54 protein-coding genes and 1 other annotated feature (2 of these 55 only partly in view) are annotated in these 57,671 nt (G+C 40.7%); of the genes, 41 read left to right on the top strand and 13 right to left on the bottom strand.

Annotated features, from left to right (window positions below):
- From AUO94_RS02600 to AUO94_RS02565, 8 genes are all read left to right on the top strand, one after another.
- Positions 1–535, top strand: partial view of a kanamycin nucleotidyltransferase C-terminal domain-containing protein gene (locus AUO94_RS02600; RefSeq protein WP_058385799.1) — the 3' portion only. The gene continues 227 nt to the left of window position 1, outside the view; the window shows 535 of its 762 coding nt (coding positions 228–762); its start codon lies off the left edge, out of view; its stop codon occupies positions 533–535.
- Between the two features lie 84 nt (positions 536–619).
- Positions 620–925: a hypothetical protein gene (locus AUO94_RS02595; protein ID WP_058385798.1), complete on the top strand. Its 306-nt coding sequence runs from the start codon at positions 620–622 to the stop codon at positions 923–925.
- Positions 926–997: 72 nt separating this feature from the next.
- On the top strand, positions 998–1,561 hold the full coding sequence (locus AUO94_RS02590; protein WP_058386929.1) for a GNAT family N-acetyltransferase: 564 nt from the start codon (positions 998–1,000) through the stop codon (positions 1,559–1,561).
- A gap of 108 nt (positions 1,562–1,669) precedes the next feature.
- Positions 1,670–2,140: a peptide-methionine (S)-S-oxide reductase gene (locus AUO94_RS02585; protein ID WP_058385797.1), complete on the top strand. Its 471-nt coding sequence runs from the start codon at positions 1,670–1,672 to the stop codon at positions 2,138–2,140.
- 354 nt (positions 2,141–2,494) lie between these two features.
- Positions 2,495–3,937 carry a murein hydrolase activator EnvC family protein gene (locus AUO94_RS02580; RefSeq protein ID WP_082707492.1) on the top strand — a complete coding sequence of 481 codons (1,443 nt, stop codon included), beginning with the start codon at positions 2,495–2,497 and terminating at the stop codon, positions 3,935–3,937.
- 210 nt (positions 3,938–4,147) lie between these two features.
- Entirely contained in the window at positions 4,148–4,813 is a 666-nt protein-coding gene (locus tag AUO94_RS02575; protein WP_156423925.1) for a haloacid dehalogenase type II, read from the top strand.
- Between the two features lie 42 nt (positions 4,814–4,855).
- Positions 4,856–5,359 (top strand): redoxin domain-containing protein, encoded by a 504-nt coding sequence (locus AUO94_RS02570; RefSeq protein WP_058385795.1) that lies wholly within the window; start codon positions 4,856–4,858, stop codon positions 5,357–5,359.
- 162 nt (positions 5,360–5,521) lie between these two features.
- Positions 5,522–6,796, top strand: a complete 1,275-nt coding sequence (locus AUO94_RS02565; RefSeq protein ID WP_058385794.1) for an MFS transporter — start codon at positions 5,522–5,524, stop codon at positions 6,794–6,796.
- 64 nt (positions 6,797–6,860) lie between these two features.
- Here the strand turns inward: AUO94_RS02565 and mnmM are convergent, their stop codons facing one another.
- Positions 6,861–7,412 carry a tRNA 5-(aminomethyl)-2-thiouridylate-methyltransferase MnmM gene (gene mnmM / locus AUO94_RS02560; protein ID WP_058385793.1) on the bottom strand — a complete coding sequence of 184 codons (552 nt, stop codon included), beginning with the start codon at positions 7,410–7,412 and terminating at the stop codon, positions 6,861–6,863.
- Positions 7,409–8,386 (bottom strand): tRNA modification radical SAM protein MnmL/YtqA, encoded by a 978-nt coding sequence (mnmL, locus tag AUO94_RS02555; RefSeq protein ID WP_058385792.1) that lies wholly within the window; start codon positions 8,384–8,386, stop codon positions 7,409–7,411. Before mnmL ends, mnmM begins: the two co-directional genes overlap by 4 nt.
- A gap of 152 nt (positions 8,387–8,538) precedes the next feature.
- Here mnmL and AUO94_RS02550 point away from each other — a divergent pair, with 152 nt between their 5' ends.
- The 3 genes from AUO94_RS02550 to leuS all read left to right on the top strand — a co-directional run bounded on the left by AUO94_RS02550 (position 8,539) and on the right by leuS (position 12,606).
- Entirely contained in the window at positions 8,539–9,231 is a 693-nt protein-coding gene (locus tag AUO94_RS02550) for a CoA transferase subunit A (RefSeq protein ID WP_058385791.1), read from the top strand.
- A 17-nt stretch (positions 9,232–9,248) separates the two neighbouring features.
- Positions 9,249–9,902 carry a 3-oxoacid CoA-transferase subunit B gene (locus AUO94_RS02545; RefSeq protein ID WP_058385790.1) on the top strand — a complete coding sequence of 218 codons (654 nt, stop codon included), beginning with the start codon at positions 9,249–9,251 and terminating at the stop codon, positions 9,900–9,902.
- 44 nt (positions 9,903–9,946) lie between these two features.
- Positions 9,947–10,152: a binding site (T-box leader), on the top strand.
- Between the two features lie 42 nt (positions 10,153–10,194).
- Positions 10,195–12,606 (top strand): leucine--tRNA ligase, encoded by a 2,412-nt coding sequence (gene leuS / locus AUO94_RS02540; protein WP_058385789.1) that lies wholly within the window; start codon positions 10,195–10,197, stop codon positions 12,604–12,606.
- A 633-nt stretch (positions 12,607–13,239) separates the two neighbouring features.
- Here leuS and AUO94_RS02535 read toward each other — a convergent pair.
- Positions 13,240–14,505 (bottom strand): BaiN/RdsA family NAD(P)/FAD-dependent oxidoreductase, encoded by a 1,266-nt coding sequence (locus AUO94_RS02535; protein ID WP_058385788.1) that lies wholly within the window; start codon positions 14,503–14,505, stop codon positions 13,240–13,242.
- A gap of 129 nt (positions 14,506–14,634) precedes the next feature.
- Between AUO94_RS02535 and AUO94_RS02530 the strand changes: the two genes are divergently transcribed.
- Positions 14,635–16,239 (top strand): putative polysaccharide biosynthesis protein, encoded by a 1,605-nt coding sequence (locus AUO94_RS02530; RefSeq protein ID WP_058385787.1) that lies wholly within the window; start codon positions 14,635–14,637, stop codon positions 16,237–16,239.
- Between the two features lie 10 nt (positions 16,240–16,249).
- Positions 16,250–16,963 (top strand): pseudouridine synthase, encoded by a 714-nt coding sequence (locus tag AUO94_RS02525; protein ID WP_058385786.1) that lies wholly within the window; start codon positions 16,250–16,252, stop codon positions 16,961–16,963.
- 39 nt (positions 16,964–17,002) lie between these two features.
- Here the strand turns inward: AUO94_RS02525 and AUO94_RS02520 are convergent, their stop codons facing one another.
- The gene (locus AUO94_RS02520; RefSeq protein ID WP_058385785.1) at positions 17,003–17,224 is read right to left on the bottom strand and encodes a DeoR family transcriptional regulator; all 222 of its coding nucleotides are present in this window, start codon (positions 17,222–17,224) and stop codon (positions 17,003–17,005) included.
- Positions 17,225–17,526: 302 nt separating this feature from the next.
- Between AUO94_RS02520 and pepV the strand changes: the two genes are divergently transcribed.
- From pepV to AUO94_RS02490, 6 genes are all read left to right on the top strand, one after another.
- Positions 17,527–18,900 (top strand): dipeptidase PepV, encoded by a 1,374-nt coding sequence (pepV, locus tag AUO94_RS02515; RefSeq protein ID WP_058385784.1) that lies wholly within the window; start codon positions 17,527–17,529, stop codon positions 18,898–18,900.
- Between the two features lie 17 nt (positions 18,901–18,917).
- Positions 18,918–19,766 (top strand): D-amino-acid transaminase, encoded by an 849-nt coding sequence (gene dat / locus AUO94_RS02510; RefSeq protein ID WP_058385783.1) that lies wholly within the window; start codon positions 18,918–18,920, stop codon positions 19,764–19,766.
- Positions 19,767–19,859: 93 nt separating this feature from the next.
- A complete protein-coding gene (thpR, locus tag AUO94_RS02505) occupies positions 19,860–20,387 on the top strand; it encodes an RNA 2',3'-cyclic phosphodiesterase (protein ID WP_237150167.1) in 528 nt (175 codons plus the stop codon).
- Between the two features lie 33 nt (positions 20,388–20,420).
- Positions 20,421–21,347, top strand: a complete 927-nt coding sequence (locus AUO94_RS02500; RefSeq protein ID WP_058385782.1) for a diacylglycerol/lipid kinase family protein — start codon at positions 20,421–20,423, stop codon at positions 21,345–21,347.
- A gap of 123 nt (positions 21,348–21,470) precedes the next feature.
- On the top strand, positions 21,471–22,121 hold the full coding sequence (gene trmB, locus AUO94_RS02495) for a tRNA (guanosine(46)-N7)-methyltransferase TrmB (RefSeq protein ID WP_058385781.1): 651 nt from the start codon (positions 21,471–21,473) through the stop codon (positions 22,119–22,121).
- A gap of 22 nt (positions 22,122–22,143) precedes the next feature.
- The gene (locus AUO94_RS02490; protein ID WP_058385780.1) at positions 22,144–22,998 is read left to right on the top strand and encodes a YtnP family quorum-quenching lactonase; all 855 of its coding nucleotides are present in this window, start codon (positions 22,144–22,146) and stop codon (positions 22,996–22,998) included.
- A gap of 26 nt (positions 22,999–23,024) precedes the next feature.
- On the opposite strand, the gene AUO94_RS02485 is transcribed toward AUO94_RS02490, so the two are convergent.
- Positions 23,025–23,339 carry a PepSY domain-containing protein gene (locus AUO94_RS02485; RefSeq protein ID WP_058385779.1) on the bottom strand — a complete coding sequence of 105 codons (315 nt, stop codon included), beginning with the start codon at positions 23,337–23,339 and terminating at the stop codon, positions 23,025–23,027.
- 166 nt (positions 23,340–23,505) lie between these two features.
- On the opposite strand from AUO94_RS02485, the gene AUO94_RS02480 reads away from it, so the two are divergent.
- The 13 genes from AUO94_RS02480 (at position 23,506) to ccpA (ending at position 35,685) form a co-directional block, all read left to right on the top strand.
- Positions 23,506–24,579, top strand: a complete 1,074-nt coding sequence (locus AUO94_RS02480) for a M42 family metallopeptidase (protein ID WP_058385778.1) — start codon at positions 23,506–23,508, stop codon at positions 24,577–24,579.
- 41 nt (positions 24,580–24,620) lie between these two features.
- The gene (locus AUO94_RS02475; protein WP_058385777.1) at positions 24,621–25,139 is read left to right on the top strand and encodes a DUF84 family protein; all 519 of its coding nucleotides are present in this window, start codon (positions 24,621–24,623) and stop codon (positions 25,137–25,139) included.
- A 59-nt stretch (positions 25,140–25,198) separates the two neighbouring features.
- Positions 25,199–25,714, top strand: coding sequence for a hypothetical protein (locus AUO94_RS02470; RefSeq protein WP_058385776.1), 516 nt, complete (start codon positions 25,199–25,201; stop codon positions 25,712–25,714).
- 12 nt (positions 25,715–25,726) lie between these two features.
- Complete coding sequence (locus tag AUO94_RS02465; protein WP_058385775.1) at positions 25,727–26,044, top strand: thioredoxin family protein; 318 nt, start codon at positions 25,727–25,729, stop codon at positions 26,042–26,044.
- A gap of 64 nt (positions 26,045–26,108) precedes the next feature.
- Entirely contained in the window at positions 26,109–26,924 is an 816-nt protein-coding gene (locus tag AUO94_RS02460; RefSeq protein ID WP_058385774.1) for a DUF1444 family protein, read from the top strand.
- The gene (gene ytpR, locus AUO94_RS02455) at positions 26,921–27,529 is read left to right on the top strand and encodes a YtpR family tRNA-binding protein (protein ID WP_058385773.1); all 609 of its coding nucleotides are present in this window, start codon (positions 26,921–26,923) and stop codon (positions 27,527–27,529) included. The genes AUO94_RS02460 and ytpR overlap by 4 nt, the downstream gene beginning before the upstream one ends.
- A gap of 6 nt (positions 27,530–27,535) precedes the next feature.
- A complete protein-coding gene (locus tag AUO94_RS17195) occupies positions 27,536–30,037 on the top strand; it encodes a DNA translocase FtsK (RefSeq protein ID WP_058385772.1) in 2,502 nt (833 codons plus the stop codon).
- 240 nt (positions 30,038–30,277) lie between these two features.
- Positions 30,278–31,591 (top strand): UDP-N-acetylmuramate--L-alanine ligase, encoded by a 1,314-nt coding sequence (gene murC / locus AUO94_RS02445; protein WP_058385771.1) that lies wholly within the window; start codon positions 30,278–30,280, stop codon positions 31,589–31,591.
- 133 nt (positions 31,592–31,724) lie between these two features.
- Positions 31,725–32,216 (top strand): DUF948 domain-containing protein, encoded by a 492-nt coding sequence (locus AUO94_RS02440; protein WP_058385770.1) that lies wholly within the window; start codon positions 31,725–31,727, stop codon positions 32,214–32,216.
- 37 nt (positions 32,217–32,253) lie between these two features.
- Positions 32,254–32,985, top strand: coding sequence for a YtxH domain-containing protein (locus AUO94_RS02435; RefSeq protein ID WP_058385769.1), 732 nt, complete (start codon positions 32,254–32,256; stop codon positions 32,983–32,985).
- A gap of 16 nt (positions 32,986–33,001) precedes the next feature.
- Positions 33,002–33,331: a bacillithiol system redox-active protein YtxJ gene (gene ytxJ / locus AUO94_RS02430; protein WP_058385768.1), complete on the top strand. Its 330-nt coding sequence runs from the start codon at positions 33,002–33,004 to the stop codon at positions 33,329–33,331.
- Positions 33,332–33,499: 168 nt separating this feature from the next.
- Positions 33,500–34,585: a bifunctional 3-deoxy-7-phosphoheptulonate synthase/chorismate mutase gene (locus AUO94_RS02425; protein ID WP_058385767.1), complete on the top strand. Its 1,086-nt coding sequence runs from the start codon at positions 33,500–33,502 to the stop codon at positions 34,583–34,585.
- A 101-nt stretch (positions 34,586–34,686) separates the two neighbouring features.
- On the top strand, positions 34,687–35,685 hold the full coding sequence (gene ccpA, locus AUO94_RS02420) for a catabolite control protein A (RefSeq protein ID WP_058385766.1): 999 nt from the start codon (positions 34,687–34,689) through the stop codon (positions 35,683–35,685).
- A 99-nt stretch (positions 35,686–35,784) separates the two neighbouring features.
- On the opposite strand, the gene AUO94_RS02415 is transcribed toward ccpA, so the two are convergent.
- The 3 genes from AUO94_RS02415 to AUO94_RS02405 are packed head-to-tail and all read right to left on the bottom strand — an operon-like array spanning position 35,785 to position 38,233.
- The gene (locus tag AUO94_RS02415; protein ID WP_058385765.1) at positions 35,785–36,936 is read right to left on the bottom strand and encodes an acetoin utilization protein AcuC; all 1,152 of its coding nucleotides are present in this window, start codon (positions 36,934–36,936) and stop codon (positions 35,785–35,787) included.
- Positions 36,933–37,577 carry an acetoin utilization AcuB family protein gene (locus AUO94_RS02410; protein WP_058385764.1) on the bottom strand — a complete coding sequence of 215 codons (645 nt, stop codon included), beginning with the start codon at positions 37,575–37,577 and terminating at the stop codon, positions 36,933–36,935. Before AUO94_RS02410 ends, AUO94_RS02415 begins: the two co-directional genes overlap by 4 nt.
- Positions 37,578–37,600: 23 nt before the next feature.
- Positions 37,601–38,233, bottom strand: coding sequence for a GNAT family N-acetyltransferase (locus AUO94_RS02405; RefSeq protein WP_058385763.1), 633 nt, complete (start codon positions 38,231–38,233; stop codon positions 37,601–37,603).
- 166 nt (positions 38,234–38,399) lie between these two features.
- Between AUO94_RS02405 and acsA the strand changes: the two genes are divergently transcribed.
- Positions 38,400–40,118 (top strand): acetate--CoA ligase, encoded by a 1,719-nt coding sequence (gene acsA, locus AUO94_RS02400; protein ID WP_058385762.1) that lies wholly within the window; start codon positions 38,400–38,402, stop codon positions 40,116–40,118.
- 46 nt (positions 40,119–40,164) lie between these two features.
- Here the strand turns inward: acsA and AUO94_RS02395 are convergent, their stop codons facing one another.
- Positions 40,165–43,143, bottom strand: coding sequence for a transglycosylase domain-containing protein (locus AUO94_RS02395; RefSeq protein ID WP_058385761.1), 2,979 nt, complete (start codon positions 43,141–43,143; stop codon positions 40,165–40,167).
- 372 nt (positions 43,144–43,515) lie between these two features.
- Between AUO94_RS02395 and tyrS the strand changes: the two genes are divergently transcribed.
- The gene (gene tyrS, locus AUO94_RS02385) at positions 43,516–44,781 is read left to right on the top strand and encodes a tyrosine--tRNA ligase (protein ID WP_058385759.1); all 1,266 of its coding nucleotides are present in this window, start codon (positions 43,516–43,518) and stop codon (positions 44,779–44,781) included.
- A 49-nt stretch (positions 44,782–44,830) separates the two neighbouring features.
- Here the strand turns inward: tyrS and AUO94_RS02380 are convergent, their stop codons facing one another.
- Positions 44,831–45,637, bottom strand: coding sequence for a cobalamin-binding protein (locus tag AUO94_RS02380; RefSeq protein ID WP_058385758.1), 807 nt, complete (start codon positions 45,635–45,637; stop codon positions 44,831–44,833).
- 314 nt (positions 45,638–45,951) lie between these two features.
- Between AUO94_RS02380 and AUO94_RS02375 the strand changes: the two genes are divergently transcribed.
- Positions 45,952–46,794 carry an STAS domain-containing protein gene (locus AUO94_RS02375; protein WP_058385757.1) on the top strand — a complete coding sequence of 281 codons (843 nt, stop codon included), beginning with the start codon at positions 45,952–45,954 and terminating at the stop codon, positions 46,792–46,794.
- A 313-nt stretch (positions 46,795–47,107) separates the two neighbouring features.
- On the opposite strand, the gene rpsD is transcribed toward AUO94_RS02375, so the two are convergent.
- Positions 47,108–47,710, bottom strand: a complete 603-nt coding sequence (rpsD, locus tag AUO94_RS02370) for a 30S ribosomal protein S4 (protein WP_058385756.1) — start codon at positions 47,708–47,710, stop codon at positions 47,108–47,110.
- Between the two features lie 331 nt (positions 47,711–48,041).
- Between rpsD and megL the strand changes: the two genes are divergently transcribed.
- Positions 48,042–49,250: a methionine gamma-lyase gene (gene megL, locus AUO94_RS02365; RefSeq protein WP_058385755.1), complete on the top strand. Its 1,209-nt coding sequence runs from the start codon at positions 48,042–48,044 to the stop codon at positions 49,248–49,250.
- Between the two features lie 43 nt (positions 49,251–49,293).
- On the opposite strand, the gene AUO94_RS02360 is transcribed toward megL, so the two are convergent.
- Together AUO94_RS02360 and hisJ are read right to left on the bottom strand one after the other, a co-directional pair.
- On the bottom strand, positions 49,294–49,773 hold the full coding sequence (locus AUO94_RS02360) for a GAF domain-containing protein (RefSeq protein ID WP_058385754.1): 480 nt from the start codon (positions 49,771–49,773) through the stop codon (positions 49,294–49,296).
- Positions 49,774–49,821: 48 nt separating this feature from the next.
- Complete coding sequence (gene hisJ, locus AUO94_RS02355) at positions 49,822–50,622, bottom strand: histidinol-phosphatase HisJ (RefSeq protein ID WP_058385753.1); 801 nt, start codon at positions 50,620–50,622, stop codon at positions 49,822–49,824.
- A gap of 152 nt (positions 50,623–50,774) precedes the next feature.
- Between hisJ and ezrA the strand changes: the two genes are divergently transcribed.
- The 5 genes from ezrA to rarD all read left to right on the top strand — a co-directional run.
- A complete protein-coding gene (gene ezrA, locus AUO94_RS02350; protein ID WP_058385752.1) occupies positions 50,775–52,478 on the top strand; it encodes a septation ring formation regulator EzrA in 1,704 nt (567 codons plus the stop codon).
- A gap of 59 nt (positions 52,479–52,537) precedes the next feature.
- Positions 52,538–53,641: a cysteine desulfurase family protein gene (locus AUO94_RS02345; protein ID WP_058385751.1), complete on the top strand. Its 1,104-nt coding sequence runs from the start codon at positions 52,538–52,540 to the stop codon at positions 53,639–53,641.
- A 6-nt stretch (positions 53,642–53,647) separates the two neighbouring features.
- Entirely contained in the window at positions 53,648–54,850 is a 1,203-nt protein-coding gene (gene thiI / locus AUO94_RS02340) for a tRNA uracil 4-sulfurtransferase ThiI (protein ID WP_058385750.1), read from the top strand.
- A 207-nt stretch (positions 54,851–55,057) separates the two neighbouring features.
- Entirely contained in the window at positions 55,058–56,632 is a 1,575-nt protein-coding gene (mbcS, locus tag AUO94_RS02335) for an acyl-CoA synthetase MbcS (RefSeq protein ID WP_058385749.1), read from the top strand.
- Between the two features lie 191 nt (positions 56,633–56,823).
- Positions 56,824–57,671: the 5' portion of an EamA family transporter RarD gene (rarD, locus tag AUO94_RS02330; protein ID WP_058385748.1), read on the top strand. The gene runs 70 nt beyond the window's last position; 848 of the gene's 918 nt are visible here — the first part of the coding sequence; it begins with the start codon at positions 56,824–56,826; its stop codon lies beyond the right edge, outside the window.

Here is a 57,671-nt window from a genome sequence, read left to right as displayed (position 1 = left end):
CGAACTCAGTACAAAAGACCATCGTACATTTATCGAACAAGCAAAAGAAGTGGACGATTCATGGGCGATTAAGGCCGGTGTGTTTATTCATATTCTTTCGATTCATGATCCAACTCATTTATTCGAGCAAGTCAAAGACCTTCCTTTTGAAGCATTGGATGCTAATAGGCGAGATATTATGCAAGAGTTCATGGTCTGGGAGCCTTATGAAACCATTGCGAAAATAAGAAATAATTACAGCAATGGCAACTTAAATTATCTAGATATAGGTGCCAGAGATTTGCTCTGGCAAAGTGCGAAACTGATTGGGCTTGCAAATAAGACGTTTTACACTACAAGAGCCAGAACATTTAAAGAATCGGTGGAACTGGAATCCATTCCTTCAGGATACAAAAAACTCTTGGATTTCATCACGGAAGGGCAGCTGCAAGACAAAGAAAAATTTTATTCCCTTTGTGAAGATTTATGGACCGGCCTAAATGAGTGGTATAACAATATGGGACTGGACTATCGGTTAAAGGAGCTTCCCATTTGATTTTTCAGCAATAAGAAGCCGGAAATGACAGCAGAAGTCGGTTAAGTGGTTTACAAATTGTGGATTATCAGAAGGGGATTAAATATGGAGGAAGACGCTTATGACCAAGGAAGACATGTTAGTTTTGTAGAAAATAGGTTTCCGGATTTACCACTAAATAAAGTGCAAACAAATAGCACGGGTTGGGATAATGATATTTTAATAGTAAATGAAGAAATCGTCTTCAAGTTCCCCAAGTCAGATAGACTAATGTCTAGAATCGAGGACGAAGGAAAAACAGTAGAGATTCTAAAAACCAAAAAGCCATTATTGCTTCTTGCTGCTTATGAGTATTTGTCTGAAATTAATGCAATAAAGGGAGTTAAATATAACTTCTTAAATAGAAAGTAAACAGTTCAATTCTATTTGAAAGGGCTAACAAAATGGACATATGATTACAGGAAGAGAGGCTGAACCATGACTATGATAAAGATAATTGGAAGAAAAGTTGAATTAATAGGAAATAGGGAAGCAAACTTGGATGATTTGTATTTTTGGAGATTTGAAGAAAAGGAACAAGAAGCGAAAAAATGGAATGGACCTTACATACCCGAAAAGCGAATAACAAAGGAAGAACATCGCAAACACTGGCTAAATGAAGAAGAGATTGCAACAGGAGTTCCAGCTTCTCTTGTGATAAGAGCTGAGGGAAAAGTGATTGGCTATGTGGGTGCCTACTGGATAGATAAGAATACAAACTGGCTCGAGACCGGAATTGTGATTTACGATAAAGACTATTGGAATGGTGGATATGGTTCGGAAGCTTACAAACTCTGGATTGATTTTCTTTTTGAATCAACAGAATTACATAGATTGGGAATGTCAACCTGGTCCGGAAACGAACGAATGATAATAGTGGCCGAACGAATGGGGATGATTATAGAGGCGCGTATTAGAAATGCCCGAACAGTAGAAGGACAGTATTTTGATGCCATCAAAATGGGTATATTGAGAGAAGAATGGGAGAAACTAAGCGCTATCATATAATTTAACCTGTTTCATTGAGTTTACATATGATCCATTAACAGAATCATTTTTTTCGCTTATGTTATTGGAACAATCGAAGTTATATTAAAAACTACTAGGAGGTACAACATGGAAGTGTTATATATTGCGGGTGGATGTTTATGGGGAGTAGAAGCTTTTATTAAAACTTTGCCTGGTGTCATATTTACAGAAGCGGGAAGGGCTAACGGAACAAGTCCTACACGTGAAGGAGATTACGATGGCTACGCCGAATGTGTGAAGACAGCATTTGATCCAGCCATTGTGACATGCCAAGAATTAATGGGCTATTTATTTGAAATTATCGATCCATACAGTTTAAACAAACAAGGGCAGGACATTGGTGAGAAATACAGAACGGGTGTATACAGTGAAAAGCCTCAGCACTTAGAAGAAGCAGAGGCATTTCTTCGCGAGAGAAGCGATTACGACCTTATCGTAGTTGAGGTACGGGCGCTTACAAACTACGTAAAAAGTGCAGAAGAACATCAAGATCGGTTGACCAGATGCCCAGATGATTACTGTCATATTCCTGAAGAACTTTTGAGCAAATATAAGTAAGAAACTATCGCTTATTACGGAACAAGAAGGAGCTCTAATCAGAGCTTCTTTTCTTATTAGTTCATGTTAATAGTACGGTAAAGAAACTTTGAAATTCTTTTTATCTCGAACAACTAGTGTAAAACAATAAGTAGTTTTAAGCAGGTGTAAAATTCTGATTATTATAATTTCTAATATATTACAAAAATATTTCATTATTAGAAGAAAAAGAAATATTGCTGTAACAGTATAGAGGTTCCTAGCTGGTATACTGAGCGAGTCGCAATTTTCGAAGAAACCTATACGATTTACACTTATATACATAAGACATACAGAGATTAAAACATTAGAAAGATTCGAGAGGGGATTAAACACGTGATTTCAAAATGGATGGTAACTAGTTTATCCTCTGTATTAGCCTTATCAATATTGATACCAACAGCTAACGCGGATACACTAAGTGAATTAGAGCAAAAACAGCAAGAAACACAACAACAACAAAGTGAATTGAATGCAGGTATTAATGAAAAAGCAGGGCAAATCACTCAAAATGTATCAAAGCTAGAGCAGCTTGCATCAAAAATTGCAGATTTGAATACGCAAATCAATGATACAGAAGCAAACATTAACAATGTCCAAGCAGAAATTGATCAAACGAAAATAGAAATTGATGAGCTAAAAAAATCAATTGTAGAGCTGGAACGAAAAATTGAGGAACGCACACAGTTATTGAAAGAACGAGCGCGTGCAATTCAATTGAGTGGCGGCTCTGTAGATTACATGGACGTTCTACTTGGCGCAAACAGTTTCGTAGATTTTATTGATCGATTTTCTGCAGTCAATACATTGATCGAAGCAGACCGAGAAATCATGCGCGAACAAGCAGCAGATAAAGAACTGCTAGCGGAACAAAAAGAACAAGTAGAATCCAAGCTAGCTGAACAAGAATTACACCGTTCGGAATTAGTTGGGTTAAAAGCATCTTTAGGTAGTAAAAAAACAGAGCAAGCAGGTTTTGTTCGGAACTTAGAAACTGAACAGCAACGATTAGCAACAGAAAAAGGCGGTTTAGAAAATAAACGCACAGAAGCTATCGAAATTAGCGCTGATTTAGAAAAGCAAATCATGAACGAACAAGCACGTTTAGCTGAAATTGCCAGAAAAGCAGAAGAAGAACGTCAACGAAAAATAGCTGCTGAGAAAGCTGCAGCAGAAGCAAGAGCACAAGCAAGAGCACAAGCAAGAGCACAAGCACAAGCAGATGCTACTGCAAAAGAAGAAGCACGTGCACAAGCAGCGCGTGAAGCACAAGCTAAAACTAGCGCCAAAGCTGAAACAGCGAGTAAGCCGAAAGTATCAAGCCCGGTTGTGAGCGCGCCTGAAAAAGTGGAAACTGCACCTGCACCTTCATCTAGCGCGATGTTTATTAGACCCGTTTCTGGACGATACTCGTCAGGCTTTGGTGGACGGGATATTGGCGACGGTGCTGAATCGCATCTCGGACAGGACATTGCCAATGTAACGGGCACACCAATTTCTGCCGCGGCATCCGGTTATGTTTCCTTTGCAGGTAATATGGGCGGCTACGGTAACGTTGTAATTTTGACCCATTCAATCAATGGTCAATCGTATGCAACTGTATACGGTCATATGAGCGCTATTAACGTTTCAGCTGGTCAAGCAGTCTCACAAGGCCAAAATGTAGGATTAGTCGGTAGCACAGGACGTTCTACCGGACCTCACCTTCATTTTGAAGTCCATATTGGCTCTTGGAATGGGGCTCGCTCAAATGCAGTGGATCCGATGAATTATTTCTAAACTAATTTTAATAAATGAGAGATTAAGCCCGATTGTTGGCACTTTTAAAAGTGTGCCCGTTCGGGTTTTTATTTTACATTTAGATTAATTTGTTGATTTCCGATTAATCCGACTGCCTTTGGGTATAAAGAGAAGAGACTGTATTGTAGGTCAACCAATTGTACATACGTATAGTCGATGTTTGCAGAATCATCAAAAGGAGGATGGAGAGTGGACAGTTCAATCAAAGCCTTCGTGTTCGATGTATACGGAACCTTATTCGATGTTACGGCAATAAAAAGAGAATGCGAGGAATTATATCCAGGTTACGGCGAGAAAATCAGTCAAACATGGAGATCCAAGCAAGTGGAATATTTTATGTTGCGCCAGCTGATGAGCAATTATGCCACGCTCTATGCCATTACACATGATGCATTAAAATATGCACTGAACGAAAATGACTTGCAGCCAAGTAAAGAAAACGAGCAAAAATTATTAGCTGCATATCTGCATTTACCGCTTTACTCAGAATCGAAAGAAGTTCTTACGCAGTTAAAAGATAAAAACTTAGTGGTTTTTTCAAATGGCTCTCACGATATGCTGGATCCATTAGTTAAAAATGCAGGTTTAGAAGAGTTGTTTGATCAAGTATTGAGTATTGATGACGTGAAAGAATTTAAACCAACACCGGCATCTTATCAATATGCATTAGAACAACTTGGAATTGAAAGTCATGAAGTTCTTTTCATGTCGTCTAATGGCTGGGATGTATCAGGTGCGAAAAGTTTTGGATTCCAAACAGCTTGGATCAACCGGAAAGGGATGCCAGTTGAAGAACTCGATCTAGAGCCGGATTATGTATTTGATGATTTAACTGGATTGTTAAAGTGGAAATAACGTTCACTTGATTGCGTTTTAAAAATAAGGAGGAAACTACCTATGACAACATTACAACTCGGTGACAAAGCACCACAATTTGAATTACCATTAGCAGAAGGCGGTACTTATTCTTTGGAACAAGATTTGACGGATCGTCCAGGTTGGAGATTTTTGGTCTTTTTCAGAGGATCATGGTGCCCAGTATGTAACCAAGATTTAAAAGAAATTGAAGAAAGCCTTTCGTATTTTGAAGGAAAAGGCGTTTATTTTACGGCTCTATCAACAGATAGCCAAGAAAATTCGTTAGGGATGAAAAATGAGCATAGCTTAAGTTTTCCACTCCTGTCTGACCTTACAACAGATTTATTAGAGCAGTACGGAGCTTATTACCACGGAGAAGATGCACCATATGAAGATCATGGAATCCACGGGGAAGCTGCTCATTATTTGCTTGATGAAAAAGGGAATATTCTTTATCAACAGCAGCAAACGAGCCCTTATGGACGTCCGAGCGCAACAGAACTTCGCAAAGTTGTGCAGTATATTAAAAAGAATTTAAAGTGATACAAATCACTTAAAAAGACCTTGCCTATTAATGGGGCAAGGTCTCTTTTGTGTGTTAGCCATAAAGAGGTAAGACGTGCAAATTACTCAGTGTTAATTGTAAAATAATAGAACGGATAAAAAGAGCTCAAAGGGGCTCTTTTTCTTTGGAGGAGGGTTGTTGTGAAGAAAACAAAAGGAAAAAGGATTAATGGAAATGGTGTTATCCAGACACCATTTTATTACGGCTGGGTTATTGTCATTCTCGCAGGATTGTCTCACTTTTTTTCTGGACCTGGACAAACTTATTCAAATGCCATTTTTATTGATTATTACATAGAAGAATTTGGCTGGAGCCGCTCAACCGTGTCCGGTATTTATTCGTCAGCGACACTTCTTGCAGGGTTTTTATTGTTTATTATCGGTCGAATGATTGATAAAGTCGGTGCGCGAAAAATGGCAATTGCGGTATCCTTAATTTTAGCAGCAGCCAGTATATTTAATAGCTTTGTAGTCAATTGGGTGATGTTATTTATGGGGTTTTTCGCTATACGGTTGTTTGGTCAAGGATCAATGACGCTCGTACCAAATGCGTTGATACCACAATGGTTTATACAAAAACGAGGTCGTGCACTTGGTTTAGCTGCATTAGGTGGGATGATTGGATCGGCTGCATTTCCATTGATCAATGTTTGGTTAATTGAAGCATATGGCTGGCGGACGACTTGGCAAATTCTTGGCGCATCCATTGTCCTGATTTTTACACCTTTAGCATTTTTCTTTATCCGAAATCGACCAGAAGATATTGGCTTGCTTCCAGATAATGGACCTCTAGTAAGAGATGAGGATCAACAAAAGCCGTTATCCTCAGATAGTAGTTGGACAGTAAAAGAAGCGAAAAAGACCCGCTCTTTTTGGCTCTTGTTGTTTTGTGTAGTGGTTCCTGCTTTGGTTAATACGGGAATGACTTTCCATTTGGTGTCTATTTTTTCAATTCAATCGTTAGCACCTGAAACAGCTGCGACTGTCTTGAGTTTAATGGCGATTATCGGTTTTCCGGTAACGTTTCTAGCAGGTTATTTGCTTGATAAAATACGTGTGCAGTGGATGTTAGCTTTTGTATTCGTTGGGGAAATCGCCTCAATTTTTTTATTAAAAGAAGCGGACCTGTTTTCAGGCGCGATTCTATTTGCGGTTGTTTGGGGCTTTATGTTGGGAATTGAACGGGTAACTCTCAGTGTTGTATGGCCGAATTATTTCGGTCGGCAATACCTTGGTAGCATAACCGGTATTTCGATGGCCTTTATGGTCGTTGGTTCTGCTCTTGGGCCGTTGCCGTTCGGCTTGTTTTACGATTTCTTTGGCGGCTATAAGGAAGTGTTATGGGTTATTATGATTTTCCCGCTTCTTGGAATTGTGGCAGCTTTACTAGCAAATCCGCCGGAAAAGAAGGAATAGAAAACTAAGCTTAAAAAACGCAGAAAAGAGCAAGTGCTCTTTTCTGCGTTTTTTAAATGATTTCTTATTTTTTCTCAATTGCTAAAAGAAACGGAGGTGAATGTTGCTGGTTGATAAACTCATATTTCAGCACATCAAAAGTTTTTTGCGGAAGTGAGGAAACGAATTCCATAACAGCATCCCGTTCTTCGCTGCCACCTTCGTGTCCACTGTATACGACCACTAACAAAACACCTTTTATTTTCAACAGCTCTAAACATTGTTCGAGAGAAGAAAGTGTACTTTGTGCTTTCGTAATTATGGAGTGATCGCCTTTTGGCAAATAGCCAAGGTTGAAAACAGCAGCAGCAATGGGTTGTGACACATAGTTTTTTATTTTGGCATGGCTGTCGTGAATCAGTTCGACGTGGTCAAACTCTTGGACACGCTCTCGAGTCGCCTGTATTGCTTCTTGTTGTATATCAAAAGCGAAAACTTTTCCGGTTGCTCCAGTTAAACTCGCAAGAAAGTGTGTATCATGTCCGTTGCCAGCAGTGCCGTCAATGACTACGTCTCCAGAAGAGACCGCTTGTTCAAGTAATGATTTTGTAAAAGGCAATACACGTTGTACCGTCATGAAGTCACACTCCCTGTAGCCCGTTTACCTTGCCAACTTTCACGGCGTGCGAGTTCTGCATCGATGCCGTTTAAGACTTCCCATTTGTTTGCGCTCCACATCGGACCAATCATTAAGTCTATCGGGCCATCTCCTGTAATGCGTTGCACGACCATGTCAGGTGGCAACACTTCAAGTTGGTCGGCGACTAAGTGAATGTATTCTTGCTTTTCAAGAAACTCGACCATGCCTTTTTCGTATTGCTTAACCATTGGTGTGCCTTTTAATAAATGCAATAAGTGAATTTTAATGCCTTGAACATCAAGTTTTGCCACTTCACGCGCAGTTTCCATCATCATGTCACGGTCTTCAAGTGGTAAGCCGTTGATGATATGTGTACATACCCGGATGCCGCGCGTGCGTAATTTCGTTACGCCCTCGACATAAGCTTCAAAATCATGTGCACGGTTGACCAAAAGGGCCGTTCGCTCATGAACCGTTTGCAAGCCAAGTTCGACCCATAAATACGTTCGTTCGTTTAATTCGGCTAAATAATCTACGACATCGTCTGGCAAACAGTCCGGACGCGTTGCGATGCTTAACCCGATAACATTTTCTTGCTCAAGTGCCGCTTCAAACTTTTCTTTAATCACCGGTAACGGCGCATGTGTATTGGTATAGGCTTGGAAGTACGCCATGTATTTAGCATCTTTCCATTTGCGATGCATTTTTTCTTTGATTTTATCAAATTGCTTGGGAATCGAGTCCACACGGTCTCCAGCAAAATCACCAGAACCTGCAACGCTGCAAAATGTACAGCCACCGTGTGCCACTGTGCCATCCCGGTTCGGACAATCAAATCCGGCATCTAACGCGATTTTCATGACCTTAAAACCAAAATGATCGCGCAAATGGCGATTCCATGTATAATAACGTTTTCCATCAGATGAAAAAGGAAATTCTGTATTCACTCGTAACAACTCCTTAAACAACATTGTAGCATGCCGTGGAAACGATCAACAATGCTAGTGAAATGTAGTGCTGATATTTATGAATATTGCGTTTAGTGCGATAGTTTGTTTAAATTGGTTATGGAAGCGTTTTACTAATTACTTTTTAGTTGATGAGTCAGAGGAGGCATAATGGAATGAAACCGATTTACAGTTCTGCAAAAGAGGCAGTTGAACAAATTCAAGACGGTGCCACAATTATGGTGGGCGGTTTTGGGTTAGTAGGCATACCTGAACAACTTATTTTAGCACTAGTTGATAAAGGGGTAACCAATCTGACCGTCATTTCTAATAACTGCGGTGTAGACGAATGGGGCCTGGGACTGCTACTTAAAAACAAACAAATAAAAAAAATGATTGGTTCTTATGTGGGTGAAAACAAAGAATTCGAACGTCAAGTATTGTCGGGCGAAATCGAAGTGGAATTGACACCGCAAGGAACACTTGCTGAAAAAATGCGCGCAGGTGGAGCTGGAATTCCAGCATTTTTTACACCAGCTGGGGTTGGTACAACTGTTGCAGAAGGCAAAGAAATTCGCGAATTTGACGGCAAAGAACACGTACTAGAACACGCATTAAGAGCTGACTTTGCTTTGGTGAGAGCACATAAAGCTGATAAGATGGGGAACTTGGTTTACAACAAAACGGCACAAAACTTCAATCCGCTTGCTGCAGCAGCTGGAAAAATTACCATTGCGGAAGTAGAAGAAATCGTGGAAATCGGTGACATCAATCCGAATCACGTTCAAACGCCAAGCATTTATGTACAAGGCTTGCTTCAAGCAGATCAGGAAAAACGGATCGAACGTCTTACAACACGCACTGTTTAAGAAAGGGTGGAGAAATATTGGATAAACAATTGGTCAGAGAACGCATTGCAAAACGCGCTGAAAAAGAAATCAACGATGGCGATTACGTTAACTTAGGAATCGGTATGCCGACTTTGGTAGCGAATTTCATTTCTGATAACAAAAGTGTTGTGCTTCAATCAGAAAATGGACTTTTAGGAATCGGTCCTTATCCGACAGAAGACAATGTAGATCCGGATTTGATCAATGCTGGAAAAGAAACCGTAACGACAATCCCAGGATCGTCTTTCTTTACCAGTGCGGAATCTTTTGCGATGATTCGCGGCGGACATATTGATGTCGCCATTCTTGGTGGAATGGAAGTAGCTGAAAACGGCGACTTAGCCAACTGGATGATTCCTGGTAAAATGATTAAAGGCATGGGCGGAGCGATGGATTTAGTGCATGGTGCCAAAAAAGTCATTGTCATTATGGATCATGTGTCAAAAGACGGGTCTGCTAAAATCAAAAAACAATGTGATTTGCCGTTAACTGGCAAAGGCGTGGTCAACAAAATCATCACAGAGCGTGCAGTGATTGAAGTAACAAAAGATGGTTTAGTGTTGTCAGAGGTATTTGAAGGCTTTACTGTTCAAGATATCATCGATTCTACAGACGCACCGTTGAATACGAAAAACGTCAAAGTTTCTTAAGCTATTGCGAAAAAACAGTGCTTCGTCTAAAATAGAGACAATAACCAATGACAGTGAAGAGGACTAGTAGTTTGTGTGTTTTTGACAGAGAGCCGGCGGTAGGTGCAAGCTGGTAAAATGCGCAAGTGAACTCGCCTTGGAGTCCGTGTATGTGAAACTAAGTAAGATACACCGTTTTCCGCGTTAAGGAATCAAGTTGAGCGAGCAATCGCTAATTTGGGTGGTACCGCGGGAAAATCCCGTCCCTTATTTTTAAGGGACGGGATTTTTTTATTTTGAGGAGGAATCGGAAATGACATTCAATCACAAACTAGTTGAGAAAAAATGGCAAAAATATTGGCAAGATAATAAGACGTTTAAAATGGTGGATGACCCATCAAAACCAAAGTTTTACGCACTAGACATGTTCCCGTATCCATCAGGTGCTGGACTTCACGTAGGACATCCAGAAGGCTATACGGCGACGGACATTTTAAGTCGTGTCAAACGCATGCAAGGGTACAACGTTCTTCACCCAATGGGCTGGGACGCATTTGGTCTGCCGGCAGAGCAATATGCACTGGATACTGGAAATGACCCAGCTGAATTTACAGCTAAAAACATTGAAACCTTTAAACGTCAAATTCAAGAACTTGGATTTTCATATGACTGGGACCGTGAGATTAGCACGACAGATCCGTCTTATTACAAATGGACACAATGGATTTTTATTCAATTGTATAATAAAGGACTGGCGTATGTTGACGAAGTAGCGGTTAACTGGTGCCCAGCACTCGGTACGGTTCTTGCAAATGAAGAAGTCATTGATGGCAAATCAGAACGTGGAGGTCATCCGGTTGAGCGTCGTCCAATGCGCCAATGGGTGTTGCGTATTACAAATTATGCAGATCGTCTTCTTGAAGATTTGGAAGACTTGGATTGGCCAGAAAGCTTGAAAGATATGCAACGCAACTGGATTGGTAAATCAGAAGGCGCAGAACTGGAATTTCAAGTAGCAGACACGGAACATTCTTTCCGCGCATTTACGACACGCCCGGATACGATTTTTGGTGCGACTTATGCGGTACTAGCCCCTGAACATAAATTAGTAGCTGCGATTACAACAGTAGAACAAAAACAGGCTGTTGAAAAATACATTGATGACGTGAAAACGAAAAGTGATTTGGAACGTACTGATTTGGCAAAAGACAAATCAGGTGTTTTCACAGGCGCTTATGCAACAAATCCAGCAAGTGGTGAGAAAATGCCGATTTGGATTGCCGATTATGTATTGGCAACTTATGGAACAGGTGCCATCATGGCGGTTCCTGCTCACGACGAGCGCGATTATGAATTTGCTCAGCAATTCGATTTGCCAATTGTGGAAGTTGTATCAGGTGGCAATATCAAAGAAGAGGCCTATGCTGGCGATGGCGAATTGATCAATTCCGATTTCCTTAATGGATTGAACAAAAAAGAAGCAATCGAAAAAGCCATTGCATGGCTAGTTGACAAGAAAGTCGGCGACAAGAAAATTACGTACCGCTTGCGTGACTGGTTGTTTAGCCGTCAACGTTACTGGGGCGAGCCGATTCCAATTATCCACTGGGAAGACGGCACGATGACACCCGTTGAAGAACAAGATTTGCCATTGATGTTGCCGGTAACGACGGATATTAAGCCAAGTGGAACTGGTGAATCACCGCTTGCTAATATTACGGACTGGGTCAATATTGTTCATCCAGAAACAGGCATGAAAGGGCGCCGCGAAACCAACACGATGCCACAATGGGCAGGAAGCTGCTGGTATTACTTGCGCTTTATCGATCCAACGAATGACGAAATGTTGGCAGACCCAGAACTATTGAAACGCTGGTTGCCGGTCGATGTTTATATCGGCGGTGCAGAGCATGCAGTGCTTCATTTGCTGTATGCCCGTTTCTGGCATAAAGTGCTTTACGATATCGGTGTAGTTTCAACAAAAGAACCTTTCCAGAAATTGTTTAACCAAGGTATGATTCTGGGCGAAGGAAACGAGAAAATGTCGAAATCAAAAGGCAATGTCGTCAACCCCGACCAAATTATCGAAAGCCACGGTGCAGATACATTACGTATGTACGAAATGTTTATGGGGCCACTTGAAGCATCAATTGCTTGGTCGACAAACGGACTAGATGGCTCTCGTCGATTCCTAGACCGCGTTTGGCGCTTATTGATGGATGAAGATCAATTGAGTGCGAAAGTCACGGACACCAACGATGGCAAAATGGAAAAAGTTTATCATCAAACCGTAAAAAAAGTCACGGACGATTTTGAAGGACTCCGTTTTAACACGGCTATTTCACAAATGATGATGTTCATCAATGAAGGCTACAAAGTCGATTCGATTCCGAAAGAATACGTAGAAGGCTTTGTGAAATTACTGTCGCCAATCGCACCTCACGTAGCAGAAGAACTGTGGCAGAAATTGGGTCATGAAGGATCTGTTTCTTACGAAAATTGGCCACAATTCGATGAATCGAAAATGGTCGACGATAAAGTCGAAGTTGTAGTTCAAGTAAACGGCAAAGTAAAAACTAAGCTGACAATCGCTAAAGACAGCTCAAAAGAACAACTAGAAACAGCTGCACTTGCAGACGAACAAGTCCAGAAAGCGACAGAAGGTAAACAAGTACGTAAAGTCATCGTCATTCCAGGGAAATTAGTTAACATCGTAGTAGGCTAACAAAGAAAAGCGGAGTCTTCCGGTAGCTCCGACAAGCTTAAGGCAGACTGGCGAAGTGGCGTTTTGCCACACAGCCGGGCTGACTTAAGACTCGAGGAGCTGGAAGACGAAGTCTGGACAAAGAAAAGCGGAGTCTTCCGGTAGCTCCGACAAGCTTAAGGCAGACTGGCGAAGTGGCGTTTTGCCACACAGCTGGGCTGACTTAAGACTCGAGGAGCTGGAAGACGAAGTCTGGACAAAGAAAAGCGGAGTCTTCCGTTAGCATTTATTAAAACGAATAACAAAAGAGGCAGATCGGAGAAATTCCGGTCTGCCTCTTTTGTGTTGTTACCAGTAGCTTGTTTGTCTGTATGAACTGCTTTGGCCAATTTTGATAGGACATAAGCTTTAGTGTGATTTAATGGTACAAAAAATAGACTAAAGGCTTTTAAGAGAACGAGTGAAAAGCAATCACTTAGAGCAGGTTATTCAAAATAGACACTTCTTATTTGTTTGAAAACTAACTCTTTTTCTTTTTACCAAAAGCACGCCCAATTAACAAGGCGCCGAAAATGATGAGCAGTGGAAGGGAATAGACTAGCAACAGAACATACTCGGTTACATCACCCATAGCGTTTAACCTCCGCCTTCTCATTAACTTTCTTTGGCAAATTGTGCTGCGCTTTGTCCGGCTACGTTGCCTGTGACTAATGCAGACGTGATGTTGTAGCCACCCGTGTAGCCGTGAATGTCTAAAATTTCACCACAGAAATACAATCCAGGTTTCTTTTTAGAAGCCATCGTTTTGGGTTCGATTTCTTTGATCGATACACCGCCACCCGTAACAAACGCTTTTTCAATCGATTGTGTACCGTTAACGAACATTGTGAAAGCGGTTAGCTGTTGAGCCATTGCGCGTACTTTGTCACTTGGCAATTCGGCACCAGTCAGTAATGGATCAATTTCTGCACGGCCCATAAGGAACAGCAACCAACGCTCTTGCGCTAAACTTTTCCAAACATTTTTCAATGATTTTTTGGGTTCGTCTTTCATCATATTGTTTAACAGCTGAAAGGCAGATTCTGCATTTTCATCTGGCAAGGTATTGATACGCATTTCAACTGGGTGACCACCATTTTTTTTCATTTCTTTGACAACGTATTGGCTACAGCGCAAAACTGCAGGACCGCTCAATCCAAAATGCGTAAACAGCATGTCCATTTGATGCGTGACAAGCACCTTGTCTTTTTTGTTTAATACGGTTACAGCGGCATCACGTAAAGCCAAACCTTGAAGCTCGCGACTGACGATAAACGGTTCTTTTGATAAAAGTGGTACTTCAGTTGGATAAAGCTCTGTCACCAAATGACCTGCTTTTTCTGCCCACGGGTAGCCGTCTCCAGTAGAGCCAGTTTGTGGCACGGCTTTGCCTCCAACCGCTACAACCACTGCTTTCGCCGTATATTCTTCACCAGTGTGCAGACGGACACCGGTTACTTTTTCATCGGTCATTAATAATTTTTTCACGGGTGAATCCAATAAAATGGTGACGTTGAGTCGTTCCATTTCTTTAAACATGGCATCTGCTACGTCCTGTGCCCGATTAGAAACGGGAAACATGCGGCCATGGTCTTCTTCTTTTAGGGCCACACCAAGTCCTTCAAAGAAGGAAATAATATCTTCGTTATCGAATACAGAAAAGGGGCTATGAAGAAAACGTCCATTCCCTGGAATGTGTTTAACAATTTCATCGAGTGGCAATCGATTGGTGACGTTGCAACGTCCACCGCCAGATATAATTAATTTTTTTCCTAACTTTTTACCTTTTTCGATCAGCAATACTTTTTGGTTAATCGAAGCTGCGGCAATAGATGCCATTAAGCCGGAGGAACCTCCGCCTATGATTATAACGTCATACATAGAATAAGAACTCGCTTTCGTTTTTCTCTCAAGTATACACGATGCAGCGAAACACGTTGAGTAATTTCTTCTATAGGTGTAAACTATCGTGTAGATTGTTTTTATCACGAACAAGTCAGGAAGTGTAAAATGTCATCATTAATTAAAGGTACAGCCATCTTAACCTTGGGTCTATTTTTATCGAAAATCCTTGGCGTTCTTTATATCATCCCGTTTTATAGCATGGTAGGAAAAGACAATATCGGACTTTATCAATATGCGTATATCCCGTATAACTTGATGCTGGCACTGGCTATTTCCGGTGCACCGATTGCGTTCTCGAAATTTACCGCGAAATACAATTCTCTCGGTGATTATGAAACCGGTAGGCGATTATTAAAGTCAGGTCTTTTGACAATGATGATTACTGGTTTTGTGTCGTTTCTTTTACTTTATATCTTCGCAGAACCACTAGCGCGCATCACCATTTCTGAAGATGAGCTTATTTATTCAGTAGGCGACATTACTGAAGCCATTCGCTGGGTCAGCTTTGCATTAATTGTCGTGCCGTTTATGAGTTTGTGGAGAGGGTTTTTCCAAGGCTATAATTACATGATGCCGACCGCTGTTTCACAGTTAGTGGAGCAAATCGTTCGTATTATTTTCCTATTAGGCGGATCTTATGCAGTAATTTATATCTTCGAAGGTACACCAAAAACGGCGATTCAATTTGCTGTGTTGTCAGCTGCAGTTGGGGCACTTGGTGGTGTTGTGACACTAGCCTATTTCTGGAAAAAGAAAAAGCCTGAATATAATCGTCTGTTAGCGAACTCCGTTGAATCGTACGATGTAAAGTTACGTGATATGTACAAGGAGATTTTGATTTACGCGGTTCCAGTTATTTTCCTAGGAATTGCCAATCCATTATTCCAATTTGTTGATTTGATGACATTTAACCGAGCGATGAGCTCGGGTGGGAATGTCTCTGAAATCGATCTTCTTGGAATTCTAAATTTGACTGCTCATAAGCTAGTCATGATTCCTGTGATGCTCGCAACTGGATTTTCAATGGCATTGATTCCATTGATCACCAAACATTTTACGCGTCGTGAATATCTTCAAGTATCGCGAACACTCGATCAATCAATACAGTTACTACTATTCTTGACATTACCGGCTGTTATCGGTATGACGATGCTGTCTGATGAGTTATACCATGTCTTTTACGAAGTCAGTGATGTTGGATCTGAAATCCTGGCACATTATTTACCAGTAGCAATTTTATTTTCAGCTTTTCCAGTCACTGCTTCTATTTTACAAGGGATTAACAAACAAAAATGGATTATTATCAACTTGTCGATAGGTTTATTATTAAAAGCAGTATTAAATACACCGTTGATCGAACGCTTTGAAACAGACGGTGCTATTGCTGCAACGATTATTGGCTATTTAGTAGCGATTGGTATGAACATGGTGGTCATCGCTAAAACCATGAATTACCGTTCGCAAATGGTTGGAAGACGTGTTATTTTAATCGTCATCTTAAACGTGATTATGGCGGGAGCGGTTTTCTTAGCGATGTCGGGATTAGATCTATTTATAGGCATGGACAATAAATTATTATCAATGTTGCGCTTGCTTTTAGTTGGTGGTGTGGGAATAGTTGTTTATGGTTATCTTGGACTGAAAACAGGACTAGCACAAAAGTTAATGGGGTCAAAAATAACGAAAATTTCTCGGAAATTAGGCTTTTAGGAGTGACACAATGCGCATAGATAAATTCCTTTCGAATATGGGTTTTGGCTCTAGAAAAGAAGTTAAAATCCTACTGAAATCAACTGCAGTGGAAGTGAACGGGGAAATTGTCCGTGATCCAAAAATACATGTAGATGAACAGACAGATCAAGTAGCAGTAGAAGGCGAGGCGGTTGTTTATACTGAGTTTATCTACTTGCTGATGAACAAGCCGCAAGACGTCATCTCTGCAACCGAAGATAAATACGACCAAACGGTAATCGATTTATTGGGAGAACAAGAACAGCATTTCGAGCCGTTTCCAGTTGGGCGACTGGACAAAGATACTGAAGGTTTTTTGTTGCTGACGAATGACGGCAAGTTAGCCCATGAATTATTATCACCCAAAAAGCATGTAGACAAAACTTACTATGCAGTAATTGAAGGACAAGTCACAGAAGAGGATGCAGAAGCATTCAAAAAAGGTGTAGCGCTTGACGATGGTTACGTGACGAAGCCAGCTAGTTTAAATATAATTGAGAGTGGTGCCGAATCTAAAATCGAATTGACGATTACTGAAGGCAAATTCCATCAAGTTAAACGGATGTTCGAAAGTGTCGGCAAGCGGGTAGTTTATTTGAAACGTTTGTCGATGGGGCCTCTGAGTCTTGATCCAGAGCTTGGTCTTGGAGAATACCGTCATTTGACGGAAGAAGAAGTAACTAGTTTAAAACAAAGAAAATGACCGCATAGCTGCGGTCATTTTCTTTGTTTAGGAAATTGTTTAAGACGTCATTTTCACTTTCCGTTGCGTCGTTGTCCATTTGCCTCGAGTTGGGCTGGTCACCAAGTCGTTAAAGGCTAACACATTCAAATCTCTTTGAATGGTGCGAGGAGTGATGCCGAATTCATCGACAAGATCTTGCGTCGTTACAGTCCCGTTGTCGAGAATGTACTTATACATATCTTTAATTCGAATGAGCATGCGATCGGTTGTGGGTTTCATAATAATAGAACCACTCCTTCATCTTTTTTCCCATTGGCAAAGACTAGCGGACGATAGGCTGAGATTTATACAGCTGGTTTATGATTGATGCCAAAGACAGCCCCTTTTCCTAAAATAGTGTGTCAATTTGACTAGTCTGACAATTCCAGTATACCGGAAAAACATCTCGAATTCTAGGATTTCCCTCTATCTTTACACAAAAATAACAATAGAAAGACAGAATTTTTTATGCAAATTGTCACAAATTCTTTAATTTGATGGAAAAAGGTGTACAATAGCCATAACAAAAAGGAGTGTGAACCATGGATTGGCTGCTAGAAGCTAACAAACGCAAAGAGACCATGCTGAGAGAATTACAGGAATTAGTGGCGATTCCCAGCGTGTTAAGTGACGACACAACACCAACGGCTCCTTTTGGAAAAGAAGTTAAACAGGCATTGGATTGGTTTTTAAAAAAAGGGAAAACTCAGGGCTATTCAGTAAAAAATGTAGGGGACATTGCAGGGCATCTTGAGATTGGGCAAGGTGAAGAATTGCTCGGTATTTTAGGACACGTTGACGTTGTGCCAGTGGGAAGTGGATGGACAAAAGCTCCATTTGGTGGAGAAATTGAAAATGGTCGACTTTATGGCAGAGGCACGATCGACGACAAAGGTCCGACAATTGCCGCATGGACGGCTTTGAACATGGTAAAAGAAGCAGGCGTAGAATTTACAAAACGCGTGCGGTTGATTATTGGAACCGATGAAGAAAGTGAGTTCCGCTGCATGGATCGTTATTTTAAAACAGAAGAAATGCCCTCTATTGCCTTTACACCAGATGCGGATTTCCCAATCATCAATGCTGAAAAGGGGATCGCAACCTTGGTGTTTTCAACATTTTCCATGCATGAAGATGCGATTTTAGAATCTTTTATTGCAGGTCATCGAACCAATATGGTGCCTGACCAAGCAACCGCTATTTTAAATGGCCAACTAGCAGAATGGCAGGAAGATTTTAAAGCGTTTTGCAAAGAACACAATGTTACAGGAGTCGTCGAACAGCATAACGGCTCGACCGAGTTGACGTTAAATGGAAAGTCAGCCCATGCCATGGAGCCTGAAGACGGTGTCAATGCAGGGGTTTTACTGGCATTATTTTTGAAAGATCGCTTAGAAGGCGATGGCCAGAAATTTGTGGCATTTGTCGCGGATACGTTTTATCAAGATTCGCGTGGTCGCAAACTGGGACTGGAGTTTATGGATGAACAATCAGGAAATACGACATTTAACGCGGGAATTATTCGCTTTGAGAAAAAGAAAACAGCGATGATTACAGTCAGCATGCGGTATTCCATCAGTTATCCATTTGAAGAAAAGATCGCGGCTTATCGACTCAAGGATTTTGTTCTGGACATTGCGTCCAATTCTCCTCCTCATTACGTGGATGGAAACGATCCATTTATCAAGACGCTACAAAATGCCTATGAAAAACAAACAGGTGACAAAGCAGACCTTCTTGCTATTGGTGGGGGCACATATGCGCGCGTACTTGATAAAGGTGTAGCATTTGGTATGCTGTTTCCAGGTGAGCCGGACGTTGCGCACCAAGCAGATGAATTTGTCGATATCGACAATTTAGTTAAAGCAACTGCAATTTACGCAGAAGCAATTTATCAATTGGCTTGTAAAAAATAAGGGAAGAGGGATTAGATATGGATTTGATATTGCATAATGGTGAGTTTATTCGTGAAGAGGATTTGGTGATTTCGAAAGAAGATCGTGGCTATCAGTTTGGAGACGGTATTTACGAGGTCATTCGTGTTTATGACGGCAACTTGTTTACAGCAAAAGAACATATTGACCGTTTCTATGAAAGTGCTGATAAAATCAAAATTGTTATTCCCTATCCAAAAGATGTTTTTCATAAAATGATGTATGATTTTGTGGAATTGAACATGATTGATAACGGTCAGGTATACGTTCAAGTTACGCGCGGCGCTGCAGAACGACAGCATCAATTCCCAACACAAGCAAATCCTGTGATTACCGGCAATACGAAATCAGTAGAGCGTCCAGTTGGGAGTTTAGAGTCTGGAGTAACGGCGAAGTTTATCGAAGATATTCGTTGGTTGCGTTGTGACATTAAAAGCTTGAACCTGCTCGGCAATGTACTAGCGAAACAAGAAGCTTATGAAGAAGGATATTTTGAAGCGATTTTGCACCGTGGTGAAACCGTGACAGAAGGCTGTTCATCGAATATGTATGGCATTAAAAACGGCATCCTTTATACCCATCCTGCTAACAACCTTATTTTAAATGGCATTACGAGACGTGTAATTCTTGAATTATGCGAAGAGTTGGAAATTCCAGTAGAAGAAACACCTTTCACAAAAGCTCAAGCACTTGAAATGGACGAATTTATCATGTCTTCAACGACCACTGAAGTAATGCCAGTTGTCGCAATTGGTGATAAAAAAATCGGTCAAGGTGTTCCTGGAGAATTGACGCGTAAATTACAGGCGGCTTTTGAAGCGCGCATTGGAGTCGGCGTAAAATCGTAATCCATCATTTATCAGAAGAAAAGTGATTGGCTCAAGCCAATCACTATTTTTTTGTACCCGTGCACATGGTAAACTGAAGCGAGGTGACGTTAAATGAAACCACATTACTTTATTGGCATAAAAATTCCACAGAACATTGCAGAGAACTTAGTTGCAGAACGAGACAGTTGGAAGTTGAAAAGTCATAAAAGGCAAACCCCAGCTCAAGATATGCATATTACCTTACTGTTTATTGGCGAAGATGTGAATGGCGAAATAGGTCAAATTGAAAAACTACTAGCCAGAACCAATCAGCAGCCATTTAAACTAACAGTGAATGGCATTAAGACTTTCGGTAACCCGGTAACTCCACGTATAATTTATGCCTCTCTTGAAAGTTGTGAAGAATTAAATGTGCTTCAGCGACAAATTGTCCATGCTTTGGATTCACTACAGGTGAGTCCAAACCTGAAAGAATTCGTGCCGCATATCACATTGGCTAGTAAATGGGCAGGAGGCGTGCCTGCAGAACCACAATTTTCAATTGATCAGATGCAATTTGAAGTGACGGAGTTTTCACTGTTCCGAATTGCAATGAAAGAAATACCACGTTATCAAAAGATCTTCGATTATCGGCTTTAAAGACACATCTAATACATCCGAAGGCGAGTGTTTATGAAAATAGTATTTATTATTAATCCTGCAGCTGGGAATGGTCGAGCCTTGAAAAGATGGCGCCGCTTTGAGAAAACAATTCAGTTTCCATTCGAACAAGTCGTCACTACATATTCTGGACACGCCTTAGCTATTGCTGCAAACTACCGGGAAAGTAAACAAGTTGCTCTCTTAATCGGCTTTGGTGGAGATGGTACGCTGCGTGAAATTATTGCAGGTGCAGCAGGATCTGAAAAATTGATTGTTGGTTCAATAGCAGCAGGATCAGGCAATGATTTTGGACGTGCTTACGGCACTTTTACAGATGCGCAGGCAATTGAACAATTTCTTCACAAGCCGTTACCCAAACGGCAAGACCTTGGTGAATTCACTAACGGCAAAGCTTTTCAGTTTGTTAGCAGTTCAGGTATCGGCTTTGATGCAGAAATATCCATTTCGGTTAACCGGTCACCTCTTAAGAAAAAACTAAACCAACTGGGTCTAGGGAAATTAGTTTACGTTGTCTATGTCATCCGGACTTTATTGAAATTCGAGAAGTTTACGTTGTCTGTAAAATGCGACGGTAATCTAGTTACTTACAAAGACGTTTGGTTAGCGACTGTCAACAACCAACCTTATTTTGGTGGGGGCATGAAAATCTCGCCTTCCTCAAAAACGGACGATGGTTTACTTGAATTGACGGTCGTTCACAAAATTTCCCGTTTGAAACTATTGCTGGTTTTTGGTACGGTATTCAGCGGAGCACATACACGTTTCAAAGAAGTTACTCAAATGAGCAGCACAGAATTTTGGCTCTCGACCGAAAAGCCAGTATGCCGTCATGTAGATGGAGATGATGCTGGCATGAGCCCAGCAAACGATTTAGTCAGCTACACAGTAAGTCAAACCGATTGGCAATCAATAAAATTAACCGACTATATAAGTTGAATTAAAAGGAGTTTTAAGTCAATAACAGTTGCCGATGACAAAGTACGCTTCGTGATGCAGGTACTGGTTTGCGACAGGTTAGAATTACTAGCTCAGCTTATATAAATAGAAAGAGGATGAAACATGAGATCACGTTTTAAACCATGGGCAGCAGATTTGCTCGATAATCACCCGGAGATTGTTATACCAGATCCAGAACAACAAAAAGGCAAGTGGAACGAAGTTTTTGGCAATAATCAGCCGCTTCATATCGAAGCAGGGACCGGTAAAGGCCGCTTTATTATTGGAATGGCAAAAGCAAATCCAGACATCAACTACATCGGCATCGAACTGTTTGATAGTGTCATCGTCACAGCTCTTGAGACAGTTCTTGAACAAGAAAACGGCGTTCCAAACTTACGGCTTTTAAAAGTTAATGCAAAAAAAATTGCTGATTATTTCGAAAAAGGTGAAGTGGACAGACTCTACTTAAATTTTTCGGATCCGTGGCCAAAAACACGTCACGCAAAACGCCGGTTGACACATGAATCATTTCTTAAATTATATGAAGCCGTATTACCTAAAAAAGGCGAAATTCACTTTAAGACTGACAATAGAAAACTGTTCGAATATTCACTCACGAGTATTTCTGAATATGGTATGTTATTAAAAGAGGTGTCATTGGATCTTCATGACAATGAGCCTGAATGGAACATCATGACCGAGTACGAAGAAAAATTCTCGAAAAAAGGCCAACCAATTTACCGAATGGAAGCACAGTTTTCAGGTAGTTGATCATAATAGGGGGGATAAGGGAATGCAGACATTTCAATTTCACGAGATGAACTTAACTTGGCTTGATGGGGGCACGACTTTTTTGGACGGCGGTACGATGTTTGGGGTAGTACCAAAAGTCATTTGGTCAAAACGTTATCCAACCAATGAAAAAAATCAAATTGAATTACCAACACATCCTATACTTGTCCAGTTTGAAGGTCATAATATACTAATCGACAGCGGTCTTGGTGATGGCAAATTGACAGAGCGTCAGTTGCGGAACCTAGGTGTTTCTGAGCAGTCGCGAGTAGAAGAAGATTTGGCGGAGCTTGGGCTAGCACCTGAAGATATTGATACCGTCTTAATGACTCATCTTCACGGCGATCATGCAGCGGGGTTAACGAAATGGCAAGGCGAAGAGCTGGTGTCTACTTTTCCAAATGCTAAAATCCATGTATCAGCAGTAGAATGGAATGAAATGCAACATCCGAATATCCGCTCACGAAACACTTACTGGAAAGAAAATTGGCAACCTATTGTCGATCAAGTCGAAACTTTTGAAGGTGAAAAAACCTTGTTTGATGCTATCACGCTCATTCATACCGGAGGTCATTCAGATGGCCATAGTGTCATCAAAATGACTAGTGGCCATGAAACAATTTTGCATATGGCCGACATCATGCCAACTCACGCGCATCAAAATCCATTATGGGTGTTAGCTTTTGATGATTACCCGATGGATTCAATTTACGCAAAAGAAAAGCTGATGAAAGAAGCATTGGAAAACGGCTATTATTTTAGTTTTTATCACGATGCGTATTACCGCATTCTGAAGTGGAGTACAGACGGCAAAGAAATTGTCGAAGCACTAGAGCGGAAAGAAAAAAATCTATAAAAAAAGGAGCCTATGGGCTCCTTTTTTTATACTTGTTTTACTTCGATCACTGCACCGGTAAAAGCATCAGCTAAAAATTCGAATTGTTGAAGTTCATCTTCTTTATGGCGAGTAATACCGCCTTTATAGACTTCGGTTGTTAATGCATGCTGCTTATAAGGCTCGGTTTTCATAAAAATCCAAGAACCATCAATAGGGCCTTCTTCTTTAAATGCAGATTTAACTTCTTTTAATACGTCATCTGCTGGATATAGCTTTTCTGTACGATTATAGACTTCTTTTGCTAAATACGAAGCTGCGATGCCTGTAGCAAATCCAATAAGTAAATCACGATTTTTCACTAAAATCCCTCCTCTGCTTAGTGGATAAATTGTACCATAAATATTTTGAAGGACGAAATGAAAGCTTGAAAGTCTAGTTATTTTAAAAAAGAGAGTATAAAACTGGAAATTATCTGATAAAAGCACTAAACTTGATAAAGGTAAATGAATTAGGGGGAATTTTAATATGCATACTGAAACTCTTGAAATGTTTAAAATCTTAACCGAACTACCAGGAGCACCAGGAAATGAACACGCTGTCCGTAAATTTATGCGACAAGAGCTGGGGAAATACGCTGACCGCTTGCTTCAAGACAATTTAGGAAGCGTTTTCGGCGTTAAAGATGGTCAAGAAGACGGCCCGCGTATTATGGTTGCTGGCCATATGGATGAAGTGGGATTCATGGTCACCCAAATTACCGATAATGGCATGATTCGTTTTCAGCCTTTAGGTGGCTGGTGGAACCAAGTGATGCTAGCTACGCGTGTAGACATTATGGCAGGCGACACGGTAATTCCAGGTGTGATCGGCTCTATTCCTCCACACTTATTAAGCGAAGAACTTCGCAGTAAGCCAATGGACATTAAGAACATGTTGATTGATATTGGTGCCGATGATAAACAAGATGCACTGGCACTTGGCATCCAACCTGGGCAACAAATTGTGCCATTCAGCCCATTTACTCCAATGGCTAATGATAAGAAAATTATGGCGAAAGCATGGGATAATCGTTATGGCTGTGGCTTAGCGATTGAACTTTTAAAAGAACTAAAAGATGAAAAACTACCGAACCAATTGTTCTCAGGCGCTACAGTGATGGAAGAAGTTGGTTTGCGAGGAGCACAGACAGCAGCAACGATGATCAAACCAGATTTATTTTTTGCACTAGATGCCAGTCCGGCCAATGATGCAACAGGCGATAAAAATGAGTTTGGCCAGCTTGGTCAAGGAACATTATTACGTATTCTAGACAAGAGCATGGTCACTCATCGTGGTATGCGTGAATTTATATTGGATACAGCCGAAACACATAATATTCCGTATCAATATTTTGTTTCACAAGGTGGAACAGATGCAGGACGAGTACATACAGCCAATGAAGGAATTCCAAGCTCAGTAATTGGAATTTGCTCTCGCTACATTCATACTTCAGCGTCAATCATTCACACAGACGATTATGCAGCAGCTAAAGAGTTATTAGTGAAGCTTATAAAAGCGACAGATCGAACAACGCTTGAAACCATCCAAAAAAATGTCTAAAAAGTGCCTGCAGGGCTCTTTTTTTGAAGGGAATACTATTGATGAGAAAAAATCGTGTAGCAATTGCATCAAAAAATTCTGCGAAAATTACGGCAGTGTCAAATGTATTTAAAAACCTAGAATGGGCTGTTGATTTATCCGCTGTAGATGCTGAATCGGAAGTTTCAGCACAGCCTTTTTCTCAGCAAGAAACGCGTCAAGGAGCAGTTAACAGAGCCAAAAATGCATTAGGAGATCAAGATTTCGCTATCGGGCTAGAAGGCGGAGTATATGAAGTTGAAGAGATTTTATACTTATGCAATTGGGGGGCGTTAGCAACTCAAGACGGACGTTTGATTACAGCAGCGGGTGCTCAAATTCCACTACCAGAGGAAATTGCAGCAGGTCTTCGTTCGGGTACTGAACTTGGTACAATCATGGATGACTACGCCAACGAAAGTGGAATCCGTCATCATAAAGGAGCCATTGGTATTTTAACGGATGGTCTTGTTAATCGAGGAGAAATGTTCGGTCACGTTGTTAAATTATTAATTGGGCAGTATCAGAGAGACGGCGATTAAGTTGCATGTCTTTGAAAACACCTTTAAAATAAATAGCAGTAATGTCAGGGGGAATGTGCGTGCCTCGATATAGACGGGTTTTTATGCTGGCTGTGCTGCTAGGCCTATTGTCTGGCTGTGCGGTAGCGCCGGAAGAACAGGTTTTACAGGGAGTATCGAACGCACGTGATGCGTTTCAGGCAAAGCCGGAAAATCCCAATGAAATGGTTGGGCAAGTCGATTTGTTTGTGCCAAATGATTACGTTATTGAAGAAACAGCGGATGAATTCAATCGCTTAATCACAAATGGCAAAAACTCTTTTGCTTTAGTCATTAATCCGAACGAAAAAGCTACAAGTACTTTCTTCTATGATTTGCAAAAAGTTGATTCGGATCAGCAATGGCTGGTAGATGAGACGTTTCAGCAAAACGGTCGTTTCGGATTTACAACAGTTAAAGAAGTTGCGGAAAATCAGTTAGAACTAGTTGTTAGTGCGGGTGGAGTGAGCTTGACGACGACTACAAACGAAAACGAACTTCCAAAAAATATGGACTGGATGATGAAAACTGTACGCTCAATCGCGAAGAATGAATAGGGGATTACTCAAATGAGAAGCTTGCAATCTACGGATGAATTTCACGAATTAACGAAGCAAAAAAAGGTTGTTTTTATGTTCACTGCAGCATGGTGTCCAGATTGCCGTGTAATTGATCCAATCATGCCTGATATCGAAAAGAAGTTTTCAGCTTATACGTTTATATCAGTGGATCGCGACCAGTTTATCGATTTGTGTATTGAGCAAGATATTTATGGCATTCCTAGTTTTCTTGGTTTTGCAAATGGACAGGAAACGGGACGCTTTGTTAGCAAAGACCGTAAAACACAGGCAGAAATCGAAGAGTTTGTTTCGAATTTGTCGCAATAACAACAAAAACGGTTCGCCTATACTTGGCTGAACCGTTTATTTATGAAAGTGAGGCCAACCAACGATGAAATCTACTGAACTTTTTAATATATTAAGAGAGCGTATGCCAAGCCGCCAACTAGAATGGCGCTTTGACCGCGAACAAGATGTTGTCAACATTCAACACAAAGAACTCGGTAAAGGCATGAGTATTTCCTTGCCGCAAGTAATCAACCGATTCGAAGCAAAAGGTGATGCCGCGATTCAAGAAATCGTTTATACCATTACAGAAACTTTTGAAGCGATGGAAAAAGAAGCGAAAGGAGAAATGAAATCGACCGAACATATTTTTCCGGTTATTCGCTCAACTTCTTTCCCAACTGAATCTAACGAGGGCCATAAATTTATCACAGCTGAACATACTGCAGAAACACGCGTTTATTTTGCTTTAGATGCTGGTACTACCTATCGCTTAATTGATGAAAATGTGGTAAATTCATTAAGTCTCACAGAAGAGCAAATTAAGGAAATTGCGAAATTTCAAGTGAAGAAACTAAAAACTGCTGTGAAAGAAGACCATGTTGCTGGCAATATCTTTTATTTTCTTAACGAAAACGATGGTTATGACGCTTCAAGAATTTTGAACGAATCGTTTTTAAAAGAAATGAAAGCTAAAATTACAGGGGATATGACCGTATCTGTACCTCATCAAGATGTATTGATTATAGGCGATATCCGAAATGAAACGGGATACGACGTGCTCGCGCAAATGGCTATGCATTTCTTTACGAATGGCAAAGTGCCGATCACTTCCTTATCGTTCATTTATGAAAATGACGAATTAGAGCCGATTTTCATTATGGCAAAAAATAGACCAAACGAGGAGAACGATAAAAAATGAATGTATTTTATAACAACGAAGGAATTGGCGATGTGTTGCTCGTTCAACTGCAAACAGAAACTCCAGAAAAAATTAACCCAGAACAATTTGGGGATATCACATTGATCAAAGATGCAACGGGAACGATTGCTGGATTTAATGTATTCAACGCTTCAAGCTATGCAGAATTAGCTGAAGGCCAACAAGTAGAAGTGTCTGAAAAGCTTGTAACATCTTTGCAAAATGCACTAGCTAAAAATGGTGTTGATTTTACTCTTGAAGTCGATTTTTCACCAAAATTTGTTATTGGATTTGTAGAAGCTAAAGAAAAGCACCCGAATGCTGACAAATTGAATGTTTGCCAAGTAGTTGTTGGAGACGAGCAATTACAGATTGTCTGTGGTGCTCCAAACGTTGAGCAAGGACAAAAAGTTGTTGTGGCAAAAGTAGGAGCTGTAATGCCTTCAGGAATGATCATTCGTGATGCAGAACTTCGGGGAGTGGCATCGTCTGGAATGATTTGTTCGGCAAAAGAGCTAGCTTTACCAGATGCACCAGATGAAAAAGGAATTCTTGTCTTGTCTGATGATGCAGAAATCGGTTCAGCTTTCAAAGTAAAGGCGTGATGCAGAATGAGCTGGATTAAAAATGTATGGAATCGCATGTTCACAGATGACACCGAGGAGTTCGAAGAAGAAGAAATTATCTCTGAAACGCCCCCGACTGTAAAAAAAGAAAAAGCACCTTTTCGCTTTCCACTTATTCCAGATGAAGAAAAAGAGGGTTTTATTCACGATGTAAAACGCGCAGCACCGCGTCAAGAAAAGCCGTTTTTCAATGAACGTGAAAGAGAAACATCTCGAAAAGAGCCTGTATTTCCCATAGAAAAAAAAGTGATGGGGCCAAAAGAGGCACCAATCCGTCAATCGACAATTGCCAATCGGAAAAATGCCGAATTGCCGGTCAATAAGACGCGCCGGTTTGAACCAACTCGTATCGCTTCACCGATTCACGGCTTTAATACGGCTCGACCTGCACCTACTCAAAAGTTAGGAGAGGACAGAGAAGAAAAGATAAGCCGTCAGTTGCTAGATGAAGCTATAGAAGAAAAGGCTAGAAGCGGATGGCATAAACCGAAAGCGCCAATCGAACACGAGATTGCTCCAATTTTTGAAAAAAAGGAAGAACCGATAATAGCGGTTGCCAAAGCTGTTGAAACTACAGAATCAATCGAAGAGTCTGTAGTAATCAATGTTTCCGAAGAAGAGCCAGCTGAAGTTTCTATTGTAGAAGAGAAGCAAGATGAACGGATAGTACCGCCCTTTTCACCGATAAAAACGGCACCAGTAGCAGCTGCTACGGAGGAAAACAATGAATTAGAAACAATATCAGAGCCTACGATCGAGTTGTCCGCAGTAACAGAGCTGAAAATTGACGAAGAGCAGTCCGAATCAGCAATGGCTAGAGAGTTACCGGCACAGGAACAACAGCCATCAACTGAAGCAATGTCAACACCTGCGCCAAAACGCGAAAAAACCGTGCCATTTAATGTGCTAATGCTTAAATCAGACAAAGAACTGTTAAAAAACAAAACTAAACCATTGTCAGATGTTCCACCGCATGATGAGCAACTAGTAACAACGCCACTATCGGAAAAAAAAACGGTAAATTTAGTTGATCAGCCTTCACATGCCTTCAATTCAGTATCAGAAGCTGAATCTCAAGCTTATCAGCTGCCACTCTTAGAATATTTGATGGCTCCTGAAAACGATCGTAAAGATGATGTTTGGATGGATGAGCAAGGCATACGGTTAATCGAAGCATTGTCTCATTTTCAGATTAAAGCTGAAATTTTAAGTATCGTCCAAGGTCCAGCTGTAACGCAGTTCGAGTTGAAAGTTGCACAAGGCATAAAAGTTAGCAAAATTCGCAATTTAGCGGATGATTTAAAATTGGCGTTAGCAGCTAGAGATATTCGAATTCAAGCGCCAATTCCTGGGAAAAGTTCCATTGGAATTGAAATTCCGAATCGCACAAGTCGTGCTGTACGGATTTCTGAAATTATCGGTAGTGCTATTTTTGAAGAGTCGGATTCTCCACTCGAAGCGGCTCTTGGGCTGGACTTGACTGGCAAGCCGGTCACGCTTGATTTACGTAAAATGCCTCATGGCTTAATTGCGGGTGCTACAGGTTCTGGGAAATCGGTGTGCATCAATTCGTTGCTGGTCAGCTTGTTATATAAATCATCACCAAGAGACTTGAAGCTGTTGCTAATCGATCCGAAAATGGTCGAGCTGGCACCGTATAATCATATACCGCATCTAGTCAGTCCCGTTATTACTGATGTCAAAGCGGCAACTGCATCATTAAAATGGGCAGTTGAAGAAATGGAACGACGCTATCAATTGTTCGCACATAGTGGTGTGCGTGATATTAGTCGCTACAATAAATTAGTGAAAGAAAAAGGAGATTACGTGCAGCATTTGCCGTATATCTTAATTGTGATTGATGAATTAGCCGATTTAATGATGATGTCTCCTTCAGATGTCGAAGATTCTATTTGTCGGATTGCACAAAAAGCTCGCGCTTGCGGTATCCATTTAGTGATTGCGACTCAACGTCCGTCTGTAGATGTGATTACAGGATTGATCAAATCCAATATTCCGACACGTATTGCGTTTTCGGTTTCATCGCAAGTAGATAGTCGCACGATACTGGATTCTCAAGGTGCAGAGCGTCTTCTTGGACGAGGAGACATGTTGTATCTTGGAAACGGAATGTCGGCTCCAAATCGTTTACAAGGGACGTTTGTTACCGATGACGAAATTGAAAAAGTCATTGAGCATGTCAGATTGCAAGGCAAGCCTGAATACTTTTTTAGAGAAGAAGAATTGATCAAGCGAAGTGAGTCTCCTGCTGAACAGGATGACCTGTTTGAAGAGGCTTGTCGATTCATCATGACACAAGGAAGTGCATCCACATCGCTGTTGCAGAGGAAGTTCCATATTGGCTATAATCGAGCTGCGCGGTTAATGGATTTAATCGAAAAACATGGTTTTATTTCAGAGCAGAATGGGAGCAAAGCTCGGTCAGTGTTAATTACAGAAAACGATATTGAAGAAGTATTTCGGTAAAAGCTAGTCGTCTGTGGATTTTCTACAGACGACTTCAGTTTTCCTTTAATACGAGAAAGAAACGCTAAGTAGAAAAATCTACAAGCTAGCCACATAAAAAAGAATGCAGTAAATAATGAGGCATTTTAAAGAAAGACAAATTTATGATATAATACTGTACTTGTGCTTATCTTTATCAGCTATAAAGTTCGCTTAGCGACTTATATAGACTAATTTTCAACTCCCACAGGAGGTTCATTTATGACAGTTTTACATTTTACCGGAATCAAAGGTTCTGGTATGAGTCCACTTGCCCAAATCATGCATGATATGGGAGAACACGTACAAGGCTCGGATATTGAGCAACATTTTTTTACAGAAGATCGATTACGCGAAAGAGGCATTACCATTTTGCCGTTTGATGCAAACAATATAGAAAAAGAGATGACCATTATTGCAGGAAATGCATTTGGTGATGATCATCCTGAGTTGGTTCAAGCACGTGAATTAGGTGCTACGATTATTCGGTATCATCAGTTCCTAGGGGATTTGATGCGCCAATACGTATCAGTTGCCATTACAGGAGCGCATGGTAAAACATCGACGACAGGCTTAATGGCGCATGTCTTAGCTGGCTATAAACCTGTGTCGTATTTAATAGGAGACGGAACAGGCGTCGGACAAGAAGATTCTCATTTCTTCGTCGCAGAAGCTTGCGAATACCGTCGACATTTTTTGGCTTATCACCCAGATTACGCAATTATGACCAATATCGATTTCGATCATCCCGATTATTTTACGGGAATTGATGATGTCTTTAAGGCATTTGAAGAAATGGCGCAGCAAGTGAAGAAATGCATCATTGCTTGTGGTGATGATGAATACTTGCAACGGATTCAAGCACCAATCCCTGTCGTTTACTACGGCTTTGGGGAAGAAAATGACTTCCAAGCGAGAAATGTTACGAAAACCGTTGAGGGTACTACTTTTGATGTCGTGATTCGTAATGAGTTTTTTCATACATTTACGCTACCGATGTTTGGAGATCATGCGATCTTAAATGCGTTAGCAGTTATTTCGCTTTGCCATTATGAAAACATTCCTGCAGATATCATTCAGCAGCAATTTGAAGATTTTGAAGGAGTAAAGCGTAGATTCACACAATCAGCAATTGGTGATCGAATTTTAATCGATGACTATGCGCATCATCCGACAGAAATCCGGGCAACTTTACAATCCGCTCGCCAAAAATATCCGGAGCGTGAACTTATCGCTATTTTCCAGCCACATACATTTACGCGGACACAAACTTTCTTACAAGAGTTCGCTGATTGCCTGGCTGAAGCAGATCAGGTTTATCTTTGTGACATCTTTGGTTCTGCACGCGAAAAAGTAGGGACGCTTAAAATTCAAGATTTAGCTGAGAAAATCGAAGGCAGTCATTTGCTACAGTTAGAAGAGGTAGACTTACTAGCCAAGCATGGTAACGCAGTTTATTTGTTCATGGGTGCGGGAGACGTCACTAAATTCCAAGAAGCATTCGAAAATGGATTGAATACAGGAAAAACAGTTTAACTTTCGAGTTAAACTGTTTTTTCATGCAGGAACGAAACTATTTTTGTCGAATAATAATAAAGACGGTGTTTAATCCAAACTCTTCAAGGGTAGAAAAGGATATAACATAATTCGTTTAAAAGGAGGAAATAGAATGGATTGGCAAATTTTGCTTTACATTGCCGCGATCGTGGCCGCTATTGGATTCTTAGTTCTATGCATAGCGTTGGCAATGACATTAAATTCGTTGAAAAACACATTAAAAGAAGTTTCAGGTACCGTAGCCGGTCTTGAAAATCAATTGCAGGGGGTAACGTTGGAAACAACAAACCTATTGCATAAAACAAATGAACTAGCTGAAGACATTCAAGTGAAATCAGAAAAATTAAACGGTGTCGTAGATGCAGTAAAAGGTGTCGGCAACTCAGTTACTGATTTAAACTCTACTGTCCGTCGCATTACGTCAAGCGTTGGAGTGCATGTAGAACAAAATGAAGATAAGATTGCTCAAGTTGTTCAATGGGGCAACGTGGCTATGGGAATCCGTGATAAGTGGAACGAGCGTAAAATCTACGAAGCTCGTGCGAATGCTGCTTCGGTACCTGTACCTGGACAAAAAAAATTACCTCATAACGAACAATATTAAAATTGCTTTTATCATAAATTAAATGGAGGGAATATCAATGAGTAAAAACAAAAACTTTTATAATCAATCTGATGCGAACGATTCACAGTATAATAAGGATTACTATACGCAAGGTGGCCAGTACAGCCAAAATAGTGGCAGAAGCTATCAGCAGAGCGACTATGTACCTCAGTCATACGGAGCTTCAAACCGTTACGACGATCTTTACGACTATGAAGAATCAGATGGAGGTTCAAGTTTCTTGGTTGGTATTTTGGTTGGGGGAGTTATCGGAGCTGCAGCTGCGTTATTTCTTGCTCCTAAATCAGGAAAAGAATTCCAAGCTGATCTTAAAACTCAAGCAACTACATTAAAAGAAAAAGCCTCTCAGCAGACAGACTTTAATGACGATGGTTCAGGTGGATTCGCAAAACAGCTAAAAGAACAATCAACAAAAGTAGTTGATAAAGTAAAAAATATGAAGGCTGGTAATTCACCGATGGACGATGGAACCGCTTCATCAGAAGGCGAAGAGTCGATTGACATTCATTCGACAATTCAAAATTCATCTGCCGACTTTGATGCGTTCACTTCCACAGCCAACGCTTTAAAAGAAGCGGTTGAAGAAGTAAAAGAAGAAAAAAAATCAAGCTCGTCAAATTCTGCCAACACAGGCAGCAACATGAACAGCAACACAGCAAGTGCGAGCAAGGGTCCAAATACGACCAGCAGCAACAACAACAGCAATAAATCATCAAATCCAACGACTAATTACGATAAAAAGAATTAATCTAGGAGCGATTTAGATGGAAAACTTAGTGCATGTAGACGATTTAGACAGTCTAAAACAAGCAGTAGGGCATAATCAGCATTACTGGCTCTTCAAACACAGTAGTACGTGCCCAGTGTCTGCTAAAGCGTGGAATGAGTATAATGAGTACAGCTCGTTGCACCCGAATCAACTCTTTTTGTATTTAGTCGTTCAGGAAAATCGTGAACTTTCTAAAGCTATCGAAGAGATTACGGGAGTTACGCATGAGTCGCCACAATTGTTTCATTTTACAAGTCAAAAAATGGACTGGCACGCTTCACACGATAAAATTAAAAGTGATTCCATGAAAGAATTTATTTTTTAAAACAAAGCCGAAGCCTAGTCGCTTCGGCTTTATTGCGTGAAAATACTTTAGCGCGTTGAATCGCTAAAACATTTTCCGTGACTTTATTGAATAGTTTGCTTATAATAGTCCTATCATGTTAATATGAGTCACCTGATAAAGGTTATTCGCGAAAGGGGAAGTTATAGAATGAGTAATTTAGATTTAGAGCAACTAAGAGAAAAAGTGGACGCAGTCAACCTGCAGATTCTATCTCTGATTAATGAGAGAGCTTCCGTAATTCAGGAAATCGGTAAACTAAAAGAGAAACAAGGAGTTAACCGTTACGATCCGTTGCGTGAACGTCATATGTTGAATCTGTTAAAAGAAAATAATGCTGGACCATTAGATCAGAAAACAGTTGATCATATCTTTAAAGAAATTTTCAAATCAGCACTGGATATGCAAGAAGAAGATATCCGCAAAGCTTTACTTGTTTCACGTAAGAAAAAAGCTGAAGATACGATTATCAACATTAACGGCGAACTAGTAGGCTCTGGAGATCCATCATTCATCTTTGGCCCATGTGCAGTTGAATCTCAAGACCAAGTGATGAAAGTTGCTGAAGCTATCGGAGCGAAAGGCTTGAAAATGATTCGTGGTGGAGCTTACAAACCACGTACATCACCTTATGATTTCCAAGGACTTGGCTTAGAAGGATTGAAAATGTTGAAAAAAGCAGCTGATCAGCATAATTTGGCTGTGGTTTCAGAAATCGTAACACCTGGACATTTAGAATCGGCTCTTGACTATGTAGACGTTGTTCAAGTAGGCGCTCGTAATATGCAAAACTTCGAATTATTAAAAGCGGTAGGCCAGATCAACAAACCTGTTCTTTTAAAGCGCGGCATGTCAGCAACTGTGGATGAATTTATCCATGCAGCTGAATACATTATTGCTTCAGGAAATGAAAACATCATTTTATGTGAACGTGGAATTCGCACATACGAAAAAGCGACACGTAACACATTAGATATCTCGGCTGTGCCCATCTTAAAACAAGAAACGCATCTTCCGGTATTTGTAGACGTAACTCACTCAACAGGTCGTCGTGACTTATTGCTTCCAGCTGCTAAAGCGGCTATCGCAATTGGAGCGGATGGCGTAATGGCTGAAGTTCATCCAGATCCAGCAGTAGCATTATCTGATGCTCAACAGCAAATGGATTTAGGTCAATTTGATGAATACTACGATGCATTAATGAAATTCATGAAACAGTACGAAATGAAAGTATAAACATGAAAAGCCGGAGTTTCTTCGGCTTTTCTTTTTTTTAGTTGATATTGTTGAAGTTTTTGTCGTATGATTATAGAAAGACTGGAAAAGGAGGGTGCACAATGACCGTTACGATATATGATGTGGCAAGAGAGGCGAACGTTTCTATGGCTACTGTGTCACGTGTAGTAAATGCTAATCAAAACGTCAAACCTGCCACAAGGAAGAAAGTATTAAAAGTGATAGAAGAATTAGGCTATCGTCCAAATGCTGTGGCTCGTGGACTTGCAAGTAAAAAAACAACGACGGTCGGCGTCATTATACCCGATATTTCCAATAGCATGTACGCTGAACTAGCCCGTGGAATTGAAGATATCGCGACAATGTACCGTTACAATATTATTTTATCCAACTCAGATCAGAACGAAAATAAGGAACTTCAGCTATTGGAAACAATGCTCGGAAAACAAGTAGATGGAATTGTTTTCATGAGTGATGTCATCTCACCTGAACTTCTCAAAGAAATGGAGCGTTCTCCAACTCCAATCGTCCTGGCTGGTTCAATTGATGAATCAGCAGCAATTGCTTCGGTTAATATTGATTATTATGGTGCTGCCTACGAAGTTGTTAAGAAGTTCATTGATAATGGTCATAAGAAAATTGCGCTTATTTCAGGGCCAATGACTTCGATGATTAACAAGGAATATAAGTTAAAAGCTTATAAAGAAGCATTAGCAGATGCAGGGATTGCTTACGATGAAAAACTGGTCGTTGAATGCAACAACTCTTATGATGAGGGCATTGAGGCTGTCAAAATTTTAGCGACTGCCGAGCCGACTGCCTATTTTGTAGGGAACGACGAAATGTCAATCGGAGTCATTCATGGATTAGAAGAGCAAGGCCGAAAGATTCCAAGGGATGCAGAAGTTATTAGCTACGAAAATTCCAAACTGTCACGTATGGCACGTCCAACGTTAACAGCAGTCGCTTTCCCGCTTTACGACATTGGAGCGGTATCAATGCGTTTGTTAACAAAATATATGAACAACGAAGAAATCGAAGAACAGCAAGTTATTCTCCCATACCGAATTGAAGAAAGACAATCGACTAAAAACGATTAAGTTTTTAAAACTTCATTGCTATAAACAAACAAAACCCTTGTGCGGATCAAATGATCTGCACAAGGGTTTTGTTGTTCAGTAGGGGAAACGAATACCTCATCATTTGTTACGAATCATATACAAAGCCTTATTCAACATCTGCAGATTCTTGTCGGTAATCTCTGCTTTACGTGGTATGGCTTTGTACAAGTTCGGTGGATCTTCCCACGTATCGATCAACTTAACTGGCGACTCTGGCTGCCATTTCGCGGTCCACGACTCGGGTAATTTCCCAGAAGGTATAGGAAAATTATTCATTTCCATCCAAACTAACGACCAAGCACGTGGAACTACACGCCAAATATCATAGCCGCCACCACCAACAGCTATCCAGCGGCCTTCACAATACTCATGAGCGAGTTCGTGAGCAATCCGGGGTATTTCCTTGTAAATATTCATCGTGCCGTATAAGTGGGTCAGAGGGTCCAAATAATGGGCATCTGCCCCATTCTGTGTCAAGATGACATCCGGTTTAAAAAAATCAATGATTTCTTTCATGGACGTCCGGTAAACTTCGAGAAAAGACTCGTCTTCAGTAAAAGCATCGATTGGAAAATTGAAAGAAGTACCATAACCTTGACCACTGCCGCGTTCATTAATATTACCTGTTCCTGGAAACAGGTAACGTCCTGTTTCATGAATAGAGACTGTACAGACATCAGGGTCGTCGTAAAAACTCCATTGCACACCGTCGCCATGGTGAGCATCGGTATCAATGTAGAGCACCCGTGCATTGTATTTACTTTTTAGGTAATTGATAGCAACCGAGCTGTCATTGTAAATGCAAAACCCGGATGCTTTACCTCGAAAACCGTGATGCAAACCGCCGCCTAGATTTAATGCATGCTGTGCTTTTCCTTCCATGACATAATCCACAGCGGTTAGCGTCCCACCTACTAGACGTGCACTCGCTTCATGCATATTTTCAAAAATGGGCGTATCGTCTGTGCCGATGCCATAACTTTCACCGGCTTCTGGTGTGATTTCACCGCGACTCGCTTTTTTGACAATATCAATATAACGTTCATCATGTGCTAGTAATAATTCTTCATCGGTTGCAATGCGAGCTGGGACAATTAAATCTTTTGGAAGCGCGTTCATTTCTCTTAATAAATCAATCGTTAAGACGAGTCTTTTCTGGTTGAATGGATGTGTTTCAGAAAATTTATACCCCAATTGATCTTCTGAAAAGACGAATACAGCGTGTTTCATTCGTTCACTTGTGGCATACTTGGCCACAAAACGTCAAATCCGTTTTTTCGTAAATTATTGATAATTGCAAGTGGATTCATCGTCTGGACTCGGAAAACCAGAATTTTGTTGGCATTATTTTCTCTATCGGGGTAAACGAGGACGCTGAGCACATTGACATTCTGTTGATGAAATACTTTTGAAACTTCGTATAGAATTCCTGATCGGTTCTCTACGCGCACTTCGATTTGTGAACCAGGCTGGTGTGCGCCGGTTAGTTCAATAAAGGTGTACAAAAGATCTGTTTCGGTCAGAAAGCCGACAAGTTTCTGGTTGCTGACTACTGGGATACAACCAATTTTTTGCTCATAGAAAATCATGGCTACTTCTTCTGCGAAGTCGAGCGGATGTGCTGTAACCGGATTAGGTGTCATAATTTCTGTTACTTTTTTTTTGTAAGGTTCACCTTTTGGTGAGACGGTAAATCGAGAAGGAACTGCATCTTTTAAGTCACGATCGGTTACAATGCCGACTACTTTCCCGTCATCAACAATAGGTGCATGGCGAATTCGCTTGTCTTTGAATAAGTCCATAACATCTTGCACAGTTTGGTTGGACGTGAGCGTATGAACGTCCGTTTTCATAATTTCTTCCACTAACATATGAGCACCCCCTTTGTGTTAAATCAATACATATAACGGTTCATAAAACGTAACTGATCGAATTTCTGGATTGACTCGTTATCGACCCGGCTACCGATTTTGGCCATTAGGCAGTTCGCTGGGTGAGAGCTAATCTCAGGGTCATCGGTAGCATAATATTCTAGTCCACCAGCTTGCATCATTTTCTCCATAACTTTTCGGTATTCCCAAACATTCAAGCCTGTCCCTTTTAAATCCCAATGCCAATAATATTCTGTTGTAATGACAATGAAATCTTCGAAAGCATCATCCATCATTGACACTCTCAATAAGGCTTTTCCAACACCGCTACCTCTGTATTTTGGAATTACTTCAATTGCCCCAAGTTCAATCAAGTTATCCATTTTTCCTTCTGACCAACGTTCTAAAGGATCCGGATAAAGAAATGTAACATAACCGACAATCATGTTATCATCTCGAACAATAAGAATACGTCCTTCTGGCAAATCGGCAATTTCGGTAATGGCTTTGTGTTGCTGAGCGGGTGGTCTGAAGGCGACCAAGTCTTCGTGGAACTCAAGTTTGCTTATTTCTTTTCCAGGTATAGGACCTTCAATGACCAGAAGACCGTGTTCAGTTTCTAATTCCATCGAGTTGTACATTTTTTTATGTTCCATCATTTCACCGCCTGTCAGATACAATTGGTTCCATTATACATGAACGTAAGTAGATTTGGAAAAAAGCCACTGGAATATGCAGTGTTTTCTAAAGAGTTTAAATAGTTCGCAATAATTTGTGGCAATGTTGTAGAATATAAGTAATCAACTTGAAAGGGTGAACAGTATGAATGTGAAAATCTTACCAGCAAAACCAGGAATTCATCAATTACATAATTACGAAGAAATAGCTGCCAATTTTGATTGGGCTGACGTTGAAAAAGAATTTAGTTGGTATGAGACTGGTCGAGTTAACATGGCGCACGAAGCCATTGATCGTCACGCAGATTCCGACCGGAAAAACAAAGTAGCTCTTTACTACAAAGATCAAAATCGTAATGAGTCATACACGTTTTATGAAATGAAGCGTATGACAAATCGTGCAGCTAATTTGTTAAAAGAAAATTCAACATTAGCAAAAGGAGATCGCCTCTTCATTTTTATGCCTCGTTCTCCGGAGCTCTATTTCATGATGTTCGGAGCGTTAAAAATGGGGCTAATTGTCGGCCCGCTGTTTGAAGCATTTATGGAAGGCGCTATTTACGATCGACTTGACGATAGTAGAGCCAAATCAATTGTTACAACGCCAGAACTATTAGAGCGGATTCCTTATGATCGTTTGCCGGAGCTTGAAACGATTTTTCTAGTAGGGGAGAACGTTAAAGCGCAAGACGGACACGTCGATGTGTTGAAACAGTTACCGGTCAGCTCAGATACATTTGATATTGAGTGGTTAGACAAAGAAGATGGTTTGGTTCTTCACTACACATCTGGTTCTACAGGTAAACCAAAAGGTGTCTTGCATGCCCAGTATGCGATGGTCCAGCAGTACCAGACAGGGAAATGGGTGTTGGACTTTAATGAAACGGATATCTATTGGTGTACAGCGGATCCAGGCTGGGTGACAGGAACAGCTTATGGCGTGTTTTCGCCTTGGTTGAATGGCGTGACGACCGTCATTTTAGGTGGACGCTTTTCTCCAGATGGCTGGTACAAAGCCATTGAAGATTTTGGCGTAACAGTTTGGTATAGTGCACCGACAGCTTTCCGTATGTTGATGGGCGCAGGAGATGCACTAGTAAAAGAATATGATTTATCGACGCTGCGTCATGTGTTGTCTGTAGGGGAACCGTTAAACCCTGAAGTGGTCAGATGGGGAGCGGAAGTATTCGACAAACGTATTCATGATACGTGGTGGATGACTGAAACGGGAGCACAAACTATCTGTAATTATCCATCTGTCGACATTAAGCCAGGTTCAATGGGGAAACCGGTGCCGGGCATCAATGTTGCCATTGTCGATGACCAAGGCAATGTATTGCCACCTAATCAGATGGGGAACTTAGCGATTGAAAAAGGATGGCCAGCAATGATGCGTCAAATTTGGAATAATCCAGCGAAATACGATTCTTATTTCTTAAAAGATAAATGGTATGTTTCAGGGGACTCAGCTTATATGGACGAGGAAGGGTATTTCTGGTTCCAAGGTCGCGTGGATGACGTCATTATGACTTCTGGTGAGCGAGTTGGACCATTTGAAGTAGAAAGCAAATTACTGGAACATCCAGCAGTTGCTGAAGCCGGGGTGATTGGTAAGCCAGATCCGGTACGTGGCGAAATTATTAAAGCGTTTGTGGCATTAAACGATGGCTATGAGCCTTCAGAAGAATTGGTTCAAGATATTCAGCAATTTGTTAAGAAAGGGTTAGCTGCCCATTCGGCACCACGTGAAATTGAGTTTAAAGACAAACTTCCGAAAACACGAAGTGGTAAAATTATGCGCCGAGTGCTAAAGGCTTGGGAACTTAATTTGCCAACAGGTGACTTGTCTTCCATGGAAGATTAATAGCAAAAATCCCGATTCGCTAAACGAGCGAATCGGGATTTTTTAGTTACGCTGCGTCATCTTCAGCAGGCTTTTCAGGATCCGGTTTTTCAGGTTCTTCTGGTTTCTCAGGTTTTTCAGGATCCGGTTTTTCCTCAACTGGCTTTTCCGGTTTTTCTTCAGGAGGAGTTTCCTCTTCTTCAGGAGGAGTCACAACTTCTTCTTCAACCGGTGGTGTTTCTTCTTTTTCTGGTTCTTTATCTTCAGGTGGTGGAGTTGGTTTTGGTTCAGGTTTTGGTTTTGGCTTTGGTGCAGCAATGCTGACACTATTTGAAGCACCTGATTGTTTGCCTGTGATGTCTACAGCAACGACTGTATAACTTCCAGCCCCACTCGCGCTATATGAATTGCTTCTCGATTCCGAAATAGAAGCAACGCGTGAGCCGCCTTTGTAAACTCGGTATCCAACAACATCAGTTGAACCAGAATTGGTCCACGTAATGGTTTGGCCGCTAATTGCTGCTTGAACAGCTCCAGGAGCAGCGCCATCTGCTTTGAAAGTTGCACCTGCAACTACTGAAGAGAATTTTGAATTGCCAGGGAACAATTTACCAGCATCTCCGCCGAACGGAGCCATCATGCGATCAATGTATTTTTGCGATACACCAATGCCTCCACCAGAGACGAATTCGCTTGGTGTAGTTGATAAAGCTGTATAACGTTTACCATTAATTGTTGTAAAGGAACTACTTGTTAAACTATCATCTTGTCCTTTTGGAAGCATAACGTTGGCATTAAACAAATCTGAACGTACAAGACCAGCACTTTGACAAGCTCCTCCTGGTGCCAAGCCAGAAATTCCACAAAACGACTTGGTAACGACACCTTCAGGTTGTTTGAAAGTCGACTTTGCTCCAACTAGCTCTGGAACTGTTTGATAAGTGGTGTTCATTAAGCTTGCCCACAGTTGGTTGACACGAACAGAAGGCTGTAAATTCGAATTCGGGAAATTATCAAGTGAATATTTTTCGCTATCGTATCCAAGCCATAGACCCATCGTAATGTTTGGGTTATAGCCAACTAGCCAAACATCTTTTGTGTTCTGAGTAGTTCCTGTCTTCCCGGCGAAGTCGCCACTAAAACTTAGTAAACTATTCGCTCGGTTCGCGGTACCGCGATCTGTAGTAAACACATCTCTTAACATATCGGTCAAAATATAAGCAGTTTGCGGTGTATAAATTTCTTTTTCGGCAACTTTGTGTTCAAAAATGACATTGCCATCTGCATCTTCAATGCGTTGAATCATATACGGCTCAACTTTTTTACCGCCATTTGCGACAGTGGCATAACCACTCGTTAACTCTTCTACAGATCCTTCGACACCACCACCTAAAGCAGTAGCAGGATAATAGTTTGATTCCTCTTTGACTTTGGAGAAGCCGGCATTGATCAAGTAATTGATCGGCATTTGCTCTCTAATTTGACCAAACAAGCGAAGAGCTGGCAAGTTTTGAGATTGTGCTAGCGCATCACGTGCTGACATGATGCCTTGTTCGCTAGAAGGGATGAAGTTTGCAGGCGAGTAACCGTCAGCTAATTTGAATTTCACATCAACAACGGGACTTCCTGCACCAATCGTACCAAGGTCAAGAGCTGGTCCGTATACGAGTAAAGGTTTTACTGTAGAACCAATCGAACGATATGCTTGAGTTGCGTGATTCAATTCTTCAATTTCAAAATCACGTCCACCGACAAAACTTAAAATACGTCCTGTTTTGTTTTCCATCATCATGCTTCCAACTTGAACAGGAAGATCTTTCATTTTGTCTCCGCCGTCTTCACTTGGTACGGACAATGTTGTGCCGTAACGTGCATAAGCGTCTTTTGCCTTTTCGTGAGCCAAGTACAGCTCTTTGTTAATGGTTGAGTGAATTCGGTAACCATTTGAACGAACTGCCCGGTCAGCTAAAATTGCATATTCCTCGTACAGCTTATTGTTTTCTTCAAGTGATTTCGGATCTATACTGTCTTTTTCAGCAAGCACATCCATAATAATACGTGTTGCTCGTTTTTCGAGCTCATCTGTAATATACGGTTCGCTATCTCGTGAACGTGATTCGTTTTCACGAAAATCTTTAACGATGTCATAAGCAATGGCAGCATCGTATTCTTCTTGTGTGATGTACTCAGTTTCTTTCATTCGGAATAAAACGGTTTTCATCCGATCGATTCCTGGTGCTAATCCATCCGCGTCTTTCAACTGGCCAACTGAATTATAAGGTGTGTAGCGGAAAGGGGCTTTTGGTATTCCAGCGATAAAAGCAGATTGAGGCAAGCTTAATTCACTGGCTGACTTGTTAAACAGTCCATTAGCTGCAGTTTCAATTCCGGCAATGTTAGCACCTGATGAGTTTCTGCCGTACGGTATAATATTGAGATAAGCTTCCATGATTTCATCTTTTGTCATAAACTTTTCAAGACGCATAGCAAGGAGAATTTCTTTTGCTTTTCGCTCGTAAGAAACTTCGTTTGTCAAAATTTGGTTTTTAATGAGCTGTTGTGTCAGCGTCGATCCACCTGTTTGACTATCGGAGTTTGCAACATCTTGAAGTAGGCCGCGGAAGATGGCTTTTGGAACAATGCCTTCATGTTCCATAAAGTATTCATCTTCCGTTGCAAATACAGCGTCGATGGCGGTCTGTGAAATTTTATCAAGTGTTGTTTCTTTTCGTTCCAAGTCAGTCTGAATTTTTCCGATATAGACATCGTTATCAAAAAACATTTCTGACGTTTCCACATAGCTGTAAATTTCGTTTCGCATTTCATCTTCAGAACGAAGCTTTTCTTCATCAACGAGCGAAGCAAAATATCCTGCTCCAACCGATGCAGCAAAAACTCCTCCTGTCACTAAGACAATGGCCAGAATCAAGGCTAAATTCCACAGGACTCCTGATGTTATACTCATTCGCTTGAACCACTTACTTGAAGTCCATCTATCAGTTGTTTCTTCGGCTTTATGAATCCAATTTTTTATTTTATCGCGCACATGATCACCCTCCTAAAATCTTTTATAGTATATCATAAAGTTATAATTGCATCGAAGCATATTGACAATATTGAAAAATAACGTAAACTACTACTATAATTCATATTTAAAACGATGAAGGTCCCGAAGTAGAGTGTGCAATTTTGTTTAGAGAGCTGGTGGGTGGTGCAAACCGGTCAAAATGCATAGATCGAATTACAGGTCTGGAGTTTACGGAAGTGTCCCGTATGGCACATGATGAGAGGGAGACTGTGTTCTCCAAGCTGGGTGGTACCGCGCTAATTGCGTCCCTGCATGAATTTTTCATGCAGGGGCTTTTTTATGTGGTTTTTTATGGCGCTCATCTTTTTAAAAGTTAAAGGAGGAATTGGAATGGCTAACGAATTAATTCAAGATTTACAATGGCGCGGTTTGTTATACCAACAAACAGATGAAGAAGGTATGGAGAAGTTACTAAATGAACAAAAAATTTCATTATACTGCGGAGTCGATCCAACAGCAGACAGTATGCATATTGGGCATATTGTGCCGCTCCTTACATTACGCCGTTTTCAAATGCATGGCCACCAACCGATTTTATTAGTCGGTGGAGCTACAGGCATGATTGGGGATCCTTCAGGTCGCAACGAAGAGCGTCAATTGCAAACGACCGAACAAATTGACCGCAACGTCGAAGGCATCAAAGTTCAGATGGAACAAATTTTTGATTTTCAGTCTGAAAACGGAGCCAAAATGGTTAATAATCGCGATTGGATCGGTGCGATGAACGTGATCGAATTCTTACGCGATTACGGCAAACTAATTTCAGTTAACTACATGCTCGCAAAAGATTCAGTTGCGTCACGCTTAGAGACAGGAATTTCGTTTACAGAATTTGCTTACACGCTTATTCAAGCGATCGACTTTAACCATCTGTACAATGAACACAATTGTCGCATTCAAATCGGTGGTTCGGACCAATGGGGGAATATTACCTCAGGTCTTGAAATGATTCGCAAAACACATGATGAAGAATCTAAAGCATTTGGTATTACCATTCCACTGGTCACAAAAGCGGACGGTACGAAGTTTGGGAAATCAGCCGGTGGTGCAGTTTGGTTAGATCCAAAAAAGACAACACCTTACGAGTTTTACCAGTTTTGGATCAATGCAGCTGATGCAGATGTAATCAAATACTTGAAAATTTTTACATTCATTAGTCGTGAAAATATTGAGACGTTAGAAAAAACGGTTGAAACTGAAGCACATTTACGCCAAGCGCAAAAAACGCTGGCAGAAGAAATGACAAAACTGATTCACGGGGAAGCTGCACTTGCAGATGCTCAGCGTATTACCAAAGCGTTGTTCAGTGGAGACTTGAAAGCTTTGTCTTCTTCAGAGATGAAAGCCGCATTTAAAGACGTTCCTTCTGTGGAAATGTCAAAAGAAGACAAGACAATTGTGGACTTGATTGTAGAAGCCGGTATTTCTTCGTCAAAAAGACAAGCGCGTGAAGACGTTACAAATGGTGCAATTTCAGTAAATGGTGAAAAAGTAACTGACGTAGCATACATTGTTGGTGGAAAAGACCGTTTGGAAGATGCTTTTGCCATTATCCGCCGCGGCAAAAAGAAATACCATATGGTGCAATTTCAATAAAAATGAAGAAAGGACAGCCGGATTTTGGCTGTCCTTTCAACATAGCAGATTAAATTTGCTTTTCTTTAATGAAGCGAGGCAGTTCCATATCATTGAATTCATTCGGGTGAATGAGTTTTCCTAAACGGATAGCGCCTTCAATCAAGCGAGGAGAAGGTCGGCAATACAATTCTTCTTCCATTACATGAATGTGATTGATAGCGGTCATGTCATCCCAGCCGGGGCGCTTTTTAACGAGTTCCGGTTTTACTTTTGCCGTTAAAATACCGACCCAGGCAAGTAAAATATAATCAGGTTGGCGTTCGAGCACATCGGCCCAATCTGTTTGGATATTAGCAGAATCAGTGTCATCGAACAAATTTCTAGCGCCGGTAATGGCACTGATTTCTGTTAGCCAGTTGATGTTACCTGGTGTGAAAACAGGCTTTGGCCACCATTCCCAGTACAACGATGGACGAGTTGCAGCAAGTTGCCCACGTGTTTTGATGTCTTCAATGACGGCTAGGTATTCGTTATGAACAGTCGTGGCATCGAGTCCACAAGCATGCGCGACCTTTAACAGGTCTTGTCCGATTTCTTCTAATGACTGAGGATCCAAAATAAGGTGAGGGATTTTTCTCCGCACCAACTCGTCTATGTTCCTCTCCATTCCAGGAACACTCAATGACGCCAATACCAAGTCAGGTTGTAACGCTTCTAGTTCATCCATCCGAATCGACAAGTCAGGTCCTAGACGAGGCAATGTTGTAATTTCTTTAGGCCAGTCAGAATAATCATCAACCCCGACGAGTAGATGTTCGGCATCTAAAAATGCTAGTAATTCTGTATTGCTCGGGCAAATTGAAATAATTCGCATTTAGCTCCACCTCCATTTTTTCAGTTTACCATGCCTATTGATTAAATTCTTTCAATTCGGTGAAATTGATAAAACAAAAGCGTGTAAGGAGCTTGGGAAATTTGCGTAGTAATTTTTTAAAAAGAGAAAGAGTAAGGCTCCACGTTTAACTTTCAAAAAAATGGGTATTCATAGTTGAGTAGAAAAACTAAACTGCTAAACAACAATGAAATTATTAGTGAGAGCGGGGTGAGGCTATTGCCAAATGAGACAAAAAATTTTCGAACTTGTATTATGCGAGTACCTAATAGTCGATTTGCCGCAATAGCTAATAAATGTTAAAAGACCAAGATTTATATGAACACTTGAACGCAAAAACTTGGGAAATGACTGAAGACTGGTACCATTCACTGGACAAAAGTAAAGCAGGTGTTTATGGTTCGACCGATCCGGATAAAATCGCTCTATTAAAAAAACAAAATCATGAATTTCATCTTTTGTTTTGTACAATGTTTAAAGAGGGGAAGCTTAATTTTAAATCAGACTTTCAGCATTGGATAGACCTGGTTGCCACGGACGAAGCGCATCTCGACACACCTATTGTAGAAGTTATTGGTGAATTTTTTCGGACTCAACAGCAATACTTGGATGAAATTGAACGTTTTTCTTTGAATCATAAAGAGCAGGTAAGTCTTGAAAAGCTGATGGAATGGACAAAAAAAATCGTCGAAGTAATTAGTGAGGTAAGTCTTAAATTCACAGATAAAAATTCCAAGGCTGCAGAAAGACGATTGAACTCACAGCAACAAATGATTGTGGAAATGAGTGCGCCAGTTATTCTGTTGGCTAACAAGATTGGAATGCTACCATTGGTCGGCGAAATCACGCCACATCGTGCAGACATTATTTTTGAAAAAACATTGGCACAAAGTTCGAAACACGATTTAGAAAAACTATTTATTGATTTATCAGGCGTACCGATGATTGATACGATGGTTGCGCAACAAGTGTTCCAGCTAATCAAAGGTTTAGAAATCATTGGCGTAAAAGTGGCTTTATCTGGCATTAGTCCAGTCATCGCTCAAACTGCTGTGCAGTTAGGCATTAAATTTATTGATATTGAAGTGTACAACACGCTTGCTCAAGCATTAAAACAAAATAAAGTTGATTCATTGTAATAGAAATCCCTAGAACCAACAAAGGTTCTAGGGATTTTTTTGTGATTTATTATAGTGGAATTTGGTTTTATTTGCGGTGACTATGTGGTTGTTTGCGGGATCGCTCACTTTGTTTGCCCGAAAGACCGGATTATTTGAAGGGAGAGAATTTATTTGTGGGAAAAGGAGTTTGTTTGCGGATTAAGCTAGTTTGTTTGCAACGGAGGAGAAGTTGTTTGCGCGATAATCAAGTTTGTTTGCGCTTTCCAAAACCCAAAGAAAAAACCTCCCAATCCTTAAAAAGGTTTGGGAGGTTTTCGAAATCAAGTTGGAATTAACGTGAGTAGTACTCAACGATCAACTGTTCGTTGATTTCAGCAGACAATTCGCTACGCTCTGGAAGGCGTACGAATGTTCCTGTTTTGCTATCAGTATCGATAGTTACGTATTCAGGAACAAAGTTGTTTACTTCGATTGCTTCGTTTACTACATCAAGGTTGTTTGATTTTTCACGGAAAGCAATTGTTTGTCCTGGTTTCACGCTGAATGACGGGATGTCAACGCGTTTGCCATCAACAAGGATGTGGCCGTGGTTTACGATTTGACGAGCTTGGCGACGAGTGCGCGCAAGACCTAAACGATAAACAACGTTATCAAGGCGAGCTTCAAGAAGGATCATGAAGTTTTCACCGTGTTTGCCGTCCATTTTACCAGCTTTATTGAACAAAGTTTTGAACTGACGTTCGTTCACTCCGTACATAAAGCGTAGTTTTTGTTTTTCTTGTAATTGCAAACCATATTCAGAAACTTTTCTGCGCTGGTTAGCACCGTGTTGACCTGGTGCGTAAGGGCGTTTTTCTAATTCTTTACCTGTGCCTGTAAGGGAAATTCCTAAGCGGCGTGACAGTTTCCATGATGGACCTGTATAACGAGACATATAAGTCTCCTCCTCTATTTTTGGTTTTTAGAGTAAAATAAAAACCAGATGCATTCATGCTGCAAGCCATTTTATATTCTTGTACCTTCGCTCAGCAGCCAAAGAGTTACACGATACACCTGCTATGAGGAATAAAATGGGCAAACACGCACATACAACTGCTGCGATTATTTTACACAAAGCATAGTATAACTGAATTTAGAACTGTAAGTCAACAGTAACCCCTATAGAATAGATAGGCAACCTAACTTTCTTTTTTGATAGGACAAGGTAGAATGGAAATGAGTATGTATGTAAGCGCTTTCTATAATAGTTAAGGGGTGTATATTTAATGAGAGATAAAGAAATGAACATTGAGACGGCGGTTATCCATAAAGGGTACGACAGCACTAAACATCATGATAGTTTGGTGACACCACTTTATCAAACTTCAACGTATTCGTTTGCAAGTGCCGAGCAAGGGGAAGATCGTTTTGCAGGGAATTGCGAAGGAAATATTTACTCGCGTCTCGGAAATCCAACAGTTCGCGTACTCGAAGAACGAATGGCAGAAATCGAAGGCGGTCAAGGTGCATTAGCTTTTGGGTCGGGGATGGCCTCGGTTAGTGCGATTTTGATTTATTTGACGAAAGCGGGAGATCACGTTCTTTGTTCACGAGGCATTTACGGCTGCACGTTCGGTTTGTTGGAGATTATGGAAGAGAAATATGGCATTACGCATAGCTTGGTGTCGATGACTACTGAAGAAGAGGTAGAAAATGCGATTCGCCCAGAAACGGTCTGCATATACGTAGAAACACCTATCAATCCGACTATGGAACTTGTGAATCTTGAAGCAGTCATGGCGGTAGCGAAAAAACACAACATTCGAGTCGTTGTAGATAATACCTTCTGTTCACCTTACTTACAAAATCCATTAAAAATGGGCGCAGACTTTGTTTTGCATAGTGCGACGAAATACTTGAATGGCCACGGAGATGTAGTTGGTGGCGTTTTAGTCGGAAGTGATGCAGAAGAAATGCAACATATTCGAATGACGGTACAAAAAGACGTCGGTGGTATTATGTCGCCATTTGATGCATGGCTATTGCTTAGAGGATTAAAAACACTTCATGTCAGAATGGATCGACATGTTAGCAATACAAAAGTAGTTTTAGAATTTTTAAAACAACAAGAAATCGTTAAAAATATATATTACCCGTTTGATGACAGTCATCCGCAAGTTGAAATTGCGAAACGCCAAATGCGTGAAGGTGGCGGTTTGATTTCATTTGAAATTGAGGGTGGTAAAAAAGAAGCGCAAGCCTTTTTAAATGCGTTATCACTGATCAAAATTGCTGTTAGTTTAGGAGATGCAGAAACATTGATTCAGCATCCAGCTACGATGACTCATGCGGTCGTGCCACCTGAAAGTAGACAAGCGATGGGCATCAGTGATTCCTTACTGCGTTTATCAGTTGGACTTGAGCATACAGACGACTTAATCGAAGACTTAAACAAAGCATTCGAGCAAGTGAAACCAAAACTTCAAGAAATCTAAAAAAACCCGAAACTCATCAATTGAGTTTCGGGTTTTCATTCGATTATAAATGCTTCATCAACACTTTGGCGAATAGTTCTAAGCCTTGCTGATCTTCTTCTGTGAAACGACTTAACTCAGGGCTATCAATATCAAGAACCCCAATCACTTGATCTTCTTTCATCAATGGCACGACAATTTCAGAACGTGACGCTGCATCACATGCAATGTGACCAGGAAATGCTTGAACGTCTTCTACTAACATGGTTTTTTTGTCAGCAACAGCTGTACCGCAAACGCCTTTTCCGACTGAAATTCGTACGCATGCCGGCAAACCTTGGAAAGGCCCAAGAACAAGTTCGCCTTCTTCCATCAAATAAAATCCAACCCAGTTGATGCGTTCAAGAAATTGATTGAGTAAAGCAGAGGCATTACTTAAATTAGCAATGCTGTTTTTCTCACCGTCTAATAAAGCATCTAATTGTTTTGAAAGCATCGTGTATTGTTCAATGCTACTGCCACTGTAATCTGTTTGTGTAAACATAAAGAATTCCCTCGTTTCGGTGTATTGTATGTTGAAAATCAAATCCGCTTAACTTAAGTAAGTATAAATTTTGTCGTAATGCTTATGCAAGCCATTGACACTATGGGCGTCTGAGCCGAATACTAACGGAACGCCAAGTGATTGGGCGAATTCGATATAAGGGAGCGGAGGATAGGCTTCCAAACAATCTGATTTCGAGTACCCCGCCCCGTTTACATCCAGTTCTAAGCCGGTGTTCTTTATTAGCTCGAGAATGTGTCGGATTTGTTTGTCATCATTGATGTTCTCGCCATGTGCTTTTTGGAATTTGTGAATTAATGTGGGATGACCAATTCGTCTGGGTTTGAATTGGCCAAGATCTGCGTAAATCGATTTTTCAAGCGTGTCATAGTAAAGCTGATAGGCAGCTTCTACAGATCCGCAAGCCGTTGCGAGTTCTGTAAATACTTCTTTACTAAAGTCAGCGCAAACATAGTGGTCATTTACGTGCAGGAAATGAACCGATAAAATAGAATCATCTAATTCCGGACCAATTTCATCCAAAAAAAGGGCTGTTTCTTTTTCAAAGCCTTCAATGTAATCAACTTCCAACCCTAATCGAATGCGAATATCTTTTTCATAAACATGCTTAAGATAGGTAATTTCATTTATATAGGCAGTTAGCTGAGTTGTGCTCATGCCGCTGTCTTGATCAGGAGTAGGATCTGAAAAGTTAGCTGGAAGTGGAGCGTGTTCAGTAAAAGAGATATCCGTAAATCCGGACTTTATTGCTTTTTCAATATATAATTTTGTTGAGTCTTTTGTCCCGTGTGGACAAAAGGGGGTGTGAATGTGACCGTCTCGCTTCATAAAGGCATCCTCTTTTCTGTCTATTAAAAAATATAATCGCTTTTCTTCTAATTTGGCAAACAAAAGAGTAGAATACATGTTAAAATAAAAGAATCATGAATACATTTACGTATAACTGGTAATGTGATTTGGAACAGGGGGCTATGTGACTTATGATGGAGTATATCATCATTGCGGTCATCATTCTATTAGCGGTAACAATCATTGGTTTTATGTTTCGTAAAAAACATTTAGCTGAAATTGAGCGCTTGGAACAGTTAAAACTGCAAATACAAAATAAACCGATACTTGAAGAATTGACTAAAGTGAAACAGTTGAACATGAATGGCCAGACAGAAGAAATGTTCGAACGCTGGCGCAACGTGTGGACTGAAATTATGGATGTGCATATTCCTAAAATTGATGCTGCTTTATATGATGCAGAAGAAGCAATTAATCGTTTCAGATTCAACAAAGCGACAAAGCTAGAACAAGATACAGAAGTTAAAATTGATCTTGTGGATCAGCAGATGAACGGCATTTTGGTAGAACTAAAAGAGTTGATTGGTAGCGAGGAAAAAAATCGCAGTGAAATTGATCTTCTTCAAGAAAAATACCGTCGTGCACGTAAAAACTTATTGGCTCATCAGCATTCTTACGGGATGGCTGCTGTACCGTTAGAGAAAAAACTTGAGTCTTTTATTCCGTTATTTGATGAATATGAACAACTGACCAATGAAGGGAATTACCTGAAAGCACGTGAAACCGTCATTAGTTTATCGTCAGAAGGCGAAGAGGCGTTTTTACTAGTTGATGACATTCCACCGTTATTGTCGGATGTCCAAACTAAAATTCCTTCTTACGTTGCTGAATTGCGTCAAGGCAAAGAAGAAATGGAAGAGCAGTCTTATTACTTAGGACATTTAGAATTGACTCTTCAACTGGACGAAATAGAAGAAGAACTAGAAGTATTAAAAGAAAATATAACGCTTCTGGAAATTCCACAAACGAAAATTGCAGTCGAAAAAATAAAAGATCGCATTGATTCATTTTATGAACTTTTGGAAAAAGAAGTGGAAGCGAAACAATATGTAGACGAATTCCGCATCGATACAGAGCGTCATTTAGAAGTTGTGGCACGAGATACAAAAGAAATGGATGAAGAGTGTAGATACGTTCAGCATAGCTATAAAATTAGCGAAAGCGAAGCGGCTATTCCAAAGTCATGTATGGATAAAATGGAGCAATTAGCAAAACGCTATAGTTTGCTGGCATCACGTCTCGAAGAAGATCAATCGGCATATTCAAGTCTTCAAGAAGAATTGGTTCATATTCGTGAGGATTTATCAATTGTTGACTCGACACAAATTGATTTTATGACGGCACTTAAGAGCTTGCGCATCGAAGAAAACAATGCGCGCGCGAAAGTAGAACAGTTGAAACGTAAATTGCAAGAAACCGATCGTATTTTGCATAAAGCCAATATACCGGGTATTCCAGAAGACATGGATGTGCGTCTAGAAGAAGCCGAAGAACACCTTTTCGTGACAATCCAGACTTTGCGTGAAGTACCATTAAACATCAAGCTTGTGGATAATTATTTAGAACAAGCTGAAAAAAGTATTGAAGACGGTCATACTAAAGCAGTTGAAATGGTTGAAAATGTACTTTTGATTGAGCGCATCATTCAATATGGCAACCGTTACCGCAAATCCAATCTTCAGTTAGATGCCAAACTTGAAGAAGCTGAAGAATCATTTAGACAGCTTCGTTATACAAAAGCATTAGAAGAAGCGGCAACTGCAGTCGAAAACTTTGAACCAGGTTCGATGAAACGGATTGAAGTGCTGGTTAAAGAAGACGCATGGCGCATTTAAAAACAACATGTAAAGCCACCAGCTAATCTGCTGGTGGTTTTCTTTTCGGAGGTGAACAGATGATTTACTTGGATAATAGCGCAACCACAAAACCAAAAAAAGAAGTGCTCGATGCGTATATGAAAGTAAATGAGCTATTTTATGCAAATCCGTCTTCATTGCATGTGCTCGGAAACCAAGCGGAAGATTTGCTAGAAACCGCACGAACTCAATTAAAAAATCTGTTGCATATGGAGAATGTTGTCTTTACTTCTGGTGGTACAGAAGCAAACAACTTAGCATTGATTGGTACAGCTCAGAGTTATCAGCATAGAGGCAAGCACATCATCACTGCTGAAACAGAGCACCCTTCTGTCTTAAATAGCCTTGTTGCGCTAGAACGACAAGGCTTTAACATCACGCGTTTACCAGTCGATTCTTCCGGAGGTATTCATGTTGATGAATTGAAAAAATCGTTGCAGAACGATACAATTTTAGTTTCATTAATGCATGTCAATAATGAAATAGGCACCATTCATCCAATTGCAGATATTGCTCGTCTGTTAAGAAAAAGACGTATTTTCTTTCATGTGGATGCAGTGCAAAGTATCGGGAAACTGATATTTGATCCAACCGCTTTGCCCGACTTGATCACACTATCGGCACATAAAATTCACGGACTAAAAGGCAGTGGGCTTCTAGCATATTCTGGAGTTGAATTAGAAACGATTCAATATGGAGGAGGGCAGGAATCGGGGATACGCAGTGGTACCGTTTCTGTACCAAATGCAGTCGCTTTAGCAAAAGCATTAAGGTTAGTAGAACCAAATCCACTACACAAACAATGGAATCAAGACTTACGCCAATTTTTCTCAGGGTTTAACGGCGTAAAAATAGTTAGCCCAAAACAAGCTGCTCCTCACATTCTAGCGGTAGCTGTAAAAGGCATTAAAGGTGAGATTTTGGTATCGGGTTTGCAAAAAGAATCGGTCATTGTTTCCACTTCAAGTGCCTGCTCATCGAAAACGCGTCATACGAGTCGAGTAATTCAAGCAATCGGTTTGCCGCGTGAATTTAAAGATGGTGTGATCCGCATCAGTTTTGGAGAATTTACAACAGAGCAGGATATTATTGCACTTAAAACAGCATTTCAGCGGGTATACCGCATGATTAAAGGAGTTTAACGATAAATGAAAATCAATCAAGTTCTCGTACGTTACGGCGAATTATCAACCAAAGGCAAAAATCGCAGTTCATTTATTGGACGGCTGCGAGATAATGTCAGACAGACTTTTTCAGACTTGAAAGGAATCCAAATCAAAGCAGAGCGTGACCGGATGTTTATTACATCAGACAGTGAGCAACAATTGGCACAAGTGATTGAGCGCTTGCCGCATGTATTCGGTATCCAATCGTTTAGTCCAGTAACAGCATGTGAATTAGACATGGAAACAATGAAAAAAACAGCAGAAGCAGTTATCGCTAAAATTGAAGATACCGATAAAAGTTTTAAAATATCGGTAAAACGACCATTCAAAGAATTTCCTCACGAAAAACCGGAAATCATGAAAGAACTCAGCTCACATGTATTAAGAGTCTTTCCAGATTTAAAAGTTCAAATGAAAGACCCTGAAATTGATTTGAAAGTAGAAGTTCGAAAAGAAGCTGTTTATATGATGGCGGAAGTGATTCAAGGAGCAGGTGGTTTGCCAGTAGGAGCGGGCGGTAAAGCATTGCTCATGCTATCGGGTGGTTTAGACAGTCCGGTTGCAGGCTATCATATGCTCAAACGTGGCGTTAGACTAGAACTGATTCACTTCTTTAGTCCACCGTTTACTAATGAACGTGCCAAGGAAAAGGTATTTGATTTAGCTGAAAAGCTATCGCAGTTTGGTTCATCCGTCAATTTGCACATCATACCGTTTACACAGCTTCAGCAAGAAGTACACAAGCAAGTGCCGGATAACATCACGATGACTTCGACGCGGCGCATGATGATGCGCGTAGCTGATTTGGTGATGGCTGAGACAAATTGCCGAGCAATCATTACAGGAGAAAGTCTAGGACAAGTGGCAAGCCAAACGTTAGAAAGTTTACAAGCGATTAACGCGGTCACAAACACGCCCATTTTGCGGCCGCTAATTGCGACGGATAAGTTGGAGATTATCGATACAGCTCAAAAAATTGGCACGTACGATATCTCTATCCGTCCGTTTGAAGATTGCTGCACGATTTTTACACCAGCAAATCCCAAAATCAAGCCAAAACTTGAAAAAGTCGAGTACTACGAGAACTTTGTTTCGTTCGATGAAATGATCGGTGAAGCAGTATCTCAAAGAGAAGTTATTAAGTTTCCACGCATTAAAGAGAATCAGTTTGAAGATCTTTTATAATAGCTAAGCTGCCTTTTACAGGCAGCTTTTTTTGTGACGCATAACTTTAGTTCGCGAGTTAGATCTGAACTAAACGCACACAATCAGCAACAGAAAATATGAGTTCTTTTTAAAAGTTTAACTAGATGAAATTATATGAATAATTAAAAATTTAATGTATAATGATATGGATATAACAATTAGCTCTAGTCAGAGGAGGGAAACAGCATGAAAAGAGAAGAATTACTAGCGCCGGATTCGTATAATTTGGTGGAGGAAATTGAGCGATACGCAACAGGTGACGGCAAACTTGCGATTCTATGGGAAAACGATCAAGGGGAAAAACACCAACTTACATATGATGAATTAATAGAGCGTGCAAATCGTGCAGCGAATAGTTTTGAAACAGCAGGTCTTGTTAAAGGTGACGTCGTGCTCGTAATGGTGCCACGTTTGATCGAAGCATATGTTGCGTATATCGGAGCACTAAAGGCGGGCTTAGCGGTCATTCCCAGCTCTGAAATGCTTCGGGCAAAAGATATTGCGTACCGCTTAAATCACAGTGATGCAAAAGCGGTAATCGCCTATGAGCCGTTCATGGATCAATTCGAAGGTGTGAAGGAAATGGACAATGTCGTGAAGTTTGTCATTGGAAAATCAGGAAGTTCATGGATTTCTTTAGTTGATGAAATGGCTGCCGCTTCTCCTGAATACATAGCAGCGCCTACTAAAAAAGACGATATGGCGTTCTTATCTTATACTTCAGGAACTACCGGCAATCCCAAAGGAGCCGTACATAGCCATGGCTGGGCATATGCACATCTTCGAACGTCAGCGGAGCACTGGCTCGGTGCAAAAGAAGGGGATGTTGTTTGGGCAACCGCAAGTCCAGGTTGGCAAAAATGGGTTTGGAGTCCGTTCTTAGCGACACTAGGTAGCGGAGCTACCGGTTTTGTTTACAATGGTAAATTTGATCCGACTATTTATTTAGAACTCATGGAAACACGCAAAGTCAATGTGTTGTGCTGTACGCCGACAGAATACCGGTTGATGGCAAAACAAAAAGATTTAGCCAACTATCATTTGTCCGCTTTGCACAGCGCAGTGTCTGCGGGGGAACCACTTAACGCAGAAGTCATCAATGTTTTTAAAAATCATTTTGACATAGAAGTCCGCGATGGTTATGGCCAGACGGAAAATACGTTGCTGGTCGGAGTTATGAAAGGCATGGAGTCTCGCATTGGTTCTATGGGCAAACCGACGCCTGGCAACCATGTCGAAATCATTGATGAGTTCGGTAACCCGTGTCCAGTTGGTGAAGTGGGGGATATTGCTGTTCATGTTGAGACACCTGCTTTGTTTAAGGAATATTTTAAAGATCCCGAACGAACCAAGATGCAATTCCGCGGAGATTATTATGTAACGGGTGATAAAGCATCAAAAGATGAAGATGGTTATTTTTGGTTTGAAGGTCGAGGAGACGATATCATTATTTCTTCCGGCTATACAATCGGACCTTTTGAAGTAGAAGATGCACTGGTTAAACATCCGACTGTTCAAGAATGTGCAGTTATTGGTGCACCCGACGAAATACGCGGCACGATTGTCAAAGCTTTTGTCGTACTAGTAGAAGGTCATACGGCTTCAGATAGTTTGGTAAAAGAATTACAAAATCACGTAAAAGAATTAACCGCACCTTATAAATACCCTCGGGCAATCGACTTTTTAGCAGAGTTGCCAAAAACGGCATCTGGTAAAATTCGACGTGTGGAATTACGCCAGCAAGAACACGCGAAAAAATAAATGCAACCCCAAAAACGGCACTTCTCTTATTAAAAAAGAGTTGCCGTTTTTTGATTTGAACTTGAGCAAGAATGGGTAACGGATGTTTCTATAATTGACGTATGATTATTTACTTTCTGCTCCCATCAAGCCTATAATGAGACTATTATTTCGGAATATAAAATTTAATAAAGAATGGTGAGCGATGTAGAATGACAGATTCAAAAAAAGGCGTTTTGGTCATTATTTTGACTTATACATTATGGGGATTTATGCCGATTTTCTGGAAACAAATTAGTCACGTTCCAGCGGACGAAATCCTAGCAGGAAGAATTATATGGTCTTTCGTATTAACTTTTGGTTTTATTCTTTTAACTAAAGGAGGTCGCCAATTGTGGCTTGATCTAAAAAAGCTGTGGATATCAAAAAAGAAATTTTTCTTATTGATGTTGGCGTCGTTCCTCATCTCTGCTAATTGGTTTTTTTATGTCTATGCGGTTTCGCATGACCGGATTGTTGAAACAAGTCTCGGTTATTACATAAATCCGTTAATTTCTATGCTGTTGGGAGCTCTTTTTTTGAAGGAGAAATTGTCTCCAGCGGTAAAAATTGCTTTTCTTTTAGCGGCAACTGGTGTTTTGATTTTAACTTTCACTTTTGGTTCTTTGCCGTGGCTTGCGCTCGGTATGGCTTTCAGTTTTGCTTTTTACGGTTTGATCAAAAAAACCATTCAATTAGATGCTTTGCGCGGACTGGCAATTGAAACACTTTTTGTTTTTCCGATTGCAATTGCCTATTATATCTATTTGATGTCAATCGATCGCGTTTCTTTTTTAGAGACAGGACTAACAACAGATGTGTTGTTAGTCGCTAGTGGATTGGTTACTGCTTTCCCATTATTATTGTTTGCAATCGGTGCTCCATTGATTCCGATGTACATGATTGGGTTTTTGCAATACATTGCTCCGTCGCTAATGTTGCTAATTGGGGTTTTCATTTACGGTGAAGCTTTTACAACAGTCGATATTATTTCTTTCTCGTTGATTTGGAGCGCTTTAAT

The sequence above is a fragment of the Planococcus kocurii genome (assembly GCF_001465835.2).
GTDB lineage: Bacteria > Bacillota > Bacilli > Bacillales_A > Planococcaceae > Planococcus > Planococcus kocurii.
This window is presented reverse-complemented; position numbering and strand designations above follow the sequence as displayed.

Excerpts from the sequence above, each read along its gene's own strand:
- AUO94_RS02595 (WP_058385798.1), top strand. The coding sequence starts at position 620 with ATGGAGGAAGACGCTTATGACCAAGGAAGACATGTTAGTTTTGTAGAA.
- AUO94_RS02590 (WP_058386929.1), top strand. The coding sequence starts at position 998 with ATGATAAAGATAATTGGAAGAAAAGTTGAATTAATAGGAAATAGGGAA.
- AUO94_RS02585 (WP_058385797.1), top strand. The coding sequence starts at position 1,670 with ATGGAAGTGTTATATATTGCGGGTGGATGTTTATGGGGAGTAGAAGCT.
- AUO94_RS02570 (WP_058385795.1), top strand. The coding sequence starts at position 4,856 with ATGACAACATTACAACTCGGTGACAAAGCACCACAATTTGAATTACCA.
- mnmM (WP_058385793.1), bottom strand. The coding sequence starts at position 7,412 with ATGACGGTACAACGTGTATTGCCTTTTACAAAATCATTACTTGAACAA.
- mnmL (WP_058385792.1), bottom strand. The coding sequence starts at position 8,386 with ATGTTGTTTAAGGAGTTGTTACGAGTGAATACAGAATTTCCTTTTTCA.
- AUO94_RS02550 (WP_058385791.1), top strand. The coding sequence starts at position 8,539 with ATGAAACCGATTTACAGTTCTGCAAAAGAGGCAGTTGAACAAATTCAA.
- leuS (WP_058385789.1), top strand. The coding sequence starts at position 10,195 with ATGACATTCAATCACAAACTAGTTGAGAAAAAATGGCAAAAATATTGG.
- AUO94_RS02535 (WP_058385788.1), bottom strand. The coding sequence starts at position 14,505 with ATGTATGACGTTATAATCATAGGCGGAGGTTCCTCCGGCTTAATGGCA.
- AUO94_RS02530 (WP_058385787.1), top strand. The coding sequence starts at position 14,635 with ATGTCATCATTAATTAAAGGTACAGCCATCTTAACCTTGGGTCTATTT.
- AUO94_RS02525 (WP_058385786.1), top strand. The coding sequence starts at position 16,250 with ATGCGCATAGATAAATTCCTTTCGAATATGGGTTTTGGCTCTAGAAAA.
- AUO94_RS02520 (WP_058385785.1), bottom strand. The coding sequence starts at position 17,224 with ATGAAACCCACAACCGATCGCATGCTCATTCGAATTAAAGATATGTAT.
- pepV (WP_058385784.1), top strand. The coding sequence starts at position 17,527 with ATGGATTGGCTGCTAGAAGCTAACAAACGCAAAGAGACCATGCTGAGA.
- dat (WP_058385783.1), top strand. The coding sequence starts at position 18,918 with ATGGATTTGATATTGCATAATGGTGAGTTTATTCGTGAAGAGGATTTG.
- thpR (WP_237150167.1), top strand. The coding sequence starts at position 19,860 with ATGAAACCACATTACTTTATTGGCATAAAAATTCCACAGAACATTGCA.
- AUO94_RS02500 (WP_058385782.1), top strand. The coding sequence starts at position 20,421 with ATGAAAATAGTATTTATTATTAATCCTGCAGCTGGGAATGGTCGAGCC.
- trmB (WP_058385781.1), top strand. The coding sequence starts at position 21,471 with ATGAGATCACGTTTTAAACCATGGGCAGCAGATTTGCTCGATAATCAC.
- AUO94_RS02490 (WP_058385780.1), top strand. The coding sequence starts at position 22,144 with ATGCAGACATTTCAATTTCACGAGATGAACTTAACTTGGCTTGATGGG.
- AUO94_RS02480 (WP_058385778.1), top strand. The coding sequence starts at position 23,506 with ATGCATACTGAAACTCTTGAAATGTTTAAAATCTTAACCGAACTACCA.
- AUO94_RS02475 (WP_058385777.1), top strand. The coding sequence starts at position 24,621 with ATGAGAAAAAATCGTGTAGCAATTGCATCAAAAAATTCTGCGAAAATT.
- AUO94_RS02465 (WP_058385775.1), top strand. The coding sequence starts at position 25,727 with ATGAGAAGCTTGCAATCTACGGATGAATTTCACGAATTAACGAAGCAA.
- AUO94_RS02460 (WP_058385774.1), top strand. The coding sequence starts at position 26,109 with ATGAAATCTACTGAACTTTTTAATATATTAAGAGAGCGTATGCCAAGC.
- ytpR (WP_058385773.1), top strand. The coding sequence starts at position 26,921 with ATGAATGTATTTTATAACAACGAAGGAATTGGCGATGTGTTGCTCGTT.
- AUO94_RS17195 (WP_058385772.1), top strand. The coding sequence starts at position 27,536 with ATGAGCTGGATTAAAAATGTATGGAATCGCATGTTCACAGATGACACC.
- murC (WP_058385771.1), top strand. The coding sequence starts at position 30,278 with ATGACAGTTTTACATTTTACCGGAATCAAAGGTTCTGGTATGAGTCCA.
- AUO94_RS02440 (WP_058385770.1), top strand. The coding sequence starts at position 31,725 with ATGGATTGGCAAATTTTGCTTTACATTGCCGCGATCGTGGCCGCTATT.
- AUO94_RS02435 (WP_058385769.1), top strand. The coding sequence starts at position 32,254 with ATGAGTAAAAACAAAAACTTTTATAATCAATCTGATGCGAACGATTCA.
- ytxJ (WP_058385768.1), top strand. The coding sequence starts at position 33,002 with ATGGAAAACTTAGTGCATGTAGACGATTTAGACAGTCTAAAACAAGCA.
- AUO94_RS02425 (WP_058385767.1), top strand. The coding sequence starts at position 33,500 with ATGAGTAATTTAGATTTAGAGCAACTAAGAGAAAAAGTGGACGCAGTC.
- ccpA (WP_058385766.1), top strand. The coding sequence starts at position 34,687 with ATGACCGTTACGATATATGATGTGGCAAGAGAGGCGAACGTTTCTATG.
- AUO94_RS02415 (WP_058385765.1), bottom strand. The coding sequence starts at position 36,936 with ATGAAACACGCTGTATTCGTCTTTTCAGAAGATCAATTGGGGTATAAA.
- AUO94_RS02410 (WP_058385764.1), bottom strand. The coding sequence starts at position 37,577 with ATGTTAGTGGAAGAAATTATGAAAACGGACGTTCATACGCTCACGTCC.
- AUO94_RS02405 (WP_058385763.1), bottom strand. The coding sequence starts at position 38,233 with ATGGAACATAAAAAAATGTACAACTCGATGGAATTAGAAACTGAACAC.
- acsA (WP_058385762.1), top strand. The coding sequence starts at position 38,400 with ATGAATGTGAAAATCTTACCAGCAAAACCAGGAATTCATCAATTACAT.
- tyrS (WP_058385759.1), top strand. The coding sequence starts at position 43,516 with ATGGCTAACGAATTAATTCAAGATTTACAATGGCGCGGTTTGTTATAC.
- AUO94_RS02380 (WP_058385758.1), bottom strand. The coding sequence starts at position 45,637 with ATGCGAATTATTTCAATTTGCCCGAGCAATACAGAATTACTAGCATTT.
- AUO94_RS02375 (WP_058385757.1), top strand. The coding sequence starts at position 45,952 with ATGTTAAAAGACCAAGATTTATATGAACACTTGAACGCAAAAACTTGG.
- rpsD (WP_058385756.1), bottom strand. The coding sequence starts at position 47,710 with ATGTCTCGTTATACAGGTCCATCATGGAAACTGTCACGCCGCTTAGGA.
- megL (WP_058385755.1), top strand. The coding sequence starts at position 48,042 with ATGAGAGATAAAGAAATGAACATTGAGACGGCGGTTATCCATAAAGGG.
- AUO94_RS02360 (WP_058385754.1), bottom strand. The coding sequence starts at position 49,773 with ATGTTTACACAAACAGATTACAGTGGCAGTAGCATTGAACAATACACG.
- hisJ (WP_058385753.1), bottom strand. The coding sequence starts at position 50,622 with ATGAAGCGAGACGGTCACATTCACACCCCCTTTTGTCCACACGGGACA.
- ezrA (WP_058385752.1), top strand. The coding sequence starts at position 50,775 with ATGATGGAGTATATCATCATTGCGGTCATCATTCTATTAGCGGTAACA.
- AUO94_RS02345 (WP_058385751.1), top strand. The coding sequence starts at position 52,538 with ATGATTTACTTGGATAATAGCGCAACCACAAAACCAAAAAAAGAAGTG.
- thiI (WP_058385750.1), top strand. The coding sequence starts at position 53,648 with ATGAAAATCAATCAAGTTCTCGTACGTTACGGCGAATTATCAACCAAA.
- mbcS (WP_058385749.1), top strand. The coding sequence starts at position 55,058 with ATGAAAAGAGAAGAATTACTAGCGCCGGATTCGTATAATTTGGTGGAG.